Annotated in this window: 58 protein-coding genes and 1 pseudogene (1 of these 59 cut by a window edge); 24 read left to right on the forward strand and 35 right to left on the reverse strand. The window is 63.6% G+C overall.

Going from position 1 to position 55,231, the window contains the following annotated elements; genetic code table 11:
• The 5 genes from LB524_RS18980 to LB524_RS19000 form a co-directional block, all read right to left on the reverse strand.
• Positions 1–774 carry the 5' portion of a type I restriction enzyme HsdR N-terminal domain-containing protein gene (locus LB524_RS18980; RefSeq protein ID WP_224529253.1) on the reverse strand. Its footprint begins 15 nt before the window's first position, so 774 of the gene's 789 nt are visible here — the first part of the coding sequence; its start codon is at positions 772–774; the stop codon falls past the left edge of the window.
• 151 nt (positions 775–925) lie between these two features.
• Entirely contained in the window at positions 926–1,318 is a 393-nt protein-coding gene (locus LB524_RS18985) for a Rid family hydrolase (protein WP_224529256.1), read from the reverse strand.
• 281 nt (positions 1,319–1,599) lie between these two features.
• Positions 1,600–2,064, reverse strand: coding sequence for a cupin domain-containing protein (locus tag LB524_RS18990; protein ID WP_224529258.1), 465 nt, complete (start codon positions 2,062–2,064; stop codon positions 1,600–1,602).
• Between the two features lie 311 nt (positions 2,065–2,375).
• A complete protein-coding gene (locus LB524_RS18995; RefSeq protein WP_224529261.1) occupies positions 2,376–2,933 on the reverse strand; it encodes a DUF4142 domain-containing protein in 558 nt (185 codons plus the stop codon).
• 123 nt (positions 2,934–3,056) lie between these two features.
• Positions 3,057–4,010 carry a YihY/virulence factor BrkB family protein gene (locus LB524_RS19000; RefSeq protein ID WP_411909924.1) on the reverse strand — a complete coding sequence of 318 codons (954 nt, stop codon included), beginning with the start codon at positions 4,008–4,010 and terminating at the stop codon, positions 3,057–3,059.
• A 79-nt stretch (positions 4,011–4,089) separates the two neighbouring features.
• Between LB524_RS19000 and LB524_RS19005 the strand changes: the two are divergent.
• Positions 4,090–4,275 (forward strand): annotated as a pseudogene (locus LB524_RS19005) (HVA1 family protein); the annotation flags it as partial.
• Between the two features lie 6 nt (positions 4,276–4,281).
• Here the strand turns inward: LB524_RS19005 and LB524_RS19010 are convergent.
• Positions 4,282–5,025 (reverse strand): DUF899 family protein, encoded by a 744-nt coding sequence (locus tag LB524_RS19010; protein WP_224529267.1) that lies wholly within the window; start codon positions 5,023–5,025, stop codon positions 4,282–4,284.
• Positions 5,026–5,177: 152 nt separating this feature from the next.
• On the opposite strand from LB524_RS19010, the gene LB524_RS19015 reads away from it, so the two are divergent.
• Positions 5,178–5,516 carry a hypothetical protein gene (locus LB524_RS19015; protein ID WP_015316182.1) on the forward strand — a complete coding sequence of 113 codons (339 nt, stop codon included), beginning with the start codon at positions 5,178–5,180 and terminating at the stop codon, positions 5,514–5,516.
• A gap of 87 nt (positions 5,517–5,603) precedes the next feature.
• On the opposite strand, the gene LB524_RS19020 is transcribed toward LB524_RS19015, so the two are convergent.
• The 5 genes from LB524_RS19020 to LB524_RS19040 form a co-directional block, all read right to left on the reverse strand.
• Entirely contained in the window at positions 5,604–6,428 is an 825-nt protein-coding gene (locus LB524_RS19020; RefSeq protein ID WP_224529270.1) for a carbohydrate ABC transporter permease, read from the reverse strand.
• 1 nt (position 6,429) lies between these two features.
• The gene (locus LB524_RS19025; RefSeq protein WP_224529548.1) at positions 6,430–7,302 is read right to left on the reverse strand and encodes a carbohydrate ABC transporter permease; all 873 of its coding nucleotides are present in this window, start codon (positions 7,300–7,302) and stop codon (positions 6,430–6,432) included.
• A gap of 80 nt (positions 7,303–7,382) precedes the next feature.
• A complete protein-coding gene (locus LB524_RS19030; protein WP_224529273.1) occupies positions 7,383–8,651 on the reverse strand; it encodes an ABC transporter substrate-binding protein in 1,269 nt (422 codons plus the stop codon).
• Positions 8,652–8,766: 115 nt separating this feature from the next.
• A complete protein-coding gene (locus tag LB524_RS19035; protein ID WP_224529276.1) occupies positions 8,767–9,255 on the reverse strand; it encodes a GNAT family N-acetyltransferase in 489 nt (162 codons plus the stop codon).
• A gap of 5 nt (positions 9,256–9,260) precedes the next feature.
• Positions 9,261–10,184 carry a lytic transglycosylase domain-containing protein gene (locus LB524_RS19040; RefSeq protein ID WP_224529278.1) on the reverse strand — a complete coding sequence of 308 codons (924 nt, stop codon included), beginning with the start codon at positions 10,182–10,184 and terminating at the stop codon, positions 9,261–9,263.
• Between the two features lie 181 nt (positions 10,185–10,365).
• On the opposite strand from LB524_RS19040, the gene LB524_RS19045 reads away from it, so the two are divergent.
• Complete coding sequence (locus LB524_RS19045) at positions 10,366–10,935, forward strand: methylated-DNA--[protein]-cysteine S-methyltransferase (protein WP_140617758.1); 570 nt, start codon at positions 10,366–10,368, stop codon at positions 10,933–10,935.
• A 23-nt stretch (positions 10,936–10,958) separates the two neighbouring features.
• Here LB524_RS19045 and LB524_RS19050 read toward each other — a convergent pair whose 3' ends face one another.
• Positions 10,959–11,285, reverse strand: coding sequence for a hypothetical protein (locus LB524_RS19050; protein WP_224529281.1), 327 nt, complete (start codon positions 11,283–11,285; stop codon positions 10,959–10,961).
• Between the two features lie 274 nt (positions 11,286–11,559).
• Here LB524_RS19050 and LB524_RS19055 point away from each other — a divergent pair, with 274 nt between their 5' ends.
• Positions 11,560–11,772 (forward strand): cold-shock protein, encoded by a 213-nt coding sequence (locus tag LB524_RS19055; RefSeq protein ID WP_015316174.1) that lies wholly within the window; start codon positions 11,560–11,562, stop codon positions 11,770–11,772.
• Between the two features lie 285 nt (positions 11,773–12,057).
• Here the strand turns inward: LB524_RS19055 and LB524_RS19060 are convergent, their stop codons facing one another.
• From LB524_RS19060 to LB524_RS19070, 3 genes are all read right to left on the reverse strand, one after another.
• Positions 12,058–12,666, reverse strand: coding sequence for a glutathione S-transferase family protein (locus LB524_RS19060; protein WP_015316173.1), 609 nt, complete (start codon positions 12,664–12,666; stop codon positions 12,058–12,060).
• Positions 12,667–12,749: 83 nt separating this feature from the next.
• Positions 12,750–13,604 (reverse strand): EAL domain-containing protein, encoded by an 855-nt coding sequence (locus tag LB524_RS19065; protein WP_015316172.1) that lies wholly within the window; start codon positions 13,602–13,604, stop codon positions 12,750–12,752.
• Complete coding sequence (locus tag LB524_RS19070; protein WP_041163693.1) at positions 13,601–14,497, reverse strand: EAL domain-containing protein; 897 nt, start codon at positions 14,495–14,497, stop codon at positions 13,601–13,603. Before LB524_RS19070 ends, LB524_RS19065 begins: the two co-directional genes overlap by 4 nt.
• Before the next feature lie 216 nt (positions 14,498–14,713).
• Here LB524_RS19070 and LB524_RS19075 point away from each other — a divergent pair, with 216 nt between their 5' ends.
• A complete protein-coding gene (locus tag LB524_RS19075; RefSeq protein ID WP_224529284.1) occupies positions 14,714–15,916 on the forward strand; it encodes a pyridoxal phosphate-dependent aminotransferase in 1,203 nt (400 codons plus the stop codon).
• A 71-nt stretch (positions 15,917–15,987) separates the two neighbouring features.
• Here the strand turns inward: LB524_RS19075 and LB524_RS19080 are convergent, their stop codons facing one another.
• The gene (locus tag LB524_RS19080) at positions 15,988–16,383 is read right to left on the reverse strand and encodes a cupin domain-containing protein (protein WP_224529287.1); all 396 of its coding nucleotides are present in this window, start codon (positions 16,381–16,383) and stop codon (positions 15,988–15,990) included.
• Positions 16,384–16,617: 234 nt separating this feature from the next.
• On the opposite strand from LB524_RS19080, the gene LB524_RS19085 reads away from it, so the two are divergent.
• From LB524_RS19085 to LB524_RS19095, 3 genes are all read left to right on the forward strand, one after another.
• The gene (locus LB524_RS19085) at positions 16,618–18,147 is read left to right on the forward strand and encodes a putative bifunctional diguanylate cyclase/phosphodiesterase (protein WP_015316168.1); all 1,530 of its coding nucleotides are present in this window, start codon (positions 16,618–16,620) and stop codon (positions 18,145–18,147) included.
• A gap of 190 nt (positions 18,148–18,337) precedes the next feature.
• Positions 18,338–20,389, forward strand: a complete 2,052-nt coding sequence (locus LB524_RS19090) for an elongation factor G (protein ID WP_224529289.1) — start codon at positions 18,338–18,340, stop codon at positions 20,387–20,389.
• A 742-nt stretch (positions 20,390–21,131) separates the two neighbouring features.
• Positions 21,132–21,629: a methyltransferase family protein gene (locus tag LB524_RS19095; protein WP_224529294.1), complete on the forward strand. Its 498-nt coding sequence runs from the start codon at positions 21,132–21,134 to the stop codon at positions 21,627–21,629.
• A 1-nt stretch (position 21,630) separates the two neighbouring features.
• On the opposite strand, the gene LB524_RS19100 is transcribed toward LB524_RS19095, so the two are convergent.
• Both LB524_RS19100 and trxB read right to left on the reverse strand, forming a co-directional pair.
• Positions 21,631–22,527 carry a LysR family transcriptional regulator gene (locus tag LB524_RS19100; RefSeq protein WP_023770205.1) on the reverse strand — a complete coding sequence of 299 codons (897 nt, stop codon included), beginning with the start codon at positions 22,525–22,527 and terminating at the stop codon, positions 21,631–21,633.
• 89 nt (positions 22,528–22,616) lie between these two features.
• The gene (gene trxB / locus LB524_RS19105; protein ID WP_127873462.1) at positions 22,617–23,591 is read right to left on the reverse strand and encodes a thioredoxin-disulfide reductase; all 975 of its coding nucleotides are present in this window, start codon (positions 23,589–23,591) and stop codon (positions 22,617–22,619) included.
• Positions 23,592–23,854: 263 nt separating this feature from the next.
• On the opposite strand from trxB, the gene LB524_RS19110 reads away from it, so the two are divergent.
• A complete protein-coding gene (locus LB524_RS19110) occupies positions 23,855–24,334 on the forward strand; it encodes an Lrp/AsnC family transcriptional regulator (protein ID WP_023770207.1) in 480 nt (159 codons plus the stop codon).
• A 241-nt stretch (positions 24,335–24,575) separates the two neighbouring features.
• Positions 24,576–25,370: a glycosyltransferase family 2 protein gene (locus LB524_RS19115; protein WP_224529296.1), complete on the forward strand. Its 795-nt coding sequence runs from the start codon at positions 24,576–24,578 to the stop codon at positions 25,368–25,370.
• Positions 25,371–25,373: 3 nt separating this feature from the next.
• On the opposite strand, the gene gmhB is transcribed toward LB524_RS19115, so the two are convergent.
• From gmhB to LB524_RS19145, 6 genes are all read right to left on the reverse strand, one after another.
• Positions 25,374–26,012, reverse strand: coding sequence for a D-glycero-beta-D-manno-heptose 1,7-bisphosphate 7-phosphatase (gene gmhB, locus LB524_RS19120; RefSeq protein ID WP_224529298.1), 639 nt, complete (start codon positions 26,010–26,012; stop codon positions 25,374–25,376).
• The gene (locus LB524_RS19125) at positions 26,005–26,577 is read right to left on the reverse strand and encodes an SIS domain-containing protein (RefSeq protein ID WP_140617741.1); all 573 of its coding nucleotides are present in this window, start codon (positions 26,575–26,577) and stop codon (positions 26,005–26,007) included. The genes gmhB and LB524_RS19125 overlap by 8 nt, the downstream gene beginning before the upstream one ends.
• Before the next feature lie 8 nt (positions 26,578–26,585).
• Positions 26,586–28,079, reverse strand: coding sequence for a D-glycero-beta-D-manno-heptose-7-phosphate kinase (gene rfaE1 / locus LB524_RS19130; protein WP_224529300.1), 1,494 nt, complete (start codon positions 28,077–28,079; stop codon positions 26,586–26,588).
• A gap of 136 nt (positions 28,080–28,215) precedes the next feature.
• Complete coding sequence (locus LB524_RS19135) at positions 28,216–28,848, reverse strand: LysE family translocator (RefSeq protein ID WP_140617740.1); 633 nt, start codon at positions 28,846–28,848, stop codon at positions 28,216–28,218.
• A 42-nt stretch (positions 28,849–28,890) separates the two neighbouring features.
• On the reverse strand, positions 28,891–29,304 hold the full coding sequence (locus LB524_RS19140) for a hypothetical protein (protein WP_224529302.1): 414 nt from the start codon (positions 29,302–29,304) through the stop codon (positions 28,891–28,893).
• Positions 29,297–29,533 carry a type II toxin-antitoxin system Phd/YefM family antitoxin gene (locus LB524_RS19145; protein WP_224529304.1) on the reverse strand — a complete coding sequence of 79 codons (237 nt, stop codon included), beginning with the start codon at positions 29,531–29,533 and terminating at the stop codon, positions 29,297–29,299. Before LB524_RS19145 ends, LB524_RS19140 begins: the two co-directional genes overlap by 8 nt.
• A gap of 143 nt (positions 29,534–29,676) precedes the next feature.
• Here LB524_RS19145 and rfaD point away from each other — a divergent pair, with 143 nt between their 5' ends.
• Genes rfaD through waaC form a run of 3 tightly spaced genes read left to right on the forward strand, consistent with a single transcriptional unit; the run spans position 29,677 to position 32,584 of the window.
• Positions 29,677–30,627, forward strand: a complete 951-nt coding sequence (gene rfaD, locus LB524_RS19150) for an ADP-glyceromanno-heptose 6-epimerase (RefSeq protein WP_224529306.1) — start codon at positions 29,677–29,679, stop codon at positions 30,625–30,627.
• Positions 30,600–31,607 carry a lipopolysaccharide heptosyltransferase II gene (waaF, locus tag LB524_RS19155; protein ID WP_224529309.1) on the forward strand — a complete coding sequence of 336 codons (1,008 nt, stop codon included), beginning with the start codon at positions 30,600–30,602 and terminating at the stop codon, positions 31,605–31,607. The genes rfaD and waaF overlap by 28 nt, the downstream gene beginning before the upstream one ends.
• Positions 31,604–32,584, forward strand: a complete 981-nt coding sequence (gene waaC / locus LB524_RS19160) for a lipopolysaccharide heptosyltransferase I (protein ID WP_224529311.1) — start codon at positions 31,604–31,606, stop codon at positions 32,582–32,584. The genes waaF and waaC overlap by 4 nt, the downstream gene beginning before the upstream one ends.
• Before the next feature lie 118 nt (positions 32,585–32,702).
• Here waaC and greA read toward each other — a convergent pair whose 3' ends face one another.
• Entirely contained in the window at positions 32,703–33,176 is a 474-nt protein-coding gene (gene greA, locus LB524_RS19165; protein WP_015316152.1) for a transcription elongation factor GreA, read from the reverse strand.
• 269 nt (positions 33,177–33,445) lie between these two features.
• Positions 33,446–33,982: a tetratricopeptide repeat protein gene (locus LB524_RS19170; RefSeq protein WP_224529314.1), complete on the reverse strand. Its 537-nt coding sequence runs from the start codon at positions 33,980–33,982 to the stop codon at positions 33,446–33,448.
• A gap of 141 nt (positions 33,983–34,123) precedes the next feature.
• On the opposite strand from LB524_RS19170, the gene LB524_RS19175 reads away from it, so the two are divergent.
• From LB524_RS19175 to LB524_RS19190, 4 genes are all read left to right on the forward strand, one after another.
• Positions 34,124–34,549 carry a DUF3775 domain-containing protein gene (locus LB524_RS19175; RefSeq protein ID WP_140664934.1) on the forward strand — a complete coding sequence of 142 codons (426 nt, stop codon included), beginning with the start codon at positions 34,124–34,126 and terminating at the stop codon, positions 34,547–34,549.
• 545 nt (positions 34,550–35,094) lie between these two features.
• A complete protein-coding gene (locus tag LB524_RS19180; protein WP_411909925.1) occupies positions 35,095–35,793 on the forward strand; it encodes an extensin family protein in 699 nt (232 codons plus the stop codon).
• A 174-nt stretch (positions 35,794–35,967) separates the two neighbouring features.
• Positions 35,968–36,219 carry a hypothetical protein gene (locus LB524_RS19185; protein WP_140664928.1) on the forward strand — a complete coding sequence of 84 codons (252 nt, stop codon included), beginning with the start codon at positions 35,968–35,970 and terminating at the stop codon, positions 36,217–36,219.
• A gap of 146 nt (positions 36,220–36,365) precedes the next feature.
• The gene (locus LB524_RS19190; protein WP_140664925.1) at positions 36,366–37,184 is read left to right on the forward strand and encodes an extensin family protein; all 819 of its coding nucleotides are present in this window, start codon (positions 36,366–36,368) and stop codon (positions 37,182–37,184) included.
• A gap of 7 nt (positions 37,185–37,191) precedes the next feature.
• On the opposite strand, the gene LB524_RS19195 is transcribed toward LB524_RS19190, so the two are convergent.
• Positions 37,192–37,902: a gamma-glutamylcyclotransferase gene (locus tag LB524_RS19195; RefSeq protein ID WP_140664923.1), complete on the reverse strand. Its 711-nt coding sequence runs from the start codon at positions 37,900–37,902 to the stop codon at positions 37,192–37,194.
• Between the two features lie 111 nt (positions 37,903–38,013).
• On the opposite strand from LB524_RS19195, the gene LB524_RS19200 reads away from it, so the two are divergent.
• Positions 38,014–38,721, forward strand: a complete 708-nt coding sequence (locus tag LB524_RS19200) for an LssY C-terminal domain-containing protein (protein WP_140617730.1) — start codon at positions 38,014–38,016, stop codon at positions 38,719–38,721.
• On the opposite strand, the gene LB524_RS19205 is transcribed toward LB524_RS19200, so the two are convergent.
• Complete coding sequence (locus tag LB524_RS19205; protein WP_224529316.1) at positions 38,675–38,899, reverse strand: zinc-binding dehydrogenase; 225 nt, start codon at positions 38,897–38,899, stop codon at positions 38,675–38,677. The two genes, LB524_RS19200 and LB524_RS19205, sit on opposite strands and share 47 nt — an antisense overlap.
• A 75-nt stretch (positions 38,900–38,974) precedes the next feature.
• Here LB524_RS19205 and LB524_RS19210 point away from each other — a divergent pair, with 75 nt between their 5' ends.
• Positions 38,975–40,285 carry a hemolysin family protein gene (locus LB524_RS19210; protein ID WP_015316146.1) on the forward strand — a complete coding sequence of 437 codons (1,311 nt, stop codon included), beginning with the start codon at positions 38,975–38,977 and terminating at the stop codon, positions 40,283–40,285.
• 67 nt (positions 40,286–40,352) lie between these two features.
• On the opposite strand, the gene LB524_RS19215 is transcribed toward LB524_RS19210, so the two are convergent.
• The 4 genes from LB524_RS19215 to LB524_RS19230 form a co-directional block, all read right to left on the reverse strand.
• Entirely contained in the window at positions 40,353–41,672 is a 1,320-nt protein-coding gene (locus tag LB524_RS19215) for an HlyD family type I secretion periplasmic adaptor subunit (RefSeq protein WP_224529333.1), read from the reverse strand.
• Position 41,673: 1 nt separating this feature from the next.
• The gene (locus LB524_RS19220) at positions 41,674–43,410 is read right to left on the reverse strand and encodes a type I secretion system permease/ATPase (RefSeq protein WP_015316144.1); all 1,737 of its coding nucleotides are present in this window, start codon (positions 43,408–43,410) and stop codon (positions 41,674–41,676) included.
• 34 nt (positions 43,411–43,444) lie between these two features.
• A complete protein-coding gene (locus LB524_RS19225; protein WP_224529351.1) occupies positions 43,445–44,926 on the reverse strand; it encodes a family 16 glycosylhydrolase in 1,482 nt (493 codons plus the stop codon).
• 322 nt (positions 44,927–45,248) lie between these two features.
• Positions 45,249–46,175: a DMT family transporter gene (locus tag LB524_RS19230; RefSeq protein ID WP_140823238.1), complete on the reverse strand. Its 927-nt coding sequence runs from the start codon at positions 46,173–46,175 to the stop codon at positions 45,249–45,251.
• Positions 46,176–46,845: 670 nt separating this feature from the next.
• Between LB524_RS19230 and LB524_RS19235 the strand changes: the two genes are divergently transcribed.
• Complete coding sequence (locus LB524_RS19235; RefSeq protein WP_224529353.1) at positions 46,846–47,367, forward strand: hypothetical protein; 522 nt, start codon at positions 46,846–46,848, stop codon at positions 47,365–47,367.
• Between the two features lie 334 nt (positions 47,368–47,701).
• On the opposite strand, the gene LB524_RS19240 is transcribed toward LB524_RS19235, so the two are convergent.
• Complete coding sequence (locus LB524_RS19240) at positions 47,702–48,307, reverse strand: NADPH-dependent FMN reductase (protein WP_140617723.1); 606 nt, start codon at positions 48,305–48,307, stop codon at positions 47,702–47,704.
• Positions 48,308–48,397: 90 nt separating this feature from the next.
• Here LB524_RS19240 and LB524_RS19245 point away from each other — a divergent pair, with 90 nt between their 5' ends.
• Positions 48,398–48,766 carry a winged helix-turn-helix transcriptional regulator gene (locus LB524_RS19245; protein ID WP_023770230.1) on the forward strand — a complete coding sequence of 123 codons (369 nt, stop codon included), beginning with the start codon at positions 48,398–48,400 and terminating at the stop codon, positions 48,764–48,766.
• Positions 48,767–49,283: 517 nt separating this feature from the next.
• Here LB524_RS19245 and LB524_RS19250 read toward each other — a convergent pair.
• Entirely contained in the window at positions 49,284–49,679 is a 396-nt protein-coding gene (locus tag LB524_RS19250; protein WP_140664901.1) for an acyl-CoA thioesterase, read from the reverse strand.
• A 422-nt stretch (positions 49,680–50,101) separates the two neighbouring features.
• A complete protein-coding gene (locus tag LB524_RS19255) occupies positions 50,102–51,043 on the reverse strand; it encodes a phosphoribosylaminoimidazolesuccinocarboxamide synthase (RefSeq protein WP_140721768.1) in 942 nt (313 codons plus the stop codon).
• 247 nt (positions 51,044–51,290) lie between these two features.
• On the opposite strand from LB524_RS19255, the gene LB524_RS19260 reads away from it, so the two are divergent.
• The 3 genes from LB524_RS19260 to LB524_RS19270 are packed head-to-tail and all read left to right on the forward strand — an operon-like array spanning position 51,291 to position 55,032.
• Positions 51,291–52,907 carry a GMC family oxidoreductase gene (locus LB524_RS19260; protein WP_224529549.1) on the forward strand — a complete coding sequence of 539 codons (1,617 nt, stop codon included), beginning with the start codon at positions 51,291–51,293 and terminating at the stop codon, positions 52,905–52,907.
• Positions 52,904–54,118, forward strand: a complete 1,215-nt coding sequence (locus tag LB524_RS19265) for a mandelate racemase/muconate lactonizing enzyme family protein (protein ID WP_015316135.1) — start codon at positions 52,904–52,906, stop codon at positions 54,116–54,118. The genes LB524_RS19260 and LB524_RS19265 overlap by 4 nt, the downstream gene beginning before the upstream one ends.
• Entirely contained in the window at positions 54,115–55,032 is a 918-nt protein-coding gene (locus tag LB524_RS19270; RefSeq protein WP_224529356.1) for an NAD(P)-dependent oxidoreductase, read from the forward strand. Before LB524_RS19265 ends, LB524_RS19270 begins: the two co-directional genes overlap by 4 nt.
• Positions 55,033–55,231: the final 199 nt, after the last annotated feature.

Genomic DNA, 55,231 nt, shown 5'->3' on the forward strand with positions numbered 1-55,231 from the left:
GGCGACAACAACTTTCGTAGCCTTGGCCTTCGCTCTTTCCAGCTTATTCATAGCCTTTCGCATCCTAGCGACAGCTTCCTTAGCCTTGTCGCCTTCGATCGTGTCCCGCTTGATCACTTCATTTTCAACCATCAGCGATAGATTCTCGTTGCCGACCCTAATATCGGGAAAGAGCCTCCGGATTTCCCTACGCACTACCGAAATCACTGGGTCCGACCGGATGATCGCCGAAACTGTAAACTTGTTAAACAACTGGGCCTGCTGATGAAAAGCATCCATCGCATCGGTCGTCAGTCCTTCCTTGGCGAACAGGAAGAGGCACTGTAGGTGATCCTCATTTTTGGGATTCATATCCGCGACTACTATGCGGCAAACTTCTTCGTGGCTGATCTGGTTTGCCACATAGATACGGACCAGCCGCCATTCGACCGCATTGGTCAGGATCACCCAGTGAATGCCTTGGTGAGCCCCATAATCGATAACCTGCCTTAGGTGATTATCCGCCAAGCTGCTGCCTGCCGATTTCACTTCGACAAGCAATCGCAGCTTTCCTGCGATCTTGATCGCGAGATCACAGTACGTCGCCTTGATCTGATGTTCCGATGTCAGTTCGTCATATTTGTCATAGCCAAAAACATCGGCGAGGATGTCCTTGACCAAGGTAACCGTATCAGCCTCGGCTACATCGGATTTTTGCTGAGCCAACGCAATCCGCTGGTACTTCTTCAGGTTCGACGCAACGCGTTCGACAAATTTCTTCGGTAATTTATTCAATGACTCACCCTCCCTATCCCCGACAGGAATTGAGGACGAGTTTACTTGAAAGACAAGTGAAAATTTACGCTATGCGCTCCAACCCTGCTCAGGCTCAGGGCATTCGAGGCGCGAAAGGCCAAGCAATTAGCTTTTCGTCCGCTGCGCTCCCTCACCCCACCGCCACGCACTCAATCTCGATATCAAACTCCATCGGCCACGACGCCACCGGCACGAAACTCCTTGCCGGTGGGTTCACGTTGAAATACCGGGCATACACCCTGTTTATCGCATTGTAGAAGCCGGAATTGACGGCGTAGATGCGCACCATCACGACGTTTTCCAGCGAGGTGCCGGCCGCTTCCAGGCAGTGTTTCAGCGCCTTCAGCGAGGCCTCGGTCTGGACCTCGATGTCGCCGCGCACCATCTCGCCGGTCACCATGTCCACCGGCGGCGTCGCCGAGATGAACACGAAACCGTTGGCCCTCACCGCCGTCGAACAGGGCAGGCCGAGCGTCCGCACCTTGTCCGACATGACGGGCACTTCGATGACTTCTTTCTTCATGGGTGTCCTCCCTGGGTTGGCAGGGAGCTTAGCGGGCTGCCGGGCGAACGCCAGCGGCGGGATGTGGTCCAGGCGTCACCCCTGCCCAAGCTAATCGCATAAGGTGCTCCCCTCTCCGTCCGCTACGCGGCCACCTCTCCCCCGCTTTGCGGGGGCGAGGAACCCAGGCTTTTCAAGGATCGCGACATCAGCGGCTGGCGCTTCCTCGCCCCCATGAAATGGGGGAGAGGTGGCCGCGTAGCGGACGGAGAGGGGGCTAGCGCCGCCCTATGCGATTGCCCTCACCCCTGCCCCGGATACGGCGTGCCATCCTTGTGCAAAAACCGCCCGTCCGAACTCGGGCTCATCATGTCGATGTCGGAGCAAGTGATGACATCGTCCGGAGAGCGCGAGCCGACTTCCAGGTAGCGTGCCGTAACCGGCGAGCAATTGATCATGTGATGGCCGTTGCCGCTGTTCTTGGCGAAGGCAGCACTGTCGCCGGCCTTCAGCAGCGTCTCGCCGCCATCCTCGACCAGCACCAGTTCGCCTTCCAAGACATAGACGAGCTCGTCCTCGTGGCTGTGCCAGTGACGCTGGCTCGACCAGCCGCCGGGTGGCAATGTCATCAGGTTGACGCCGAAATCGGTAAGCCCGCCGGCATCGCCGAGGCGCCGGCGCGTGCGGTCGGCGCACGGGGCGTCGAAGGGTGCGGGGTAGCCCGAGCCCTTGCGCACGGGCACGAATGCGAGATCGATCTTGGGCATGGGGTGCTCCCGAGGGTGATGGCGGGCAGTGTAGCGCATGGCCGGTGGAGGCACAGGGCCAAGTTGCGCGTTTTGCCTGGGCGTATCCGACGTAGCGCCCTACGGCGCCCCCCTCTGTCCTGCCGGACATCTCCCCCTCTTTGGGGGGAGATTGGCTGTTGTCGCTGCTTTCGCCAATTTTCAACAGCGCCAGGAAGAGAGCCGGCGCCGAAGCCGCCAATCTCCCCACTTGAGGGGGAGATGTCCGGCAGGACAGAGGGGGGCGCCGTAGAGCGCGGATCTCGAACCGTTCTCGCCCTGGCCACCGCCCCCTAATGCGCCGCGCCGAGTTCCTTCACGTGCTTCTCGTGCATCTTCAGCGTTGGCAGCGTCTTCTTGGCGAATTCCTTCAGCGCGGGGTCGTCGCCCGATTTCGCATAGGTGCTGAACAGGGCGACCGCCTGCTTGTGCGCCTCGGTCTGCATCATGACGTATTTCTCATCGAGCGCCTTGCCGCTGGCGGCTTTCAGCTGGTCCAGCATCTGCTGGTCCTTGGGCTGCAGCGCGGGTCCGGCGGGCTTGATCGAGGCGGTGGTCTGCCCCTTGCTCAGCGCCTGCTTGAAGTCCTCGCCGGCCTTGGTGTGGTCCTTGATCATCTGGCCGGCGAAGGCCTTGACGTCGGCCGAGGCGGATTTCTGTTCGGCCAGCTTGCTCGACTGGATCTCGAATTCATTGGCACTGGGCACTGTGCCGACAAAGGTCGGGGTGTCGACCTTGCTGTCGGGCAACATGGGCGCGACCGCGTTCGAATTGGTGCCGTTCGTCTGGGCAAGGGCGGCGGGCGCGACGGCGGTCAGCGCGACGGCGACCATGGTCAGGAGCATTTTCATCTGGCGTCTCCGATCGGAATGGTTCCCTCGAGGAGTCCAACGCCGCAGATGCGGCGAGGTTGCCAGCCGTGTCCCTTCCCGTCGCGCCGTAGAAGGAAAGCAGCCTTGCGACCGCGGCAGGATCTACGGACGACGAGGCCCCAGCAGAAAGGCTGTCATCGTCGCGCTCACGCACGCCACCGCCAACAAGGGGACGAAGCCCGAAGAGCCGGGGCTTCGGTGCATTGGAACAAGGCTTTCCGGAGCCGGAGCATTTTGAACCAACCCGACCAGGTCGGACCTGCTCCCCCGTCGAACGGAATAGGCGCGCGTCAACTCCGCCCCGAGCAGAAAGATTTCCGATGAATAATAGACCCAGAGCAGTATGACGAGCAGCCCTCCGGCCGCACCATAGGACGATGCGATCGCACTCGTGCCGATATACCAGCCGATAAGCGACTTTCCCAACGTGAACAGAGCGGCGGTCACCACGGCACCGATCCCGACATCCCGCCATTGCAAGGCACGGTCCGGCAGCACCTTGTAGATCGCGGCAAACATCACGGAGATCAGGGAAAAGGAAATCAGGGTGTTGATGGCGCTCAGAACAAATTGGCCGAACGGCAGATAAGCGCTGATCACGCTGCCCAGAGCCGAGATCGCCGCGCTCGCCGCCAGGGATACCAGCAACATGAAGCCGAGGGCGGCGACCAGGCCCAGACTTGCCGCACGCGCGCGCAACAGACGCGACAGCGAACCCCCTTTCGCTTCAACCTTCCATATTGCATTCAGGGCCTGCTGCATCTCGCCAAACACCGCGGAGGCGGTGACGAGCAGCGTGGCCACGCCGATGAGGGCCGCCAGGGTCCCCGATGATTTGCTGGATGCCCCTTCGAGCGCCGTCTGAAGCAGCGCCGCGCTTTCCCGGCCCATCAGCCCCGATATCTGAGCAGACAAGGCCAACTGTGCCGCGTCATGACCAAAAGCGATGCCAGCTATCGCGACGACGATTATCAGAACCGGGGCCAGCGACGTGGCGGCATAAAACGCCATCGCCGCGCCATGGCTAAGGGCATTGTCGTTGACAAAGCCAACCACGCTTTCTCGCACCAAGTCCCATACGTCTTTAACTGCAGGGCGCACGTCTAATCCGTGAAGCGGGTCGCAAACCGTCTCCTATCAATGCAGCGGATCTTCCGATGTTCCGGGCGACTTGAGCGAGAGTTTCAGCAGCCACGTGAAGCGCGGATCAAGGACACTGGTCAAACGCAAGGCATCGCCCGACGAGCCCGCCTACCTCATCGAACAGGCCGACGGCGACCATGTGCTGAAGAGCCACTCCGAACTGAAGCGTGCGGACTGAGCGTCCTCAGTGGCAGCACGCCTCGCCATATTGCAGCTGCTCGCCGAAATTCGGCCGGCCCTCCGGCGTGAAATCCATCAGGTTCCACAGGATCTCGCAGGTGCCGATGGCGCGCGGGTCCTGGCCGGGCTCGGTCGGCGCGAAGCCGAGTTCCGACGACCAGAAATGCCTGATGCCGTCAGCATCGCGGTGGAACACCGACAGCAGCGGGATCTGCGCACCGTCCGCATCCTCGGCATTGTAGTCGCGCTTGAAGCTGTTGTTGGCCGACGAGACCAGCCGCATGTTGCGCCAACCGCGATCGCGGCCGAGCGTGACGAGGTTTTCCAGCGCCGTCTTGGCCACCACGACGAAATTGAAGCCGGCCGCTTCGAGATGGCCGACCGCGCCGTCGAACTGGTCGAGCAGGGCGGTGCAGGACGGGCATGGCTGGTCGGGCCGGGCGAGCTTCGCCGTGCCGCCGCTGGTCGCGACGTCGCGCGTCTCCCGCGGATGGCGCGGGAACATCATGTTGTAGAGGATCAGCGTGTTCTTGCCGGGCGCGAACAGCTCCGACAGTTTTATCCTGGCGGGCTTGCCGGCTTCATCGAGGCCGTCGAATACATAATCCTGCGGCACCAGCCCGCCCGGCGGCAACGCGCGGCGCGCCTCGGCCACGGCTTCCATGGCGCGGCGCAGCTCGATTTCCTTCTTCAGCAGCTTTTCGCGTGCGGTGCGGTATCTGGCGGATTCGTTGGGAAAGGTGATCATGATCGGCTCCTTGGTTCCGCGCGCCGGCGTCCCGGCGCGGTTGCTCTGCGACCAAGGACGTTTGGCCGGAACCAGTCCCGACATTTCGCATCGGGACAGGCCCGGCCTTGCCACATCCCCGTTATCGGCTACAGCTGCGAGTGGAGAGAAGAATGCACGAAGCCGACGAGATCGACCTGCGCTGCCCGCAAGTGGTGGCCGACAATGCCGCCAAGGGCCTGCGGCTGCGCAAGCAGTTCGGCCGTGGCGGCACCGAGATCGGCGTGGCGCGGGCGACGGAGCTGAAGAACCGCGAGAAGCTGGCGCCTTCCACCATCCGCCGCATGGTCAGCTACTTCGCCCGCCACGAGGTCGACAAGCGCGGCAAGAATTACGGCAATGAGGAAAACCCTTCGGCCGGCACCATCGCCTGGCTCTTATGGGGTGGCGACGAGGGCCGCGCCTGGGCGCTGGAGATCAAGCAGAAGATCGGCAACGCGCCCGATATCTGAGGATGCCCTGCCCTCCGCTATGGCTTCGGGCGTTCGTCGCTTCAATCGACAAATCGTTGTCGATTGATCGGCTCCGCCGACCGCTCCTCACCCCTTGACCCCGCCGGCGGTGAGGCCGGAGACGATCTTGCGCTGGAAGATCAGCACCAGCACCACCAGCGGCACCGTGACGATCACCGAGGCGGCCATGATATTGCCCCAGGGTATCTCGAACTGCGAATTGCCCGAAAGCAGCGCGATCGCCACCGGCACGGTCCGCCGCGCGTCGTTTGAGGTGAAGGTCAGCGCAAACAGGAACTCGTTCCAGGCGCCGATGAAGGCCAGCAGCCCGGTGGTCGCCAGCGCCGGCCACATCAGCGGCAGGAAGATGCGCGTGATGATGATCCACGGCGTCGCGCCATCGAGGATCGCCGCCTCCTCGACCTCCACCGGCAGGTCGCGCACGAAAGCGGTGAGCACCCAGACGGTGAACGGCAGCGTGAAGATCATGTAGGAGAAGATCAGCGCGAGGAGCGAATTGTAGAGGCCGAACAGCCGCACCAGCTCGAACAGCCCGGCCAGCACCGCCACCTGCGGGAACATCGAGACCGACAGGATGGCGAACAGCAATGCCGGGCGGCCGCGAAAACGGATACGCGCCAGCGCGTAGGCCGCGGTGACGCCGAGGAACAGCGATAGCGCCACCACCGCGCCTGAAACCACCAGCGAGTTCAGCAGGTTGCGCAGGAAGGCGCCTTCGGACAGCACGTTGCGATAATTGCCGAGGTTGGGCACCTTCGGCCACAGGTCGGCCTGGAACAGCTCGGTCCCCGATTTCAGGCTGGTGACGATGGCGTAATAGAACGGGAACAAGGCGATCAGCACGATTGCTCCGACCAGCAGATAAAAACCCATGCGCTTCAGCAGCCACATCTCAGCGGCCTCCGTCCAGGCTTAGCCTGCCGATGCGGATGGTGAGCATGGTAAGCAGAGCGAGAATGAGGAAGAGCAAGGTCGAGGCGGCCGAGCCATAGGCGAACTTGTCGAACTCGAACAGGTTCTCGCGGGCGAACACCGACATCGACTTGGTGTGCGCATTGTTGGGCGTCAGCACATAGATCAGGTCGAAGATGCGCAGCGCATCGAGCGCCCGGAAGATCACCGCCACCATCACCGCCGGGCGGATCAGCGGCAAGGTCACGCGCCAGAAGATCTGCCAGGGATTGGCGCCGTCCAGCCTGGCGACCTCGATGATCTCGCGCGGCAGCATCTGCAGCGCGGCAAGGATCAGCAGCGCCATGAAGGGCGTCGTCTTCCAGATGTCGACGATCAGCACCGCCGCCATCGCCGTGTCGGCGCTGGCGGTCCAGGCAATCTTGTGGTCGATCAGACCGAGATTGACGAGCACGACATTGATGATGCCGAACTGGTCGTTCAGCATCCACTGCCACATCTTCGCCGAGACGATGGTCGGGATCGCCCAGGGGATGAGGATCGCCGCCCTGACGATGCCGCGGCCGGGGAATTCGGCGTTGAGCACCAGGGCGACGACCATGCCGAGGATCGTCTCGCAGGTCACCGAAACCACCGCGAACCGCACGGTGTTCCAAACGGCGCCCCACCAGACCGGGTCGAGAAGCAGCCCGTCGTAGATGACCCGCCCGCTCGGCATGCGCAGCACCGAGACGTAATTGGCCAAGCCGACCCATTGCCGGGCGTCGAGGTCTGACAGCGAGGCGTCGGTGAAGCTGAAATAGACCGTGCGCGCCAGCGGCCAGCCGGCAGCGGCGGCGAGCACCACAAGCATCGGCGCCAGAAACAGCCATGCCGAGCGCACACGCTGGCGCGTCAGGCTCGAACCAGAGCGCGCATCGGCCGGGTGCGCGCTCACCAGCCCTTGCCTTTCAGCCGGGTCAGCGTCGCTTCGAGGTCGGCCAGATTGTCGGCGGCGCTGCCCTCGCCGGACAAGGTCTTGTGGACGGCGTTCCAGAACTGGCTCGACGCCTCGTTGTACTTGTTCCTGGTCACCGCCGAGGGCCGTGGCCCGGCATTGAGGAAGACCTCTTTCCAGTGTGGAATGATCGGCTGTTGCCGGGCGATGTCGGCATCGTCATAGAGCGCCTGGATGGTCGGCAGGTTGGCGGTCTTGAGCGTGCGGTATTTCTGCATTGCCGGCGAGGCGATGAACTTGACCAGCTCGATCGCCGCATCCCGGTGCTTGGAATATTTCGAGACCGCGAGGTTCCAGCCGCCGAGCGTCGCCGCCGGCCGGGCGCCCTCGCCCGTGCCCGCCGGCAGCGGTGCGACATCGAACTTGCCCTTGATCGGCGACCCCTGGCTGTTGCCCAGCGCATAGGCATAGGGCCAGTTGCGCATGAAGACCGCATTGCCGGTCTGCCACACGCCGCGCGCCTCCTCTTCTTGGTAGGCGAGCACGCCGGGCGGGGCGATGGTGCCGATCCAGGCCTTCGCCATATCGAGCGCGGCCGCCGCTTGGGGGTTGTTGATTGAAATCGCGCCATCCGGCTCGACGATATGGCCGCCGCCATTCGACACCACCCATTCGAACGCGTCGCAGGTCAGCCCCTCATAGGCGTTGCCCTGGAAGACGAAACCCCAGATATTCCTGTTGCCCGACGCCCGCTCCTTGTCCATCACCAGCCTGGCGGTGTCGCCCAGCTCCTTCCAGGTGGCCGGCACCTTGGCGCCGTATTTGTCGAGCAGGTCCTTGCGGTAGTAGAGCGCCGGCGCATCGGTGAAGATCGGCAGCGCCACCAGCCTGCCGTCGACGGTCTGCGACTGGATGATCGACGGGAAATGCTTGGCCACGACATCCCTGGTCGCCTGGGTCAGGTCGACGAACTGGCTGGCGAGCTGCGGCGCCCAGATGACATCGGTCTGGTAGACGTCGACGTCGCTGTTGCCGGCGGCGAGCCACAGCCTGTACTGGCCGAACTGGTCGGTCCCGGACGACGGCATGGCGACGATGGTGACCGTGTCGCCGCTCTCCTTCTCATAGCGGTCGAGGATCTCGCGCAGCACCTTGAGGCCGTTGCCGGTGTCGCCCGACACGATCGACAGCTCGACCGCGCGCGCCGGACCCGCCGCGAGCACGACGACGACGCTCAACGCCAGCCATGCGTGGAAAAGCTTCATCGCGGTGGATCTCCCTTGGCAGCCGGCGGCGCACGGCACCGGCAGCCGGTCAGGACCCCACCGTTCATTGAATGCGGAGCAGCGCCTTGGGTTCCCGAACAGCCATCGCCGCCAGTCAGCCTTCCCAGGCGACGGGCCTCATGCCCAGCCGCTCGTAAAGCCGCACGGCGGCGGGGTTCTCGAGCGTATTGGTCTTGAGGTCGACATGGGCGGCGCCCCGGTCGCGAAAAATGGCGAAGGCGTGCCACATCAGCGCTTCACCGACACCCTTGCCGCGCGCCTCGGGATGAACGGCCAGATCCTTGACGAACGCCGAGCTCCAGCACAGTGCAGCCGCCGCCAGCCTGCCCTTGGCGTCGATGACGAGGAAACACAGCGCCGGGTCGAATGCGGGGTCTTCGGATATGCGCGGCCACCATTCGTCGAAGGGGCCGTCCGTGCCGTCGTCGAACACTTCGCCCAGCAACGCATGCAGGGCCAGCGCGTCGCCGCGCTCGAACGAGCGCATGACGAAGCCGTCCGGCCAATGCGGTGGAACGAGTGTCTCGTCGAGGATCTTGCGCAGCCGGATGTCGTTCGGAGCCGGCGGGCGCGGTTCGGGCATCGCGCTCAGGCGTCGGGCTGAAGGCGCCCGCGCTTGCGGTCGACGCCGAGGCCGGTCGCCTCGAGCAGGCCCTTGCGCTTGGCGTCGAAATAATAGCCGGTCTGGTAGAGCCAGTCGGCCTTCTTGGCGTTGCCGTTGGACACCAGCCAGGCGCCGCGCAGATATTTGACCGCGTATTTGAGGTTGGTCTCGGCGTCGAACAGCCCCTTGGCGGGCCCATCATAGCCCATGCCGCGCGCCGTCGCATGCTTGATCTGCATCAGCCCCCAATGGCCGTTATTGTAGGCCTTGGGATTGTAGGTGCTTTCGCGGTTGACGACATGGCGCACCAGATCGACCGGCACCTGGTAGAAGGCGGCGTATTTGACGATCAGCCGGTCGACGTCGCCGCGCATGCCGGTCGCATGCTGCTCCGGCTCGACCGGCGCCGACGGGAACTGCACCAGGGCAGCCGGGTTCTGCGGCACGACATAGGCCACCTGCTGCACGCCAGGCAGTTTCTGGCCGCCCTTGGCAACCGCCGGCACGATGAGCCCAGCGGTCGTATAGGTCTCCGCCGACTGGATCGGCCGGCCGGCTTTCGCCGGGGCCGGCGCCTGCCAGGCATTGGCGGCCATCACGGCGGGCACGGCAGGCGCGGTTGGGGTCGCCCCGGCAAAGGCCGCGGCCGGCTGGGCGACGGCATCGAGGGCCGGTGCACCCGCGCTTGGAGTCGACTCGGTGGTCTGGACGGGGCTGATTCCGGAGGATTGCGGCAGCACCGAAACCGTTTCCGGCAAGGGGATGGTGAAGCCGGCATCGCTGCCGGCAACGGTCGCGGTTTCAGTCAGCGACGGCGCGGCCTTCATTTGCGAGGTCGAGGTGCAGCCGCTGATGCCGGCAGCCGCCACGATCATGCCGATGGCGATAAGGGTTTGTTTTGCTGGCAAGCCGCGTTCGGTGTCCGGTTTGTCGGGTGTTAAGATTTTCCTTACACCAGCGATTCCTGGGTAGCAATCGGGGCCATCTGGTGGTTTTCGGGTGGCGGGATGCAGGCAGCGATGCCATATTGTTCCTGATATGTACCGGCAGGAATCCCGGATTTCGCCGCTTTGCGGAAAGGAGCGCAGCATGGAAACGACATCTTCGATCACGGCCGGCCACGCAGTGTTAGAAACAGTGATCGGTTTCATGGGCATCGCCTGGAGCGAAAAGGGCCTGATCCGGCTTTGCCTGCCCGAACGCAGCCGCGAAGCGGTGGAGCGGCGGCTGATGCGCCATGCGGGCATTTCCGCCTCCACGGCCCAGCCGTCATGGGTGGTCGAACTGATCGCCTCGATCAAGGCTTACGCCGCGGGCGAGGACGTCGATTTCACCGGCTTTCCCGTCGACCTCGACGGCATCGACGATTTCCGCCTCGCCATCTACGACGCGGCACGAAAACTCGGCTACGGCGAAACCACCACCTATGGCGAACTCGCCAAGCGCGCCGGCCATGCCGGCCTGCCGCGCGAAACAGGGGCGGCCCTTGGCGCCAATCCGGTGCCGCTGGTCATCCCGTGCCACCGCATCCTTGCCGCCGGCGGCAAGATCGGCGGCTTCTCGGCGCCCGGCGGCTCGACCACCAAGGAAAAGATGCTGGCCATGGAAGGCGTGCATGTCGGCCCGCCGCCGCCGGCGCAGGTGTCCTTCGGCTTTTGAGAGCAGTGAGCCGCTCCCGGGTGCTAATGGCGCCGGATGAATCGATGCCTGAAATGCTCATTGTCCCGCCGCTTGCAGTTGTACACCGGACAGGACTTGGTATCGGCGCTCGGCACATAGGCGCGTGTCCGCACCTCGCCGATGGTGCAGAACCGCTGGCTCTGCACATAGCGGTCATAGAGCGGCAGCCCCGGCACCCGGTTCGACTGATAGCGAAGGATAACCGCACCTTGGCGCGCGATCGTCGACTGGACCTTGCCGCAGCTCAGACGTGTGGGGTCGTAGCGCGAGATGGCCTGCGCCTGGGCGGCCACCAGCGTGAGGCAGGCGGCAAGCAGGATGGTTTTCATGGTCCTCTCCCCTCGATCCGCCGCCCGGGACGGCACGATCTTGCGCCACGGTTTCACCAGATTGGGGCGGCCGTTGGGCGGCCCCGGATCACGACGTTTTCACGCAGTCTTGTTTTTTGTGCGAAAGCAGCCTATATCAGCCCCATTGATATTTCGGCCGATCGATCCGGGCCTCGCGATCTTCGCGTTTGCTGACGTCTATCTCCAAAATCTCGATGCACACCGGCTGGACTTCGGTCCGGTCATACCAAAGCAAATGTGAAGGACTATTTTTATGGCAACTGGAACGGTCAAGTGGTTCAACGCCACCAAGGGTTTCGGCTTCATCCAGCCTGACAGCGGCGGCGCGGACGTTTTCGTCCACATCTCGGCTGTCGAGCGCGCTGGACTGTCGACCCTGGTCGAAGGCCAGAAGATCAACTTCGAGATCGAGCAGGACCGCCGCACCGGCAAGTCGTCCGCTGGTTCTCTGAGCAAGGCAGCCTGATTTTGAAAATGGCGCGCGCCGGACGAGAGTTCGGGGCGCGCGGCAAGTCACGGATGTACTGACGGTCGCGCGAGAAGCGCGCCGGAGCGGAAAGAGCCGACAAGCTGGAACAGCAGATAGCTGCCAGCCCGGACCGGACGCTCCCAATCAGGCTACCGAAATGGGAAGGCGGGATTTATCCCGCCTTTTTATTTGTCTGGGGTTTGGCGAAGCTGCTGTCCTTTTCCCCGTCTCTATACGGGGAGAAGGACGCTGCGGCACCGCTTTCGCCAACTACCGGCCGCCCTACCCCACCCATTCGATCGGCACATGCCCCGGGTCCGCCTCCACGCGGCCGAGCCAGGCGACCACCGCCGGATAGGCGTCGAGTTGGAACCCGCCCTGCTCCGCCGTGTGGGTATAAGCATAGAGCGCGATGTCGGCGATGCTGAATGTGCGGCCGGCGAAGAAGGCGTTGTTTTCGAGATATGTGTTCATGACGCCAAGCGCCTTGTTGCCGCGCTCCAGCGTCACAGCCAGCCGCTCCGGCGTGGCATCCGCTGCGCGTTCCGGAAAGGTCAGCAGCGCCTTGCGCACGGCGATATAGGGCTCGTGGCTGTATTGTTCGAAGAACAGCCACTGATAAGCGAGCCCGCGCTCATATTTGTCCGCGGGCAGCAAGCGTGTGCCTTCGGCGAGATAGAGCAGGATGGCGTTGGATTCTGCCAGCCGCCGGCCGTCGTCCAGTTCCAGCAGTGGCACCATGGCGTTGGGGTTCTTGGCGACGAAATCGGCCTTGCGCGTATCGCCGGTATGCGAACTCACCTCGACGGTGGTGAAGGCCAGGCCGAGCTTGGCCATCAGTAAGCGCGGCTTGTAGCAATTGCCGCTATCGATCATGCTGTAAAGTATCATCATGGTTCCCCGGAGCGCTGCTTCTGCGAGCGGATTATCGCAGCGGCGCCATCCTCAACCAATGATTTGTTTTGGCGCGACCATCAGCGCCGCTTATGCAATGGCACGACCTTGTTGTCGAAGCCCAGCAGCGCATCGACGGCAAGCGGCTCTTCGTTGAAGATGGTGCCGGCCAGCGCCGGACGCCCAAGCAGAAAGCCCTGCAGCAAATCGACCCCGCCTTCGAGCGCGACACGCAGATGGGTGGGCTGCTCGATGCCCTCGACCAGCACCTTGGCACCGCGATCGTGGAGGCTGGACACCAGCGGGCGGAAGAAGCGTTCCGCGGCGGCGTGGCGGCAGAATTCCGCGAACCAGCCGCCATCGATCTTCACGATGTCGGGCTGAAGCAGGCTCACTCGCTCCACGGTCGAATGGCCGGTGCCGAAATCGTCAATGGCGATGCGGATGCCGTCGCGCCGCATTTCACGCACCAGCCTGGCCAGCAGCGCATCGTCCGCCGCCTGCTCGGTGATTTCACACACCAGCATGGCCGGCGCCAGGCCGAGTTCATCGAGGTGCCGGCTCATCAGCCGGATCTCGGCCAGCGCCCGTCCAGCATGGTCGTTGACCAGGGGATTGTAATTGAAGAACAGGTCGAGCCCGTCGACCCCGATATTGTGGAAATTCCTCAGATGCAGCACCCGGCACATTGTTTCGACGTACAGCCGCTCCGGAGCCGCGACGCTGTCGAAGAACACCCGCGGCGACACTGGCCGGCCGGCGCGGTGCGGTTCGATCAGGCCCTCGACGGCCACCGGATGCAAGCTGCCGCCGCGCGGGGCGTAGATCGGCTGGTAGGCGCTGCGCAGGCGGAAGTCGCCATGGATGCCACATTCGATGCCGATCTCGTCGACGAAGATCGCATCGCCGACGGTGCGCCGCCGCTCGACGCTCATGGCGCCACCTTGCGCCCGAAGGCTTTTGCGGGCCGCCCGGTGCGCGGCGCGACGGCGGGGGGAGCGGGCGCATGGCTTGGGGGAGGAACCGGCTCGGGACTGCCCTGGCCGAAAGCGCGGAAACTCGTCGGCGCCAGTTCTGGGCGGGCCAGCACATAGCCCTGGACCATCGAGGCGCCCGATCGTTCCGCCAGCTCCAGTTGCCAGCCTTCCTCGATACCTTCGAACACGGTGCGGATGCCCTGGTCCTCGAAGCTCCTCACCATGGATGTCAGCAGCGCGAAACCGGCGCCCGATTCCATCAGTTGCGTGATCCAGTGCGCATCGAACTTGACGATGTCGGGGCGCAATTCCTTGACGCGGGTGATGTCGGAATCGTCGGCGCCATAGTCGTCGACGGCAATCCGGAAGCCGTTGGCCCTGAGCGCGGCGACGAAGCCGTGCAGGGTTTCCTGCGATGCCGATCTCTGCTCCGTCACCTCGCAAACGACGCGGCCCGGATCGATGCCGGCTTCCTGCAGCACCAGCCGCATGTCACGCAAGGCATTGTCGGCGACAGCGCGCTCGGTGAACACCGACGGGTCGAAATTGATGAAGATCGACGCCTCTTGCGGCAGGCAGGCGCCGGCATTGAGCAGATGCAGCGTCCTGGTCAGCGCCTCGACATGCAGACGGTCGGCCGCCGGACAGGTCGAAAAAAAGCTCATCGGCGATTGCGGCTCGCCGTCGCGAAACGGGCGGATCAGCCCTTCGAAGGCGGCAACCGAAAGCTTGCCCTCGTTGAAGGCAAAGATCGGCTGAAAAGCGCTTTGCAGCGTATAAATGCCCCAGACACCACTCGAGGTGCCGTCATCATGACGGGTGATATGGGCAAGTCCGATGCTGCGCGACAAAGGTTCCTCGCTCCGCGACCTGGCGGAATTGAACCGCGATCCTGCCATGCAAGCCTCTACCGCCCGTTAATGAACTTTCTTTTGCCGATCACGCCTCATTGACCGCGCTGCCCCACCTGGCCCAGCCGACAAGGCTTGCGCTGACGGGAATGTTGCGACATGAGAAGCGCCGCGGCCGCTCCTGGCCGCGCCGATCCTTTGGAGAGACAAAAGGTCATGGCCTTTCTTGCCGACACCCTTTCCCGCGTTAAGCCTTCCGCCACCATCGCGGTGACGCAGAAAGCGCGCGAGCTGAAAAATGCCGGCCGGGACATCATTGGCCTTGGCGCCGGCGAGCCCGATTTCGACACGCCCGACAACATCAAGAATGCGGCGATCGAGGCCATTCGCCGTGGCGAGACCAAATACCCGCCGGTTTCGGGCATCGTGCCGCTGCGCGAGGCGATCGCGAAAAAATTCAAGCGCGAGAACAATCTCGACTACAAGCCCGAGCAGACCATCGTCGGCACCGGCGGCAAGCAGATCCTGTTCAACGCCTTCATGGCGACGCTGAACCCCGGCGACGAGGTCATCATCCCCCGCCCCTACTGGGTCAGCTATCCCGAAATGGTGGCGATCTGCGGCGGCACGTCGGTATTTGCCGACACCTCGATCGACAATGGCTTCAAGCTGACGCCGGCGGTGCTGGAAAAGGCAATCACGCCGAAGACCAAATGGCTGCTGATGAACTCGCCGTCGAACCCGTCGGGCGCGGCCTATAGCGAGGCCGAACTGCGGGCGCTCGCCGACGTGCTGCTGAAGCACCCGCAGGTCTGGACGCTGACCGACGACATGTACGAACACCTGACCTATGGCGACTTCGTCTTCAAGACCATCGCCGAGGTCGAGCCCAAGCTTTACGAGCGCACGCTGACCATGAACGGCGTCTCGAAAGCCTATGCCATGACCGGCTGGCGCATCGGCTACGCCGCCGGTCCCGTCCAGTTGATCAAGGCGATGGACATGATCCAGGGCCAGCAGACCTCCGGCGCCTGCACCATCGCGCAATGGGCTTCGGTCGAGGCGTTGAATGGCCCGCAGGATTTCATCGCCAAGAACAAGGCGATCTTTCAAGGCAGGCGGGACCTCGTCGTCTCGATGCTCAACCAGGCGCGCGGCATCACCTGCCCGTCGCCGGAAGGCGCCTTCTATGTCTATCCGTCCTGCGCCCAGCTGATCGGGAAGAAGACCAAGGCCGGCAAGATGATCGACAGCGACGAGGCCTTCTGCTCGGAACTGCTCGAGGCCGAGGGCGTCGCGGTGGTGTTCGGCTCGGCCTTCGGCCTTGGCCCCAACTTCCGCATCTCCTACGCCACCTCGGAGACGCTGCTGGAGGAAGCCTGCACGCGCATCCAGCGCTTCACGGCATCGCTGACCTGATCTGGTAGATCCGAAACAAACCCGGCGTCACCGCTGTCAGGCGTTACCGCCGGGTTTTGTGGATACAGCAATCAGCCGCCATATTGCGCCGCGGTCACCTCTTCCAGCCAGTCGGCATGGACGCCGTCGAGTGCCTCCTGCATGGCGATGTGCGTCATTGCCGATTTCGGCGCCGCGCCATGCCAATGCTTCTCGCCAGGCGCGAAGGAGATGACGTCACCGGCCCTGATTTCCTGGATCGGCCCGTCCCATGTCTGGACCAGGCCGGCGCCTGCGGTGACATAAAGCGTCTGGCCAAGCGGATGCGTGTGCCAGTGGGTGCGCGCGCCGGGCTCGAAACTGACCAGCGTGGCCCTGAGCCGCGCTGGCGGCTCCTTCTCGATGATTGGCGTCTGCAGAACCCGGCCGGTGAAAAATTTTTCCGGCGCTATAACGGTCGGCACGCTGCCGCAAGCAATGATCTTCATCGTCTGTTCCCTGGAACTGGTGGTTGCCGGTGAGATGCCGGCCCGCGAAGTGAGCCGCATTCTCGGTCTGGATCGGCTCTGATGCAACCGCCCTTGTCACCTCGCTTGGACGAAGGCCTGATTTCTTAACCATGACACTTGCCGGCACGGGACCGCCAAGCGAAATGCCCGGGAATTCAATGTCTTCTTAACGGCTGCGCACTAGCCGTTGGCCTGCATTGCGGGGGCTGGCGGATGAGCATACTGGCGACGATCAAGGACCATAGCGGCCGGATCTATCGCGGTATCCAGTCGCTGCTCGTGATCAGCACCGGCGCGGCGGTGCTTGGCGCTTTCGACGTCTCGCAAGACCTGTCAGCCGGCGGTGCCTTCGCCATCTCGATCCTGGCCACGAGCCTGGCCTTGCTGGCATTGATGTACATGCGCAGCAGCGTCGTCCATCGTCTCCAGTCGGCCGCCGCTGCGGAAGCCGAGAAACATCATTTCCTCACCAGGGATGCGATGACCGGCGCCACGACGAGACGCTATTTCCTCGAAGCGCTGCGCGAAGGCCTGGGCACCAGGCGCGACAGGCGCGAGGCAGCCTTGCTCTTGATCGACCTCGACCATTTCAAGCAGTTGAACGACACGTTCGGACACCAGTTCGGCGACCTCACCTTGGCGCATCTGGTCAAGACCGCGGAGCGCATCTTTGCCGGCGCCATGGTAGGACGCCTCGGCGGCGACGAATTCGGTGTTATCATTCCCCATGGCGACCTGGCGGCCATCAACAAGGATGTCAGACGATTGCTGGATGCCATGCGCGCCGGCAAATCGCATGAAGGCAAGACCATTCCGCTCTCCATTTCGATCGGCGTCGCCCTGGCGCCGGCCCATGCCTCGAACACGACGGAATTGATGCTGGTTGCCGATCTGGCGCTTTATGAAAGCAAGGCGGCGGGCCGTGGCCGCGTCACCGTCTTCGACGAGGAGATGCTGTCCGACAAGCGCTACCGGCGGCTGGTCGAACGGGAATTGCGCGCCGCGGTCTATCTGGGCGAACTCGAACTGCATTATCAGCCGATCGTCGGCCCGGACGGTTCCACCGAGGCGTTCGAGGGGCTGATCCGCTGGCGCCACCCGGTTCGCGGGCTGATCGCGCCGGCCGAGTTCATTGCGATCGCCGAGCGATCGACGTTGATCGACATGCTCGGCGAATGGGTGTTCAAGCGGGCTTGTGCCGACATCGGCCAGTTCGCCGGCCGCCGCATTTCCATCAACGTCTCCGGCGAGCAGCTCAAGCGTGACGAGATCGTGACCATGTGCGACCGCGTGCTGAAGGACACTGGCCGGTCGGCATCACAGTTCATCATCGAGATCACCGAGACGGTGGCGACCGCCGCCACGCCCGAGATCCTGCGGCGCCTCGAGGCATTGCGTGGCCTCGGCTTTCACATCGCCCTCGACGATTTCGGCACCGGCCATTGCGGCTTCAACTATCTGAAGACCTTGCCCGTCGACATCATCAAGATCGATCGCTCCTACATCCGCGCCCTCGCTCACGATCAGGTGGCACAGATATTCGTCTCGGCGCTGGCGCAGATCGCGCGCATCCAGGAGGTCACCATCGTGGCGGAAGGCGTGGAGACGGCAGAAGAATTCGCTCTCGCCAAGGCGGCCGGGTGCAATCGCTTCCAGGGTTATTTCTTCGGCAGGCCGGTGCCTCGCGGCAAGCTCGCGCTGCTTGACGGGCGCTCGGCCGAACCGCTCGCGCTCAGCGCCTGAGAGGGCCGGCCGTGCCTGCTCCCTATTTTTCTTGCCCTGCCGGCAAACAAGTGGGACGATAATCGCGGGCAGGTCGAAACAGACCGCCCGCGACGGTCGAACAGGCCGGCCGCCGCTCAGGACCGATTGACCCTGGCCTGAACCATGAATGCCAGTCGGTCCCCAGGAAACGCCTGAGTGGAGGTCAGTCATGGGTACTCGCGCCGGAGGACGACGCACGGGACCGAAATGCATTGCCATAGTCGGTCCCTTCGCAAGCGGTAAGACGACACTTCTCGAAGCCATATTGGCCCGTACCGGCGCCATTCCCCGCCAGAACCCGGTTTCCTCAGGCAATACTGTTTCAGATCATTCGCCCGAGGCCCGCGCCCACGCCATGAGCGTCGAGGCGTCGATCGCCACCACCGAGTTCATGGGCGAGCAGTTCACCTTCATCGACTGCCCCGGATCGATCGAATTCTCCTTCGAGGCCGAACCGGTGCTGGCCGCCTGCGACGTCGCGGTGGTCGTGGCCGAGGCCGACGAAAAGAAAATCCCCGCCTTGCAGCTCATCATGCGCAAGCTCGACGATCTCGGCGTGCCGCGCATCCTGTTCCTCAACAAGGTCGACAAGGCGATCGCGGGCGTGCGCGATACGCTGAAGATGCTGCAGCCGACAAGCGCGGCGCCGCTGCTTCTGCGCCAGATCCCGCTGCGCAAGGACGGCGTCGTGATCGGCTCGATCGATCTGGCGCTGGAGCGCGCCTACATCTACCGCGAATATGCCGAAAGCGAGGTGGCCGAGATACCGGGCGACGACAAGGCGCGCGAACTGGAGGCGCGCTTCTCCATGCTGGAGACGCTGGCCGATCACGACGATGAGTTGATGGAGCAGCTGCTGGAAGAGATAGAGCCGCCGAAGGACGCGATCTTCGACGATCTCGCCGCCGATCTGCGCGAAGGCGCGGTGACGCCGGTGCTGATCGGCACCGCCGAGAAAGGCAATGGCGTGCTGCGCCTCTTGAAGACGATCCGCCACGATGCGCCCGACATCGAGGCGACCCGCATGCGGCTCGGCGCCCCGGACGGCAATGCGACGGTGGTCCAGGTGATGAAGACCATCCACACGCCGCATGGCGGCAAGCTGTCGGTGTCGCGCATCCTGTCCGGCCAGGTCGCCGACGGCTCGGAACTGTGGCTGCCCGGCGGCGACACCGCCAAGGTTTCCGGAATCTACCGGATGCTGGGCAAGGAACAGGTCAAGCTGAGCGCCGCCAGGACCGGCGACACCGTGGCGCTCGGCAAACTAGACGCGGTCAAGACCGGCCAGACGCTCACCTCGGCCAAGGGCGGTGCCAAACAGCTCTTCGATGTCGAGCCGCCGCAGCCGGTCTTCGCCTTCGCGCTGCGCCCCAGGGAGCGCAAGGACGAGGTCAAGATGTCGGCCGCCATCCAGCGCCTGGCAGAGGAGGATCCCTCGCTCAGCCTGCGCCACAACCAGGATTCGGCCGAGACCGTGCTGTCAGGGCATGGCGAGATGCATCTGCGCGTCGTGCGCGAGCGGCTGGAGGGCAAGAACCAGATACCGGTGGAAGGCCATGCGCCGGCGGTGCCCTATCGCGAGACGATCCGAAAGCCGGTGCAGCAGCGCGGCCGCCACAAGAAACAGTCGGGCGGCCATGGCCAGTTCGGCGATGTCGTCATCGAGATCAAGCCGCTGCCGCGCGGCTCCGGCTTCCAGTTCACCGACACCATCACCGGCGGCGTCGTGCCCAAGACCTACATCCAGTCGGTCGAGACAGGCATACGTGACTACCTGAAATCCGGCCCGCTCGGCTTCCCCGTGGTCGATGTCGCGGTCAACCTGTCGGACGGCTCGTACCATGCGGTCGATTCCTCCGACATGGCCTTCCAGATGGCGGCCAAGCTCGCCATGAAGGAAGGCATGGCCGCCTGCTCGCCGGTGCTTCTGGAACCGGTGATGAAGGTAGAGATCGTCACGCCGTCGGACGCGACATCGAAGATCATCGCGCTGATCCCGCAGCGGCGCGGCCAGATCCTCGGCTATGACGCGCGGCCCGACTGGCCGGGATGGGACGTCGTCGAGGCGACCATGCCGCAGGCCGAGATCGGCGATCTGATTATCGAGCTGCGCTCGGCCACGTCAGGCGTTGCCAGCTACCGCGCCGTTTTCGATCACATGGCCGAGCTGACTGGTCGTCTCGCCGACGAAGCGATGAACGCCAACGGCAAGGCTGCCTGATTTCGCCCGGTGCCCGATTTCGAATCATGTGGAGCCCCCCTCGAACGATCGAGGGGGCGAAAACCAAAAACGACGCCCGGGGGGCCGGACGTCGTTTTGTTTGCGGACCGTTTTCTCGGGAGGAAAAACGGCAGGTCCGCCGCATGTCGAGGTCACCGCGCTTCGGCGCAAAAGGTTCGGACGCGGTAGCCGCCTGAGCCCGGGCCGTACGAGTGATGCCCCCATCTCCCGTCCGAACCACACCGCGTCCTATCATCCACTTAGCAGATGGAGGGTGTCCTTGTCATGTTACCAGAGGTTACATGACACTGTTACGCGGCAATTCTGGTGAATTTTTCAGCCATCCCAGTGGCATGCAGGCAACAAAAAAGCCGGATCAACGAAGATCCGGCTGAGTTTGATTGGAAGTGCCTGTTAAGGCTAACCTCCAGAGGGGAACACTCGAGGACGCTAATGGGAGGAGAACGCGTCCAGGAGATGATCTCTATATGTGCTCTTCATGCCCAAGAAACAAGCATCTATTTTGCAACACACACATGCAAAAAGGCACAGGCTGTGGTCCAACCCATTCCAGAAGCCAATAGGACCAGCAGAATCGTGAAAATGAGGCGCGATTTCGGGTCATTGTCGTCTCGAAAACGCCGATCCCGACCGATTTTGCTCCCGAATGCCGAAAAACACTGATGATGTGGAATGAGGCAGCGGCGGTTCATTTCCAAGGCAGTCAAGCGAGGATCGACCATTGCGCAGGTTTTCGGCGATCGCCGGCAGCGGCATTTTCCTGATTGCGGCTCCCGGCGTTGTCGCCGGGCTGGTTCCCTGGCTGCTTAGCGATCGCTGGGGCCTGCCATGGTCGCCCCTGCCCTCGTTTGCGCTCACCGGCGGCATGCTCGTCATTGCCGCGGCCGCGGTGCTGCTGCATGCCTTCGCCCGCTTCGCGCTGGAGGGGCTGGGCACGCCCGCCCCCGTCGCACCGACCGAAAGGCTGGTGATCGGCGGCATCTACCGCCATGTCCGCAATCCCATGTATGTCGCCGTGCTGTCGATCATTCTGGGTCAGGCGCTGCTGTTCTCGAGCTGGTCGATTGCTGCCTACGCGGCAATCGCGGCGGCTGCCATGGTCATCTTCGTCAAGCTCTACGAGGAGCCGACGCTCGCCGGCCGCTATGGCGCCGAATACGAGGCCTACCGCCGCAACGTACCGGGCTGGCTGCCGCGGATTACGCCTTGGAAAGGATAAGCTAGAACGACCAGCTTCTGGCCTTGGCGATGATGAAGTCGCGAAACACGTGCAGCTTGGCCTGGTTTTTCATCGCGTCGGGGTAGGCGAAATAGGTGTCGAAGGACGGCACCTCGGTCTCCGGCAGCAGCTGCACCAGGCCCGAATCCTTGCTGATCACATAGTCCGGCAGCATGGCGATGCCGGCGCCGCCCTGCACGGCGCGCTTGATCGACAGGATGTCGTTGATCTGCAGCGACGGCACGCGCTGGCCGCTCTCGAAATCGCCGACCGTCTCCAGCCAGTTCAACTCCGACAGATGCGACGGCACGGGCAGGCCGAAGGTGACGATGCGATGGGTTCTCAGCTCCGCGACCGAGCTCGGCTTGCCGTGCTTGGCGACATAGGAGGGGGCTGCGTAAAGGTGGAAATGCACGGTGAACAGGCGGCGCTGGATCAGGTCCGGCTGTTGCGGCTGGCGCAGCCGGATGGCGCAATCCGCCTGGCGCATGGTGAGGTCGAGTTCCTCGTTGGCGAGGATTAGCTGCAGGCTGATTTCGGGATAGAGTTCGATGAACTCCTGCACCCGCTCGGTCAGCCAGCCGGCGCCGAGGCCAACGGTCGTCGTTACCCTGAGCACGCCGGACGGCCGGTCCTTGGTCTCGGTCAGCCGCGACTTGATGGTCTCGAGCTTCATCAGCACGTCATGCGCCGTGCGGAACAGCATCTCGCCCTGTTCGGTCAGCACCAGGCCGCGCGCATGGCGGTTGAACAGCGGCACGCCGACATCATGTTCGAGCGCGCTGACCTGCCTCGAGATCGCCGATTGCGACAGATGCAGCGTCTCGGCCGCATGCGTGAACGATCCCGCTTCCGCCGCAGCGTGAAACACGCGTAGCTTGTCCCAGTCCAACGCCATGATTTCCCCTCGTTCCGGTTGGCGTCTGAATGAAAAATCAGGCTTTTACACGGCGTTTCTAAGCCGTTTTATACAGTCTGCGGCGGCCCCTATTCCGCTGCTTCGCGATGCACCTCGATGCCGGCCAGATACTTTTCCGCTTCGAGCGCGGCCATGCAGCCCAGCCCCGCCGCTGTCACGGCCTGCCGATAGATATCGTCGGTCACGTCGCCGGCGGCGAACACGCCGGGCACGTCGGTGCGCGTCGAATCAGGCGCTGTCCACAGATAGCCGTTCGGCTTCTGCTTCAGCTTGCCCGCGAACAGCTCGACCGCGGGCGCATGGCCGATGGCCACGAAGACACCGTCGATCTTGAGGTGGCTCTCGGCTCCGGTCACGGCATGCCTGAGCTTCAGCCCTTCGACCGAAGGCGGCAGCGGTGCCTTGCCGGGGCGGCCGGTGATCTCGTCGACGATCGTGTCCCAGATGACGCGGACATTGTCCTTTTTCAACAACCGTTCGCGCAGGATGCGTTCGGCACGGAAATCCGAGCGCCTGTGGATGACGGTAACGCTCTTGGCGAGGTTGGACAGATAGAGCGCCTCCTCCACCGCCGAATTGCCGCCGCCGACCACCGCGACATCCTTGCCGCGATAGAAGAAGCCGTCGCAGGTGGCGCAGGCGGAAACGCCGAAGCCCATGAAGTCCTGCTCGGTCGGAATGCCCAGCCACTTGGCTTGCGCGCCGGTGGCGATGATCAGCGCATCGGCCGTGTAGGTCGTGCCGGAATCGCCCTTGGCGCGGAACGGCCGCACGTTGAGGTCAACCTCGGTGATGATGTCGTTGATGATGTCGGTGCCGACATGCTCGGCCTGCTTGAGCATCTGCTCCATCAGCCACGGTCCCTGGATCGGATCGGCGAAGCCGGGGTAGTTCTCGACATCCGTGGTGATCATCAATTGGCCGCCCTGCTGCAGACCGGCGACCAGCATCGGCTTCAGCATGGCCCGCGCGGCATAGACCGCCGCCGTATAGCCGGCCGGACCGGAACCGATGATGAGAACGGGCGCGTGCTTGGTGGTCATTTGGAGCCTCTGCGGGGGCGGACAGCGAGTGTGCCTTGGAAAAAGACGTGGAATATCGCTCTTAATGTAAGGGCTGCAAACCACGCCAGCAAGACGAACGGACCGTCGTCCCCGGAAAGCTTCGGCCCCTATGGATATTCGCGCGATGGCCGCTTTCGTTACCTGTCCACAATCGCGTCGACGAGGGCTGGCTTCGACGCAAAAGTCGTTTAATTACAAAATAGCGAAAGATTCTTGCGCCACACTGATCATCGAGAACCCTGATGCCCCTCAAGGCCGATCTTGACGCCATCGACTGGAAGATCCTGCGCGAGCTTCAGTCGGACGGGCGCATGACCAATGTCGAGCTCTCGAACCGCGTCGGCATTTCGGCACCGCCCTGCCTGCGCCGGGTCAAGCGGCTGGAAGAAGCCGGCATCATTCGCGGCTACCGCGCGCTGCTCAACGCGCCGGCGCTGGGCCTCGATGTCGTTGCCTTCTGCCTGGTCGGGCTGCATCACCAGGCCGATGCCGAACTGCGCATCTTCGCCGAGCGTACGCGCGGCTGGCCGATCGTGCGCGATGCCTGGATGGTATCGGGCGAATCCGACTTTCTGCTGCATTGCGTGGCGAGCGACCTCGGCGCCTTCCAGACCTTCGTCATCGAGGAACTGACCTCGACGCCGAACGTCGACACGGTGCGCACCGCGCTCACCATCCGCCGCGTCAAGGATGAGGGCCTGGTGTCGTTCGAGCGCTCCTGAGCCAGGCGAACGCCTGCGCGATGGGCAAATTCCCGACATTCGCCATACCGGTGCCGCGTTGGTATTCGAAAGACGCTGATGTACAAGGCTGGACGGCTCTGCCGGATTCGCCGCTCGACTGACGCTTCATTGGTTTCCCGAGCATTCCAGCATGTGTAACGGTTTTCCGCCCGGAATTGCTTGAGAACAGATGGCACCAGCAGCGTATATTCCGGGAAGAATCCGCCATGGGAAGGGGACCATGACCCGTTTTGCAAGCCCGGTCTCGGCGCTGATCATCTGCGTGAACGAGGCCGATATGATCGGCCCGTGCCTGGAAAGCATCGATTTCTGTGCCGAGATCATCATCGTCGATTCCGGCTCGACGGACGGCACCGTCGAATGCGTTGAAAGTTATATCGCCAGGGGCTATCCGATAACGCTGCTGCACAATGACTGGCCGGGCTTCCCCCGCCAGCGGCAATTCGCGCTCGATCACGCCAACCAGCCTTGGTGTCTTTCGATCGACCCGGACGAGCGCGTCGACGACCGGTTGAGGCGGTCGATCGTGGCCATCACCGAGGCGGCCGGCGGCAAGGCCAGCGGATGGTACATGCGCCGCCGCGACTGGCTGAAGGGCTACGGTTATGCCCATCGCTGGGTGCTGCACAACAGGCTGCTCAGGCTTTTCCGCAGGGAAGGCGCCAGCATGGATCTAACGGCACGGGTGCATGAATCCGTTCACGTGCCGGGCGAGACCGACACGATCGAAGAGGGTCTCTTGCTGCATCGCCGTGAAATATCGGTCGAGGAGGATCTTGCCCGGGCCAACACCTATTCCAGCCTCAAGGCGGTGACGCTGGTCGAGAGAGGCAAGAAGCCCGGCCTGGTGCGGCTGGTGCTGTCGCCGTTCGGCAACTTCCTCAAATTCTACCTGGCCAAGCGCTACTTCCTGTGCGGCCGGCACGGCTTCGTCTACTCGATGTCGGTGATGATCTATTCCTTCGCCACCGAAGCCAAGCTCTACGAAGCCTCGCAGCAAAACGACCAGGCTTAGGCCCTACGATCCGAGCGCGTCGATAGCGGCGAGCAGGCCGCCGAGATCGTGGTCGTCATGCAAGCGCCTGATGGCGAAGCCAGGCTGAAGCGCCGCCTCACCGTCGACCAGCCAGCCCTGTGCCAGCCCTGCGCGTTGGGCCGCCTGCATGTCGGCCAGCTTGTCGCCGACCATCAGGGAGCGCTGGAGGTCAAGATCAAGGCGCCTGCCCGCCTCGATCAGCATGCCCGGATTGGGCTTGCGCATCGGATGGTCCGTTATGGCGAGCGGCCCGACGCCCGCCTCGTGATAGGCGCAGGCCAGCACCATGTCGACGAACGCGCCCTGCCTGTCCAGCAAATGGAGCACGCGGTCGTTTACCGCGGCAAAGACGCCCCAGTCGAAATAGCCGCGCGCGATGCCGGACTGATTGGTGACCACGACCACCGGAATGCCGATCCGGTTGGCGGCGGCGATCGCCGGCAGCATCTGCGGCCTGAGTTCTATCTCGGCCGGATCGCTGGGATAGTCGGTGTCGAGATTGATGGTGCCGTCACGGTCCAGGAACAGCGCCGGCGAGCGCGCGGGGAAAACCCGCCCGCCGATCCGCTGGACCCACAGGCCCGGCTCGGCCAGCGGAAACGGCGCTGTATCGTCAGCCATTCGACAGGCGCGCTTCGACCACCTCGCACAGATAGTGATAGAGGCACAGATGGCCCTGCTGGATGATCGGCGTCGAGGTCGAGGGGACGTTGAGCAGGATGTCGGTGAGCGGCTTGAGCTTGCCGCCGGTATCGCCGGTCAGGCTGACCACCGTCATGTCCATCATGCGCGCCTGTTCGGCCGCGGCGAGAATGCTCGGCGAATTGCCGCTGGTCGAGATCGCCAAAAGCACGCCGCCCGCGGCGCCATGCGCTTCGACCTGGCGCGAAAACACCGTGTCGAAGCCGTAATCATTGCCCCAGGCGGTCAGCATCCCGGCGTTGGCCGGCAGTGCGATCACATTGTAGGCCTTGCGCTCCTTCAGGAAGCGGCCGACCAGTTCGGTGGCGATATGGATGGCGTCGCTGGCCGAGCCGCCATTGCCGCAGACCAGCAGGGCCTTTCCCTGGGAAAGCGCCGCCACGACAGCATTCACCGCACGGTCCATCTCGCCGGTCAGATCTCGCTCGACCGTGGCAGTGATGGCGGCCGCCGAGCGGACCAGATAGTCGTTCAATTCGGACATGAATTCCCTCAGTTGGTGGCGCCGCCGGCGCGCAGTTTGCCGATGGTGCCAGTGGTGCTCTTGCCGGCGACGAGATCGACCAGCACGACGCGCCCGCCCGCCTTTTGCACCACATCGGCGCCGACCACGGTGTCGATCGTGTAGTCCGCGCCCTTGACCAGTATGTCGGGCAGAAGCGCCTCGATCAGAGCCAGCGGCGTATCCTCATCGAAGACAATGACGGCATCGACCGAAGCGAGCGCGGCAAGCACGCAGGCGCGGTCATGCTGGTCGTTGACCGGGCGGCCCGGCCCTTTCAGCCGCCGCACCGAGGCATCGCTGTTGAGCCCGAGCACCAGCCGGTCGCACTGGCTGCGCGCTGCGTGCAGCAGGCTGACATGGCCGGCATGCAGGATATCGAAGCAGCCATTGGTGAAGCCGACGCTCAGGCCCTCCGCCTTCCATCCCGCCACCATGCGCGCGGCAGAAGTCGCGTCCAGGATAGCGTCCTTGTGCGCGGTCGGTCCGTGCGAGCGGAACAGCGCGCCGGTGAGTTCCTCGACGCTCAGCCGGGCGGTGCCGCGTTTTCCGACCACGACGCCGCCGGCGGCGTTGGCGATGGAGGCAGCGGCGACAGGATCGGCACCGGCGGCAAGCGCCAGCGCGAAGGTCGCGATCACCGTATCGCCGGCGCCCGAGACATCGAACACCTCGCGCGCCTGAGTGGCGATGTGGCTCGCCTCGTCGGGACCGACCACGCTCATGCCCTTCTCGCTGCGCGTGGCGACGACGAAGTCAAAGCCGTGCGCCGCAATCAGTTCCCGTGCCGCCGCAACGATCTCGTCATCGGCGAACACCGCATGGCCGACGGCCTCGCCAAGCTCCTTGCGGTTGGGGGTGACGGCGGTCGCCCCGGCGTAGCGCGCGTAGTCGCGGCCCTTCGGGTCGACCAGCACCGGCTTGCCCGCCTCGCGGCAGATGGCGATCAATTCGGCGGCGACGCCGTCCAGCAATATGCCCTTGCCGTAGTCGGACAGGATAACGATGTCGGCCTGCTGCAATGCGTTCCGGAAACGGCGGATCAGCTCCGCCCGTTCCGCTTCGCCGAGCGGCTTGATCTCTTCCTCGTCGAAACGCAGCACCTGCTGGTTGAGCGCGCTGAAGCGGCTCTTTGACGAGGTCATGCGGCCGCGCTGCTGTGAAAGGCCCACTGTCTCGGCGCCAAGCTCGCCCAGCATCCGCACCAGACTGTCACCGGCGGGATCAGTGCCGATCACCGAGACCGGAATGGCGCGCGCGCCAAGCGAGACGATGTTGGCCACGACGTTGCCGGCGCCGCCCATGGCCGAGCTTTCGCCACGCCCATGCAGCACCGGGATCGGCGCTTCCGGCGAGATCCGCTCGATGACGCCATTGACGAAGCGGTCGAGGATGATATCGCCGACCACCAGCACGGCGACGTCGCCGAAGCGCGCAATGGCGCGGTGCAGGGGCTCGGGTGAAGGTGGATTGTGCTTGATCATGTCATCTGCCACGCGCGGGAAACGCCGATCTCGGATAAGTCGAAACACCAGATTTGCGAGGCCGGCCGGTCATGCCTGCCGATATACCGCAATTGGGCACCAGCGCAACGCCGGGGCGGAGGCAAACCCGGACAGGTCAGGCCTTCTGCAAAGCGACGTGGACGCCCAGCCCGACCAGCACCGCGCCGCCGGCCCTCTGCATCAGCCGCTGCGCACGGCTCGAACGCCGCAGCCGGCCGATCACGAGGCCGGCCAGGAACACGCACACGACATCTGCCGAGGAGAACATCAGGTTGACGATGGTGCCCAGCACCACGAATTGCATCCAGACCGGCAACCCCGCCGAGGCATCGATGAACTGCGGCAGGAACGCCATGAAGAAGATCGCGGTCTTGGGATTGAGCACCTCGACCGTGATGCTCTCGAAAAACGCCCGGCGGGCCGATTTGCGGGTGATTGCCGGCAGCGCCACGTCGCCCTCCACGCGCTTGCGAAACAGCGAGATACCCAACCAGATCAGGTACAGCGCGCCGACCAGCTTGACGGCCATGTAGAGCGGCGGCACGGCGTGGAACAGCACTGACAAGCCGGCCGCGGCGGCAAAGACATGGACATAGCCGCCGAGATGAATGCCGAGTGCCGCCGTCAGCCCCGACCAGCGCCCCCGCGCCATCGTCTGCGCGGCGGCATAAAGCATGGCGGGGCCCGGAATGTAGGCGAAGATCGCCGTGGTGGCGAAAAACGCGATCAGCAGTTCGGTCGGCGGCATTTCTTGTCCCTCATGATCCTGCCCTGCCCGATTGCAGGCCTTTCAGTCAGCCCGTGGGATGGCTTTGGATTGGCCTGCGCGAACAGTTGCCATGAAAGCCGACATGACTTTTTTGTGGAATGACGGACTGAATGCGCCGATACGCGCACCCGGTTCGAAATAAGCCGACGATTCCAGAATATCGTGGTTGTACTCGTCGACTATGATCCAAAGCGGGATAGGGTCAAGGCCGGCGCGGCGGCGTTCAATTTCAGGAACGCCAACCGCGACGCGATCACGGCCCGGCTGGGTGGAGGTGATTGCAAGGATGAAAAGGTTCGTCCCTCCGGCTTTTCCGGGAAGAACGGCGACGAAGGCGACAGGCCTCGCCTTGCGGCCTTCGGTCTCGCCGTCTCCATGTTGGCGATGCCACAGATATGGATATCGCCAGACGTCCGCGGCCACTGGTTTAATCACGGTCCAATTCCGCGGCGTACTCCTCCAGCATCTCGACATGTTGCAGCGGTGCATCCTCGGCCGCGTAGACGCGACGGCTATCGTTGCCGAAGCGCGCTTCGTAGGCCTCGATGCTCATCAGGACGTATCTCGGTTTGTTGTGGCGAGTGATGGAGACCGGCTGCTGGTTGGCAGCCGCGAGCACATCGCCGAGATTCTGTTTCAGATCAGTGGATGGATAGTGTTTCATTGGAAACTCCGTTTGCCCATAATAGACAAAATGGACAAAACAGACAAGCCTGAGCGGGCGAGCCCCGAGCGACCGCCTGCTTTGTCGACAGCCCGGCCAGCCTCCCTTATAAGGACCGGAATCGCACGCAACCAGAGGCCTTCATGATCATCGTCACGGGCGGCGCCGGCATGATCGGCTCCAACATCGTCGCCGCGCTCAATGCGGAAGGCCATGACGACATCCTGGTCGTCGACGACCTCACCGACGGCCACAAGATCGCCAACCTGGCCGATTTGACGATAGCCGACTATCTCGACAAGGATGATTTCCTGGCCGGCATGGAGGCCGGCTTGCTTGGCCGTGTCGAGGCCGTCTTCCATCAGGGGGCCTGCTCGACCACCACCGAGTGGAACGGCAAGTTCATGATGGAGGTGAATTACGCCTATTCGAAACGGCTGCTGCATGCCTGCCAGGCGCTGCGCGTGCCCTTCCTCTACGCCTCCTCCGCTTCGGTCTATGGCGGCGGCGCCGAATTTCGCGAGGAGCCGGCGCTGGAGCGGCCGCTCAACGTCTATGCGTATTCCAAGAAACTCTTCGACGATCATGTCAGGCGCACGGTCTTCGACAGCGATCATTCGCAGGTTACCGGCTTGCGCTACTTCAATGTCTATGGCCCGCGCGAGGCGCATAAGGGGGCCATGGCCTCGGTCGCCTTCCATCTGTTCAATCAGGTCGAGCGCGGCGAAAACCCGAAGCTGTTCGGCGCCTATGACGGTTTTGGTCCCGGCGAACAGAGCCGCGACTTCATCCATGTCGGCGATGTCGCCGACGTCAATTTGTGGCTGTGGAAGCGCGGCGCCAGCGGCATCTTCAACTGCGGCACCGGCCGCGCGCAGCCGTTCCGTGCGATCGCCGAAACGGTCATCGACACGTTGGGCAAGGGCGAGATCGAGTTCATCCCCTTCCCCGACCACCTCAAGGGCAGCTACCAGAGTTTTACCCAGGCTGATGTGTCCCGCTTGCGCGCGGCCGGCTATAACGGGCAATTCCGCACTGTAGAAACCGGCGTCAGAGACTATGTCGAATGGCTGAAAGCCCAACGATCCTCGTGATCGGCCCACGCTGGGTGGGCGATATGGTGATGGCGCAGTGCCTGTTCTCGGCGCTGAAGGAACTCCATCCCGATGCCGCGATCGATGTGCTGGCGCCCGCCTGGGCGGCACCTCTGGTCAAGCGCATGCCCGAAATCCGACAGCAGATCGACTTTCCGCTGAAGCCCGGCGCGCTGGAATTCAGCCATCGCCGCCGTTTCGGCCGTCTGCTGCGCGGCCGCTACGACATGGCCTATGTCCTGCCGGGCAGCTGGAAGTCGGCGCTGATCCCGTTCTTTGCCCGCATTCCGCGCCGTTTCGGCCATCTGCGCGAAATGCGCTACGGCCTCTTGACCGACATCGTGCCGCTGCCCGATGCCGTGAAACGACGCACCGCGCAGGCCTATTTCGGCCTCGCCCAGGGCGGCAACTTCCGCGCGCCCCGGCTGACCGTGGACGTAAAAAACCAGGCCGCCCTGCTCGATCGTTTCGGCCTGGCGCCGCGGACATTCGTGGCCCTCATGCCCGGGGCCGAGTTCGGCCCGGCCAAGCGCTGGCCAAGCGAGAGCTATGCCGGCCTTGCCCGCGAATTCATGGCCAAGGGCCTGGAGGTCGCCCTGTTTGGCTCGAAGAACGACCGCGACGTGACCGCGGAGATCGCAGCCCTTGCCCCCGGCGTCGTCGACCTCGCCGGCCAGACGCGGCTGGAGGACGCCATCGACCTGATCGCGGCGGCAAGGCTCGCGGTCTCCAACGACAGCGGGCTGATGCATGTCGCGGCCGCTGTCGGTACATCCATCGTGGCCGTCTATGGCTCGACCTCGCCTGAAAACACGCCGCCGCTGGCGGAGCATCGCGAACTGGTCTGGCTCGGCCTGTCCTGCTCGCCCTGCCACCGGAAAATCTGTCCGCTCGGTCATCTCAACTGTCTGAAGACATTGGAGATCGCGCAGGTCGCCGCGGCAGCGGACCGCCTGCTGGAAGTGTCGGCCGCGGCATGAAGGTACTGATCGTCAAGACTTCGTCGATGGGCGATGTCATCCACACTTTTCCGGCACTCCAGGATGCCTGCCGCGCACGGCCCGATATCGCTTTCGACTGGTGCGTGGAGGAGGCGTTTGCCGGCATCCTCGCGCTGCATCCGGCTATCGGCACCATCCACACTGTGGCGATAAGGCGCTGGCGAAAGAACCTCTTCGACGCGAACACCTGGCGCGAGGCGGCGACCTTGCGCCGAACCTTGCGCGAATGCCGCTACGACCTCGTCATCGATGCGCAAGGCCTGCTGAAGTCGGCCCTGGTGGCACGCCAGGCGCGCGCGCCGATCGCCGGCTTCGACCGGTCGAGCGTGCGCGAGCCCTCGGCGACGCTGTTCTATGATATCACCTATGCGGTGGCGCGCGACCTGCACGCCATCGAGCGGACACGGCGGCTGTTCGGGCTGGCGCTCGGCTATCGGCCGGACCTTTTGACGCTCGACTCCGGCATCGTGGCGCCGACGGGCATGATCGCCGGCATCGACGGCAGGACCGCGTTCCTGCTGCACGGCACCAGCCGCGAGGACAAGAAATGGCCGGTCGAGGACTGGATCGGAACCGCCCGCCTGCTGGTCGAGCGTGGCATGATTCCAGTCACAACCTGGTCGAATGAACGGGAGAAGGCGGTGGCCGAAGCGATCGCCAAGGCCGTGCCAGCCACGGTCGTGGTGCCAAAATCGCCGCTGGCCGACATTGCCGCCATCCTCGGCCGCTCGACCCTGGTCATCGGCGCCGATACCGGGCTGACCCATCTCGCCAGCGCCTTCGGCCTGCCGACGGTCGCCGTGTTCCTGGCGACGGAGCCGGGTTTGACCGGACCGCGCGGGCCGTATGCGTCGACGTTGCTGGCGCCTGGTGACAGGCGCGTGACGCCCTCGGAAGTGATGGCGGAAGCTGAACGACTTTTAGAGCTTAGGCGGACAACTACCGGGAAAGACTGAATTTTCGATCGAACGATTGGCAGGGTTGGCGCTGCCCCTCATCTGCCTGCGGGCAGGGGCGGCGCCAACCTCGCGCGAATAGCACCTGTCAGCGCGGAGCTGCGCCCAGCCGACGCCCTCAGATGAACTGCACCTGGACGATCTCGTAACCCCTGGCGCCGCCCGGCGCATTCACCTCGATGGCGTCGCCGACTTCCTTGCCGATGAGCGCGCGCGCGATGGGCGAGGAGATCGAGATGCGGCCGGATTTCACGTCGGCTTCCTGGTCGCCGACGATCTGGTAGGTCTTCTTCTCCTCGGTGTCCTCGTCGACCAGCACCACGGTGGCGCCGAACTTGACCTTTTCGCCGCTAAGCTTGGTCACGTCGATCACTTCGGCGCGCGCGATATAATCCTCGAGCTCGTTGATGCGGCCTTCATTGAGGCTCTGCGCCTCTTTGGCGGCATGGTATTCGGCATTTTCGGACAGGTCGCCATGCGAGCGCGCCTCGGAGATCGCCTCGATGATGCGAGGCCGCTCTTCCTGCTGGCGCCAACGCAGTTCTTCCTTCAATGACGCGAACCCCTCGCCTGTCATCGGGACCTTGTTCATAGTGCCTGACCTTTCCTGCTGCCGCCCCCGCATTTCGGGGGAAGCCTTGTCGTTGGGGTACAAAAAGAAAACGGTCCGGCAGCCTCGGGCTAACGGAACCGTTTCACCGCAATTTCCTTGAATATAGCAATCTTTGCGGGCTTTTCACGCCCAAAAATCGGTTTTGTAAAAATCATCCCTTCTTTTGTAGCAGGGGCGGCCGTGGGACGGAGCCGAACAAAAACGGCCGCGATCGCTCGCAGCCGCTTTGAGACATCAGGAGGGCCCGATCAGCTCCTCATGAAATGGTCGATCTGCTCGGACAGCATGCCGTATTCGCGCGAACCCTTGCCGGTGCGCTTTTCGATTTCCATCAGCTGCTGCTGGGCGCCGGCCAGATCGCCGATCTGCAGATGCGCCTCGCCGAGATATTCGCGCACCAGCGTGTAATCGGGATCGATGCGCAGCGCTTCCTCGTAATAGCCGAGGCCGACGGTGACGCGGCCGGAATGGCGGTGCGAATAGCCGAGATAGTTGAGGATGCGCGGATCCTGCTTGTTGGCGGCAAGAACGAGAACCGAGATCGCCTCGTCATAGCGGCCGGCCATCGCCAGCGCATGGCCTGCATCGTAGATGCTGTCGTCGTCCAGCATGCCTTCCTTCGGCGGTACGCATTTCTGCTTCTTCTTGTCCCAGACCTCGCCTTTCTTGCACTGGGTGACAGTCTGGTCGGTACCACCACTGCTGCCGGCGGCGAACGCCGGAACGGCAAGGAACTGCAGAGCGATAAGCGCGCTCGCCGCCTGGATCAGCACTCTTTTATGCATGGAAACCTCCTGAGGGTGTGACAATGCAACACTAACGCCGAGCGGTCCGCGTTTCATCCCGGAAAAGATCGCCTGGAGAACATTAGGTGACGGATGCCGCAAATCCGGTATCATCCGGCAAACGACTGACGGAGAGGGCCCGTGCAGCGACGGCTCGAAAAGGACTGGGATCTCACGATCGGCCCCGATACCGTACGGCTGTTCATTCTCAAGGCCAAGGCGCTGAGCGCGGGCGTTAACGAGGACTATGCCGACGGCGCCGAACACGAGGTCGAGTTCGACGGCGACACGCATGACAACCACCACCATGACGGCCTTGCCGAGGAAAGCTCGGAGAATCTCACCGAGGAAGAGCTGCGCGAGCTGATCAACGACCTCAATATCGATGAGGCCGCCGAGCTGATCGCGCTGGCCTGGGTCGGCCGCGGCGACTACGACGCCTCGGAATGGGCCGACGCCGTAACCGCGGCACGCGAGCGCGCCAACAAGCGCACGGCAAAATACCTGCTCGGCATGCCGTTGCTCGCCGACTGGCTGGAAGAGGGACTGGAAGCGATCGGCGCGTAACGCGGAGGTAACCGATTGTGATCGGGTCTAAGCGCCTGTCCAGGCAACTTCAGCCGACCGGTGCCGTTTTGTGGATGATGGCAAAGCTGAGCTTTTCCCGAGGGTACAGGATTGCATTGGCCTTGGCCGTCACGGCTCTGCTGGTCATGCCGGCCGACGCCAAACATCGTCACAAACACCATGGGCCGCTGAGCCCCCGCGTGGAGCAGCCGCTGACACAGCGGGCCGATCAGCCGCTGAAACCGCGAGGCAAGCGGCAGTCGAGAGCGCGAGCCAGGCAGCATCTCGCGCCCAATCCGGCACCGCCGGCAACGCAGGATGCTCGGCCGTCCGCCGATGTTCCGGTGCCCGAGCCACGCCCGGTGGACACTCAGAAAGTGGACACCCCAAAGTCGCAAGACCAGAACGCTGAAAATCCAAAGAGCGGCGCGGCGCCCGATCTGCCCAAGGACCCCGATCTACCCAGCGACGAAGGGTCCCATCAGAAAAGCCGGAAACCACCGGAACCACGAGCCGAAACCGAAAGCGAGCCGGAGCCGCCTGCCGTGGCGCCGACGCCGACGCCAAAGCCCGCCACCACGACGCCCGAACCTCAACCGCCGGCCGTCGCCCCGCAGCCAACGCCAAAGCCGGCGGAAGCAGGTGACGAGGAGAAGATGCTGCCCGATCCACGCTCGGCCGATCTTCCCGCCGACAAGATGCCGGCTGAGGAAGTCGCCTGCCGCGAGCGCCTGAAGACACTCGGGGTCGAATTCGAGGAGCACAAGGCCGAAAGCAACCCCGAAATCGGCTGCTCGATCCCCTACCCCGTCGTGCTGAAGTCGCTTGGCAAATCGATCGCGATTGCTCCGGGCACCGAGCTCAACTGCCCGATGGCCGAGGCGGCGGCGCGTTTTGCCGCCGACGTCATCCAGCCGGCGGCTAAAGCCGAATTCGGCGCCGACCTGAAATCGATCGGCCAGGCGTCGGCCTTCGTCTGCCGGCCGCGCAATGGCACACGCAAACTGTCGGAACATGCTTTCGGCAACGCGCTCGACATTGCCAGCTTTACGCTGTCCGATGGCAGGACGATCGAGGTCGGGCCGGCGCCGCCGGAAAAAGACGGCAAATTCCTCGACGCCGTACGCAAGGCCGCCTGCGGACCTTTCAAGACCGTGCTCGGCCCAGGCGCCGACCCGGACCATTCCTTGCATTTCCATCTCGATCTCGAGCCGCGCCGGCATGGCGGAACGTTCTGCCAATAAAATCGCCGATCGCAAGCCGCAATGTGGCTCGAGTTCGATGCCTTGAATTATCGAACTCTTGGCCGTTCCATGCCTGTTCAAGAGCTGCAAGTTGATCTAACTATATTCGCTATGCAGGCTCCTCGGAGCCGGTCATTCCATTTGCCACGTGAACAGGCCTCGAAGGGAAATAGCATGAAATATGCGGCGTTCATTTTCCTGTCTATGGCTGTGCTATTTGCACCAGGCATAACTTCAGCCTCGGCGCATTTCAAAAAACGCGTAGATCAGCACAGGCATGAGAAAATTCAACCCAGGCATGAGAAATCTGCAAAGCCGGCGAAGCCCATGCCCCTGTACCAGCAGATCCAGCATCGCCACTTCAAGGGAAAGGATTTGTGCTGGCGCATGTACAATGGCAACCTGATAGACATCTGCGTCGGATAATCTTGGGTCAAACCTCAGCAACTCGGCGCTTGCGTTGTGCTACACAGAGTTAGCCGCAATTCGGCCGCAGGCGTGAGCGCCGACGCTGAGCTTTCCTTTACCCTTGATCGTTAAAATCCCACCGATCAGGGATAGGAATTCCGCCCATGGCCGAGCTATTTCGCGCCGCCGAGACGGTCGCGCGCCAATCAAAATGCGCAGTGATGGCAAAATGTACAGCGATGGTGGCCGCTGGCCTTGCCCTCGTCGCCGTTTCCGCCTGCAACACTGGCAGCGTGCTGTCACTGCAGCCGGCTGTCGACGTCGGCTCCCAGACTGCAGCCTTGCCGCAATATGCTGGCATGCAGAAGCTCGTACCCTCAAATCCCTATCTGACCGCCGCCTATCCGCGCATGGACGAGCCGATGTCGCCGGTGGAGCAGATTCCAGCCAGCGAAACCGATTGCCGCCAGCAGCTGAAGCGCCTCGATGTCGCCTACACCGATCTGGCGCCGATCCATGAAGGCCAGTGCGGCATCGACTATCCGGTCAAGGTCACGGCTATCGGCAGCATCCAGATGAAACCCGCAGCGACCCTGACCTGCGACATGGCCGCCACCTTCGCCGCCTGGACCAAGAACGAACTCGTTCCCTCCGCCCGCTGGCGCTATTTCTCCGGCGTCAGGACCATCCACCAGGGCTCAAGCTATTCCTGCCGCAACATTGCCGGCGAAGGCGTGCTGTCGGAGCACGGCAAGGGCAACGCGCTCGATGTCATGAGCATCGAACTCAACAATGGCGACGACATCGACGTGCGCAAACCCGGCCTGTTCGCCTTCCGCACCCGCGGCTTCCTCAACAATGTGCGCGCCGACGGTTGCCAGTATTTCACCACCGTGCTCGGCCCCGGCTACAATTACGACCACCGCAACCATTTCCATTTCGACATCAAGAACCGCAGGAACGGTTACCGCGCCTGCCGGTAGGAAAAGATCATGCGTCACCGGTGGACGCGATAATTTGCCGAGCCACGAGATCCTGGATGCGCCAGAGATTCTTGTCCCGAATACCGCTTTCTTCCAGCTTGCTGACGGTCCGGAACAGATACTGCGCCGACGACCCCCAGTGTCCGGCGGCTCGCGCCAGCGTGTCCGCAACCTGCTCCAACGGCAACCGTCCGGCATAGGCCTTGCCACCCGGCGCGGCGACGAAAGCCAGAGCGCGCAGCGGACCCTCCTTGGTCTTGACCTTGACCCAGCAGGGCACGTTGGTTGGTGGGTTGGCATCGATTTCCCGGCGCATCAGCTGGCCGAGCTGCCCGAAATGATCTTCATCGGGCAGCCGGTAGACGATCCCGTTGCAGCTGCCGCCGCGGTCCAGCGCCAGCATCAAGGCAGGCAATTCGCGCGTCCCCCGCCAACGCGTCAGCTTCAGGCAGAACGAACGGTGCCATCCAGGCGCCGTCGCCGGGCGTTGCTCGACAGGAACGAATTCGGGATTCCAGATCAACGAACCATAGGCGAAGACCCATAGCATTTCGGGCCGATATTCGGCGAGCAGTCGAGCGACCAACTCATCGAACTCCGCGTTGGTGTGCTCGGCCGTTCCAGGCTCAGGCCCGGGATCCAGTTCGACGCGCTCGACCCGGGCGACAAGATCCGCGGTCAACGCCATCGTTCTCGGGCCCGTCGGCTTCCGTTTCATTCCCGCCCCCACGAAAAAATGATGGCTCACGATAAACCGTCTGCTCATCTCTGGCCATTGATTTCCAGGGAACCGTCAGGCAACAGATAGCGCTCGGATCGAGCCGCCTTTATGAGCCAACGAAGCCTCCAGCGACGCATTGCGATCTGGGTAGTGGCCGTGCTGGGCGGCTATCTGGCGCTCGCCTATGTCGCGGCGCCGGAATTCTGGACATTCCGTGATCGCGGCTTTCGCGATCGGCATTTCGAGATGGTCACCCACACGTCGCAAGGCATTCCCGGCGACCCCATCAATGTCGGCCTGATCGGCACGGAGAAGGAGCTGGTGCACGCTTTCGCCGTCGCCGGCTGGGACACCGCCGACGCCGTCACCTTGAGAACCGCCATCGACATCGGCGAAAGTGTACTGTTTTCCCGCCCCTATCCCGACGCACCGATAAGCCGTCTGCTGTTCGAAGGCCGCGCCCAGGAACTCGCTTTCGAAAAGCCGGTCGGCGACAGTGCCGACCGGCGCCATCACGTCCGTTTTTGGCGAACGGATATGGTTGGCGACGATGGCAGGCCGCTCTGGCTGGGTGCCGCCAGCTTCGATCGCGGCGTCGGTCTGAGCCATGACACGGGCGCCATCACCCATCACATCGGTCCCGACCTCGATGCCGAGCGCGACTTTATGATCGGCGATCTCAATGCCGCCGGCCTGTTGGCCTCGACCAGCGGCCTGGCGGGCATCGGCCCCACCCGGAGCGGCCGCAATGGCGGCGGCGACCCTTATTTCACCGACGGCAAGGCGATCGTCGGCGTGCTGAAGCAGTTGCCGTGACGGCAGGCCAGGTCGTCGCGATGACGATCTTGCCGAACGGCCCCTTCTCCAGATGCTCGAAGGCCCGCGGCACCTCGTCGAAACCGAAGAGCCTGTCGACGACCGGCTTGATTGCCAGCGCCTCGATCGCCAGGTTCATCCGCTCGAACGCGCCGCCCTGGGATGCTGTCTGATCCACCCGCATCCGCTGTCATCTTTCTAAAATGGCCGCCGACTATTTTCGAAAGCCGTGCGGCAATGCTATTGAGCCCTCATGCTATACGTTGAAATCGCCACCGTGGTCGTCCTCATCTGCGTGAACGGCCTTCTGTCGATGTCCGAACTCGCCATCGTCTCATCGCGGCCGGCTCGCCTGAAGGCGATGATCGACCGCAACGTCAAGGGTGCCGGCCGCGCTTTGGCGCTTGGCTCCAATCCCGGCAAATTCCTGTCCTCCGTGCAGATCGGCATCACGCTGGTCGGCGTGCTCTCGGGTGCCTTTTCCGGCGCCACGCTCGGCCAGAGGCTGGCGCAATATCTGGCTACGGCAGGCATCCGCGAGAACATAGCCGATCCGCTCGGCGTCGGCATCGTCGTGGCCATCATCACCTATGCCTCGCTGATCATCGGCGAACTCGTGCCCAAGCAGATCGCGTTGCGCGATCCCGAGCGGGTCGCGGCACGGGCGGCGCCGGCAATGACCATCCTGGCCACCATCTCGGCCCCTCTGGTCTTCCTGCTCGATATTTCGGGCCGTGCCGTGCTCTGGCTGCTCGGCCAGCGCGGCGAAAGCGAGGAGAAGGTCACCGACGAGGAGATCAAGATGCTGGTCGCCGAGGCCGAGCATCACGGCACCATCGAATCCGACGAGCGGCGCATGATCGCCGGCGTCATGCGGCTTGGCGACCGCGCCGTGCGCGCCGTCATGTCACCGCGCACCGATGTCGACTGGATCAACCTGCAGTCCGACGATGCCACGATCCGCAAGCTTCTGATGGACACCCAGCATTCGCGCCTGCCCGCCGGCGACGGCGGGGTGGACGCCATGATCGGCGTCATCCAGACACGCGACGTGCTGGCGGCACTGCTCGGCGGCCGCGCGCTCGACCCGCGCAAATATGTGCGCGCGGCACCGATCGTGCACGACCAGGCCGATGCGCTTGATGTGTTGCAGAAGCTGAAGGAGAGCGACGTGCCGATGGCGCTGGTGCATGACGAATACGGCCACTTCGAAGGCATCGTCACCCCCGCCGACATCCTAGAAGCCATCACCGGCGTCTTCCGCTCGGATCTCGAGGCCGGCGAGGAAGAAAACGCCGTCCAGCGCGACGACGGCTCATGGCTTCTCGCCGGCTACATGCAGGCCGACGAGATGGCCGAGGTGCTCGGCATCGACCTGCCGGAGAACCGCGACTACGAGACCGTCGCCGGCTATGTGCTGTCGCACATGCACCATCTGCCGGCGACCGGCGAATGTGTCGACGCGCAGGGCTGGCGTTTCGAGGTCGTCGACCTCGATGGCCGCCGCATCGATAAGCTGATCGCCACCCGCCTGCCCAGCGGTCACCGCGAGATGGTGCGCTGACGGCATATGCCTGGTTTCGGTTCGGCGGCCCTCGACGGCGGCCAATATACTGCGCGGACCGCGAACTCTACCGCTCGGTGAAGGCGCGGGCGAAGGAATCGAGCATCGGCCGTGCCAGATACTGCAGGAAAGTCCGATCACCGGTGTTGATGAACGCCTCGACTGGCGTTCCGGGATAAAGCTGCTCGGGCTTTACGCCGGGCGGCAGGTCGGCCGCGATCCTCAGCTTGGCTCGGAAATAGGGCTCATGCGTTGCCTCGTCGACGAGCCGGTCCGCTGAGATTTGCGCCACCGTGGCTGAGACCTCGGGAGTGAGCCGCGCATTCAAGGCCGACAGCCGCAGCTTCGCCGGCTGGCCGACACGGACCTGATCGAGGTCTTTCGGCCGCAGCCTTGCATCGACGACGAGGCCCGATGCCGTGGGCAGGATCTCCATGATCTTTTCGCCTGGGGCGATCACGCTTCCCTTGGAATTATAGGCCGACGACACCACGATGCCTGCCTCCGGCGCCTTGATCGTCGTGCGCCGCAGCACCGCCTCCGCCGCCCTGGTCTGCTCCTCGACGTCGGCCAGATTGGAGCGAACGTCGTCCAGCTTCGTCAGCGCCTCCTCGACGCGTTGCGTGGTCTGGCGCTCGATCTGCTCCTGGGCCTCGACGATCTGGGTGTTGGCCGTCGCCAGATTGGCCTCCAGCGCCCCGGCCTGCCCGACGAGATCGGCCTCGCTGCGCAATAGCTGGGAGTACTCGGTGCGGTTGGTGAGGCCCTTGTCCAGCAGGCCGGTCTTGATGCCGAGTTCGTTCTTCACGACGTCGGCTTGCTGCTGAATGGCCTGTTGCTGGGCCTGCAACCCCACCACCGACTGCCGATGCATGGCGACGCGTTGTGCCAGGATCGATTTTTCCGACCGGAACCGGGCCAGCCTGGCGTCGAATTCCTTTTGCTGTTCGCGAACCAGGATCTCGAAATCGTGCTGGAAAGGTGCCGGCGCCGCTTCGGTGATGGGCGCCATCCTGTCCAATCCGTCGCGTTCCGCCTCCAGCCGCGCCGCACTTGCCCTGAGCGCGATCGACTGCCTCACCAGCCGGTTGAGCTCGGCCTGCGCGGCCGTTGGGTCCAGCACGACCAGGTCCTGGCCCTGTTGCACGCGATCGCCTTCATGGACCGGTAATTCCCTGATGATCCCGCCCTCGCGATGCTGGATGCGGATGTTTCCGCCGGTCGCCGAGATCGTGCCTTGCGTGATCACCGCTCCCGACAAGGGAGCGCTGACGGCCCAATAGCCGAAGCCGCCCGCCAGCACCGCTATGGCGACGTAGCCGGTGAGGGCCATGCGTCTTATGTCGGTGCGCGGCTGGCTATCCCAGGCGAGGCTCTGTGTCGTCATCTCACGATCCGAAACTGCCACCCGCGCGGATTGTCGGGACGAATGACCCGGTCACCACCGTGCTCTGCTGGGGGGCCTTGCCGATGACCGAGCGCCGCAGCACCTCGTCGGCAGGGCCGAAGGCTTCGACCATGCCGCCGCGCAAAAGCATCACGCGGTCGCAAGCGGCGGCGATCGAAGGGCGATGGGTGATCACGATCACCGTGACGCCCGCCGCCCGCGCGGCCGAAAGCACCGCCTCGAGCGCGGCCTCGCCGCTGCCGTCGAGATGGGAGCTGGGCTCGTCGAGCACCAGGAGCCGCGGATTGCCGTAGAAGGCGCGCGCCAGGCCGATTCGCTGGCGCTCGCCCCCCGACAGCGCCCTGTCCGACGGGCCGATCATGGTCTGGTAGCCGTCGCGCTGCGCCAGGATCAGCTCGTGCACCTGGGCGCGCCTTGCCGCCTCGACGATTGCGGCGTCGTCCGCTTGCGGGTCGAAGCGGGCGACGTTTTGCGCGATCGATCCAGGAAAGAGCTCAACCTCCTGCGCAAGGTAGCCGACATGCTTTCCAAGCTGGCTCTCGTCCCAGGTCCTGAGGTCGGCGCCGTCGATCCTGATTGAGCCGCCGGTCGGTTGGGCGGCCCCCACGAGCAACCGCGCCAGTGTCGATTTGCCGGCCCCGCTCGGGCCGACGACGGCCAGCGCTTCGCCCGCGCCGATCGCAAAGTTGAGCCGCTTGAGGATGGGTTCCGTGCCGGGTTGGGCGTTCGGCGCCATGAAGAAGACGTCCTGCACGGAAATCGCGCCGGCCGGATCGGGCAGGATCAGTTTTCGCGGCTCCGTCGGACGCATTGCGAGCGCTTTTTCCAGCCGCGTCCACGCCCGCCGCGCGTCGGCGATCTGCCGCCAGGCGCCGATCAGCTGGTCGAGCGGCTGCAGCGCGCGCGACGACACCAGCGAGGAGGCGAAGATCATGCCAGCCGTCATCTGCCCCTGCAGCACCAGCCATGCGCCGGCGCCGAGGATCGCCAGTTGCAGCATCATGCGCAGCGCCCGCGAGGCGCCGCTGAAGATCGCGTTGGCGCTCGAGGAACGGTCATGGAAAGTGAGCGCCGCCGCCACGTGCCGTCCCCAGACCAGCGAGGCATTCCGCACCATGCCCATGGCGCGCAGCGTCTCGGCATTGCGGGCAAAGGCCTGTTCCGCCTGGCTGGCCAACGCCGAACGCTCCGCGGACAAGGCATCGTTCCTGCCGATCGCAAGCTGGTTGGCCACGACGAGGAATAGCAGAAGCACCGCGCCGGCGACCGTCACCCAGAACAGCACCGGATGGATGAGATAGAGCAAGGCGAGGAAGACAGGGGCGAAAGGCAGGTCGAACAGCACCGCCACGCCGCGTGACCTGATGAAGGCGCAGACCGAAGCGAGATCGCGCAGCGGCGACAGGCCGCCGGCATATCTCGCGCCGAGCGAAACGGCGAAGGTGCTGGCACCCAGCTTGCGGTCGACGGTCGCCGCGACGCGCTGCGTGTAGACGGCGCGGATCGCGTCCAGCAGCCCGAGGAAGGCGAGCGCGAGCACCGCGATAGCTGACAGATAGACAAGCGTCTCGACGCTGGAGGACGGCAGCACGCGGTCATACACCTGCAGCAGGTAGAGCGGAATCACCAACAGCAGGATGTTGATCAGCAGCGAGAAGACGCCGACATCGGCGATAGCGCGCAGGAAGACCGGACGCAGGCCGGACGGTCCAGTCATTTCCGCATTTCCCGCCGCTGCATGATCCCGGCCCTTACGCGTGGCCCCCGAATTCGGAACCGCCGTGCAGCGTGCTGCTGGCGATGCTATGCGTGGCGGTGCTGGTGGTGGTGTGCAAAGCGCTCGCCGGCGCGTTGTCCAGCGTATAGGCGCGGATATAGTCGATCTTCATCTCGGCAGGCGTCGCCAGATGATCGGGAGGCGCGCCGGCAAGACCGCCGACCGCGAGATCGGCCAGCATGTACATGGGCTTGTGCATATCGGATGGCGTCGCCGCTCCCGCGACCTGGACACCGTCATAAGTCCAGACGAGCTTGTCCGGCGTCCACAGCAGCCCATAGGTGTGGAAGCCGGCGGTATCCATGGTGTTTACCGTCGACGTCACCTTGGTGTGGGTTCCCGTTTCATTCGAATGCGCCGTCATGATCAACGAGTTCGGGTCCTGCCCGCGCGTCTCGACCACATCCAGTTCCGGCGGCCACGAGCCGTCTGCCGGCAGCAGCCAGAAGGCGGGCCAGGCGCCGGCGTTCTCGGGCAGGTCGGCGCGCATTTCGAAATAGCCGTAGGTTTGTGAGAAGGTGCTGTGCGTATTGAGGATACCTGACGTGTATTCGTAGTTGTTGATCAGGGGCTTGATATCGGCCGGCGCCTGCGCGGCGGTGATGGTGAGCACGCCGTTATTCACGCTGAACGGGTGGACGGAACTCGTCGGCCCGTAATTGGCGTCGATGTACCATTGCAGCTCGCCATTGCTGGTCAATGTGCTGCCGTTCGGCGCTCCCCATGAGAAGTTGGTATCCCACGTGCCGCCCTGAGCGTTGTGAAGATTGAGCGCGTTGAAATCGTCGCTGAAGGACAGCTTCATGCCGGACATGTCGATCGGCAATTCGAACTGGTTGGGCTGCAGCTTGTCGATGGTCGTGTCCTTGAACTCGAGGATCTCGCCGGATCCGAGGTTCAGCAGCACGTTCGATCCCGCCTGGATCAGGTTCGAGTGAACGGCATCGAACGACGTGAAACCATAGCCATTGAGGCGGACGGTGTCGGTGGCGGCGAAATTGGCGATCAGGTCGCTGCCGTTGCCTTTCGAGATGACGAACGTGTCGTAGCCACCGCCGCCATCGATCAGAACATCATTTCCCGCGCCGCCGTCCAGCGTCTGGTGCCCAGCCTTGGCGGTGATGATGTTGTCCAAGCCGTTTCCGAAAGCGTAGTTGTTGGGGTTTGTGACGATGAGGTTCTCGACATTGGCGGGGAGCTTGTAGCTCATCCACGTGCTGATCGTGTCGATGCCTGCCCCGGCGCCCTCGGCCACCTTGTTGCCCGCCCCATAGAGGTAATAGATGTCATCGCCCGTGCCGCCATGCATGGTGACGTTGAGATTGCCCGCTCCGTAAAACGAGTCATTTCCCGCGCTGCCATACAAGTCGGGCCCGGCCCCAGGCGCCGAGAACCAGTGGTTGGACGTGCCGCTATAGGGAAGAGGAACACCCACGGCGTTGACGAAGAAGCTCATCGGATACACCCTCCTCGTGAGGCCTGGCCGCCTCGAACCGTTCGCTTACGACTTCCGGATGGCCACGTCGGATCAATGCTGAAAGGAACGATTTCGTTCCGGGGAATCATTACACAATCCACCATAACATCGATCTTTCGGAAGACATATACTTATTATTCGGGAAAAGAGCGGCGCTTAAGCAAAGATATTTAGTAAAATGGTGTATAAACTAGAAATTGCAAAGGATCTACTTAGATGAATGATCTACTTAGATGACGGCTACCCCTCCGAGCCCATCAGCCCCCCTCCTCGGCGCATGGTGGGCGGGAAGCTTAGGCCATCAGAGAGCGGCTTCGATCGGCTCGGCAAGCCTGGGATTTGAGCGTGCCGCGATCAGGCAACTGGTGACGATGAGACCCGCTCCCGCCAGCGTGGTCCAGGTCACCGCCTCGTCGAAGAAGAGGAAGCCAAGTGCGATCGCCCAGATGAAGGCGGAGTATTCCGTCGGGATCAGATACTGCGCTTCCGCCCGCGCATAGGCCCAGCTCATCAGGAATTGGCCGGCGAGCGACAGCGCCGTCACGCCGGCGAGCGGAAGCCAGAGCTCGCGCGGCAGGGCAATGGCCAGCCAGGGCGCCGCGAGACCAAGGAAGACCGCCACGCAAAGGTTCTGAAACAGCATGATCTCGATCGGCTTGGCCACCAGCGCCTGCTGCCGCGCAAGGATCAGATTGTAGGCATAGAACACCGTCGACACCAGCACCGCCGCCGTGCCGAGCAAGGCATCCCTGGCATGGCTTGTCTGCCCGAACTGTCCGCCGACGATGATTGCGACGCCCGCAATGCCGGCCAGCGAGGCCCAGATCGCCTGACGCTGTATGCGTTCGCCGAGCAGCAACGCCGCCAGCAGCAGGGCGAACAGCGGCGCCACGAAACTGAGCCCGATCGCCTCCGCCAGCGGCAGCCTGGCAAGCCCCCAGAAGAAGGACAGCAGGACAAAGCCGACGACCGCGGCACGCAGCGCATGCAGCCTGAGCACGGAAGGCTTGGGCAGCGTGCGCGGTCCCGCCGACCAGCCGGCGCCGGCAACCACGGTCGCGAGCATGCTGCGCCACAGCACCGTGTTGTAGACGCCGACGGCAAGGACCAGGACCTTCATCGCCGCGTCCATCCCCGACAGCAGGAAGATGCCAAGCGCGCAGACAAGCACCGGGATCATGGGAGAAACGGCGCCTGCCAGGCTGGATGACTTCACGAGGCCCCTCATGTGACGGATCGCAGCCGGATATATCAGGGCGGACCGGCGGGGCCAGATGGCAGCCCCGCCGATATGGCGGTCCAACCATGGCGACTTGTGGAATGGCTGGGAAAGCTCGCAGCGAGCCCGCCAACCATTGCCGGCTTGTCTAGCGGCGCGTGACCGCGAAAGCGGATATCTGAGCATCGAGTTTCGGCCATGGCATGACGGACCGGCTTTTGCGCTATTCTGGCAAGTCCGCCCTCCGAAGGCCCGTTGTCGCGGTCTTCCACCCGTTGAAACGGGGCAGCACCTCCGCGAGGTCCGAAAGCCGCAATGTGGGATCGAGTTCGCGCAGGCGCGCATCTTCTCCGCTTCAGAAAGCTGTCCCGCCAAGGCATGACTTGCCATCGCGACACGCATCGCGCTCGCGTAGTTCGGCTGCGAGCGCAAAGATCTCGGTTTGCGCTTGGCACCTTCGATTTCAGCCTCCTCGACCTTCGGCGTGATTGCGCCGACTATGTTTGAGGCGATCTGATCCTGGAGATCAAAGATCTCCGCCAGAGTGCCGTCAAAAACAGTCGGCCCATAAATGGAGGCCGGTGGAAGAGTCGAGGAGCTGTCCTGTAGGGCCAACGTTTTGGCGGCAAGAGATTTGAGTTAGGGATGACGCAGCACTGGCGCGCTATAGAGCACCCTTATGAACGAATCTGCCAGTAGAGCAGACAGCAACACAGCAGTCGCGAGCGACCTTGCCGACGGCGATCCCCGCCTTGCCTTCATTTATCAGGAGGCAGTGAGAGGCCTCAATCACCAGCAGAACCTCGTCGAGAACATGAACGCCCGCGCCGGCAGCCTCATCTTCGCCACTGCGTTCGCCAACTCGCTGCTTGGCGGAAGGGCGCTTTCCGACGGGCTTGGGCTTTGGGACTGGATCGCGGTGGTTCTGCTGTTCGTCATCGGCGGGCTGATCGTCTTCTTGCTTTGGCCCTACCACAAATACACGTTCCGCTTCGACCCAGAAGAGCTGCTCCATCAATATGTCGACGGCGACAGGCCGGCAAACATGTCGGCCATGCAGCGCGCGCTCGCCCTTCGCATCAAGGCGGACATGGTCAGCAACTGGCGCATTATCCAGCGGCTTCGGGTGGCATTGCAGATTGCGCTGGTCCTTCTGTTGTTCGACATCCTGGCCTGGCTTTTCGCGATCGCGGGTATTTGAGCCGTTCGATATTCGGAGCCGACCCGACCTGGACCGACGACCGCCCTTTGAGGTGGCAGTCTGCCGACGAGCAGCTTCGGGAACTGAGGCATCAGCACGACCTTGCCGGTCGAGCCGCCCTCTTCGGGCAAAGGACGAGCACGTGGCTCCCGGGACGGGGGCCCTCGCAAGAGCGCTGTGTCTGCGGCACCCTCACCTGCTTGCGAGGCGCTGAGGGGCGGCGCGGCGTTGCATGCAGATCTTTCGCGCAGCCGCAACTCCTTGCAGGAACGCGAAAAAAGGGCGACGCAAGCGCCGCCCCGTATCCCTTGGGAGGACAATCCGATCCGGCGGATCAGGCCGCCTGGGCTTCTCCGGCGATGGCGTCGGCGGCGCGGGCGGCCTTCAGCACCTTGGCCCACCAGGCGACGTCGTTGACCAGCGCGGTGGCGGCCTGGTTCAGGTGCTCGAGATCTTCGAGCTTCTTCTCGCCCTGGCGCACGGCGAGGAAATCGCCCCAGGCGATATGGACTGCGGACTTGACCGGCGCCATCTGCAATTCGACGGCGTGGAGACGAAGCTGTTCGACGGCGCGGGCGCCACCGACGCTGCCATAGCCGACAAAGCCGGCCGGCTTCTTGTTCCACTCGTTGGCGGCGTAGTCGATCGCATTCTTCAGCACGGCCGTCGGGCCGTGATTGTATTCGGCGGCGGTGAAGATGAAGCCATCGAATCCGGCGACCTTCTTCTGCCAGCGCTGTGCGACTTCGTTCTGCGACGGCGCCCAGGCGGAGGACGCGACCTCATCGAAAAAGGGCAGCGGAAAGTCGCGCAGATCGACAATTTCGACATCAATGTCGGCATGTGCCTTGGCGATCTTGGCGATCCACTGCGTCGGCACGTCGGCGAAGCGGGCGGCGCGCGTCGAACCGATGACAATGGCGATTTTGGGCTTGGACATAAGGGGCTCTCCTTGCGGGAATTTTTGGTATCGTTTGGATACCGGCGCTATATGTGATACTGACAATTTGATGCGCAAGGAGGCACGTTTTTGTTACTGAGGCACCCGCATAACACCGAGGACTGCCGCGCCGTGTCGGAAATCCTGCAGCGCGTCGGCGACAAATGGACCGTGCTCGTGGTCGGCAAGCTGGGCGGCGGACCGCTGCGTTTCAACGAATTGCGCGCCGCCGTCGGCGGCATCTCCCAGAAGATGCTGACCACCACCTTGCGCGGCCTGGAGCGTGACGGCTTCGTCACCCGCAAGGTGTTTCCGACCATTCCGCCGCGCGTCGATTACGAGCTGACGGAGCTCGGTCACGAGTTGCTGGTGCCGGTCGGCGCGCTCGGCGAATGGGCCCGCAAGAACACCCAGCGTGTCCAGTCGGCACGCGCCAGATTCGACGACATGCACGCCTGAAGCCCATGCGCGGCAAGGGATTCGGGACCTGCACTGAGCGCCTCTAGCTGCCCAGGCGAAGTCACGGTTCCCTGAAAGCGACTGGACCTGAAGGCGACTTGGAAACAGTCTATGGCGCTCGATGCCGGCCCGACGCGCCCGGCCCCTTTCGACGGTAACCTATATTCCAACGGCAGCCAGTCAGGCCCTTCGCGCCAAGCAAGGCGTCTGGCTGCAGATCGTGCACGTCGCTGTTCGCTGCTTCGCATCCGTCGTGTCATGCAGGCAGGCGGTGCGCCCAAGGTCCTGTTTGACTTCGGCGTAAGCGGTTATGCCGAGCAGGCAGACCAAGGCCACGAGAGCCGCCGCAAGCCAGCCGTTCAACAGGTGTTGACGCATTGTCTTCCTCCGGTGCCCCGCAGAATTGTCTTCCTCCGGTGCCCCGCAGAATTGCGCTTGGAAGGCAACGGCAGCATGTCGCTGAACGCATCGCTTCGCTCGGGCGATGTTACAAATGCCCGGGCTTGGCGGTGTCGAATCAGCTCTCGGCGGGAACCACCTTCGGCTTGCCCTCGCCGTCGAGCGCCACCATGACGAAATCGGCGTGCGTCACCTTTTCCATCAGGTCGGAAAGGTAGCGCTGCGCCCAGGCCTCGACCTTGAGCGTCATCGAGGTGCGGCCGACGCGTTCGACATGGGTGTAGATGCACAGCGTGTCGCCGATCTTCATCGGCTTGGCGAAGGACATCTCCTTGACCGCCGCCGTCACCACGCGGCCCCTGGCGCGCTCGGCGGCGCGGATGCCGCAGGCAAGATCCATCTGCGCCATCACCCAGCCACCGAAAATGTCGCCTGCGGCATTGGCGTCCGAAGGCATGGCCAGGGTGCGCAGCGTCAGGTCTCCGATCGGCCGTCCGTCCGCGTACTGCACCATGGGCAGAATCCTTAAGCAGTGATGGTCATCGATCCCGTATCGCCGCTACGGGAATAGGTCAACGCGCCGCCGCTGCTGTTTCCTCGCCCCAAGGCCATAGGCTAACCCGGCATTCGCCCGGTTGTGGCCGATTTTCAGCGGCTTCGGGTTCTGGAACGGGCTTCCCCCACTCCGTCGCTGCTTCGCAGCGCCACCTCTCCCCCCTCCGGAGGGAGAGGAAGGAGCCAGGCCGGACAAGGCTAGCGCCCCTTCCTCTACCCCGTCGATCGGGGGAGAGGTGGCGCCGCAAGCGGCGACGGAGTGGGGGTCGACGGCTCGGCGTGGAATTGGCATACGCCCGATTGTGCCTGATTTTCAGCGGCTTCGGTGTCAGAAGGTTTCTCCCAATCGCCGAGGAACGCAGTTCCTGGAGATCGCGCCTCTCAGAAATAACGTGCAAGGTTGGCGCGGATGCGGTCGAGAACCGTATCCCCGGAAATGTCGGGAACGAATGCCTTGCCGGTGATCGCCTCGTAAGCCTGGGCATACACCCCAGAGGCCTGTTCGACGATCTCGTCCGGAATCCTCGGGATCGGGTCCTTGTAGGGATCGCAGCGCGCCGTCACCCATGAGCGGATGAAATCCTTGTCGAAGCTCTCCGGCCGCGTGCCATCAGCCAGCGCCTGTTGGTAGCTCGCCGCGATCCAGTACCGGCTGCTGTCGGGCGTGTGGATTTCGTCGGCGAGAATGATCGTCCCGTCCTTGTCTGTCCCGAATTCGTATTTCGTGTCGGCCAGGATCAGGCCGCGTTCGGCTGCGCGCGCCTGGCCGCGGGCGAACAGCTTCAAGGCATAATCCGAAACCGTGTCCCACTGCTCCTGCGTGAGCAGGCCCTGCTCCAGGATCTCGGCCCTGGACAGCGGCTCGTCATGGCCGCCGTCGGCCGCCTTGCTGGTCGGCGTGATGACCGGCTCGGCCAGCCTCTCATTGTCGCGCAGGCCGTCTGGCAGGCGCATTCCATACATGTCCCGTTCGCCGCGTCGGTAGCGGGTCAGGATCGAGGTGCTGGTGGTCCCCGCCAGATAGCCGCGCACGACGATCTCGACCGGCAGTATGTCGAGCCTTGTGCCGACGACGACGTTGGGGTCGGGATATTCCAGCACATGGTTCGGGCAGATGTCGGCGGTTTCCTCGAACCAGTACCGCGCCGTCCGGGTGAGGATCTCTCCCTTGAACGGGATCGAGGTCAGGATGATGTCGAAGGCGCTGAGACGGTCGGTGGCGATGATGATACGCCTGCCGTCGGCCAGGTCGTAATTCTCGCGGACCTTGCCTTTGTAATAGCCCGGCAGTTCGGGAATGAAAGCATCCGACAGGACACGCATGGGTTCTCCTGCCTTTGCGCGGAGTGGCCAGGGGCATGATTCCGAAAAGTTTCGGAAAAAATCATGCCGAAATGATGCTATCCGCATAGTCCGTCGACCCCATGCATATCAAGCGCGATTGTCGGCATTCCCCGAAAGCCGGCCGGTATACAGTCGCTTTTTTCACAACCGATGCCGGAAGGCGCGGCGACGCGGCGAACCCATGGCGTCTAGGCTGCGCCAGATTTCCGGAGCCGCCATTTTCATCATGCAGACCTATGACTTCATCATCGTCGGCTCCGGCTCGGCCGGCTCGGTTCTGGCCGACAAACTGTCGGCTTCGGGCCGCTTCTCGGTGCTGGTGCTGGAAGCCGGCGGCAGCGACCGGCGCTTCTACGTGCAGATGCCGCTCGGCTACGGCAAGACCTTCTTCGATCCCACGGTGAACTGGAACTACAAGACCGAGCCGGATCCCGGCCTCGGCGGCAATGTCGACCACTGGCCGCGCGGCAAGCTGCTTGGCGGGTCGAGCTCGATCAACGCCATGGTCTGGATCAGAGGCGCGCGCGAAGACTTCGATGACTGGCGCGCCGCCGGCAATCCCGGCTGGGGCTATGACGATCTGTTGCCGGCCTTCAAGGCACTCGAGGACAATGAAGCCGGCGCCGACGCATGGCGCGGCAGCGGCGGTCCCCTGCACATCAGCGACACCACCGATGCCGTCCACCCGCTGACGAAGCGCTATCTCACCGCAGGCCAGCAGGCCGGTCTGCAGCTCAACCCCGATTTCAATGGTGCTGCCCAGGAAGGCGTCGGCATCTACCAGATCTCGACCAAGAACGGCCGCCGCATGTCGGCCGCCCGTGCCTTCCTGCGCCCGGCGATGAAGCGCGCCAATGTGCGCGTGGAGACCAAGGCGCTGGCAAGTCGCGTCCTGTTCGAAGGCAAGCGCGCCGTCGGCGTCGAGTATTTGCAGAACGGTCAGACCAGGACGGCCCGCGCCGGCCGCGAAATCATCCTGTCCGCGGGTTCGATCAACTCGCCGCAGCTCATGCAGCTCTCCGGGGTGGGTCCGGCGGCGCTGCTTGAAGGCTTGGGCATCCCGGTCGTGCATGCCAACGAGAATGTCGGCGCCAATCTGCAGGACCATGTCGGCATCAACTACACCTTCAAGGGCAAGCTGCCGACGCTCAACCAGATCCTGCGTCCCTGGTGGGGCAAGCTTTTGGTCGGCATGCAGTACATCCTGACCCGCTCCGGGCCGCTGTCACTGTCGATGAATCATGGCGGCGGCTTCTTCCGCACCGATCCGGCCTTCTCCCGCCCCAACATGCAGCTCTATTTCCAGGCCTTCTCGACCCTCATCCCGAAGAACGGCGAGCGGCCGATCCTGACGCCGGATCCGTGGCCGGGCTTCTCCATCGGCCTGTCCAACTGCCGGCCATCGAGCCGCGGCGAGATCATGATCCGCTCCAGCAATCCGCTCGACTATCCCAAGATCGTCGCCAACGCCTATTCGACCAATGCGGATGTCGAGGAAATGCTGTCGGCGGTGAAATTCGTGCGCAAGATCGCCTCGATGCCCGCCATGGCCGAGATCATCGCCGAAGAGGTGCTGCCCGGTCCGTCGATCCGGTCCGACGCCGACTTGATCACCGATTTCAGGAAACGCTCCGGCACCGTCTATCACCCGGTCTCGACCTGCCGCATGGGACCCGATCCCTCGCGCTCCGTCGTCGATCCGCGCCTCACGGTGCACGGGCTCGAAGGCTTGCGCATCATCGACGCCTCGATCTTTCCCGACAACATCACCGGCAACACCAACGCCGCCTCTGTCATGACCGGGTGGAAGGGCGCCGAACTGGTTCTGGAGGACCACACATGAAGATCACCGACGTAAAGACCTGGGTTGTCGGCAACCCGCCACCCGGCATCGGCGGCAAGTATTTCATCTTCGTCAAGCTCACCACCGATGGCGGCGTGGTCGGCTATGGCGAGGCCTACAACGCCACCTTCTCCGCCCATGTCACGGCCAAGCTCGTCGAGGACATGGCCGAGCGCTATCTGATCGGCCACGATCCGCACGACATCGAGAACTTCTTCCGCCGCGCCTATTCCTCCGGCTTTACCCAGCGCCCCGACGTGACCGGCATGGGCTGTTTTTCCGCACTCGAAATGGCTTGTTGGGACATCGTCGGCAAGGAAGCCAACAAGCCGGTCTACAAGCTCCTTGGCGGCCAAGTTCACGAGACGCTGCGCTCCTACACCTATCTCTATCCGCACACCGGCAGCGTCCATTCCGAGGACGCGCCGGATGGCAGGAATGTCTACAACGACCCGGAGATGGCGGCGGCTTGCGCGCTCGAATATGTCGAGCAGGGGTTCAATGCCGTCAAGCTCGACCCGGCCGGCCCCTACACCGCCTTCGACGGCCATCAGCCGCGCCTCGTCGACATCGATGTCTCGACCCGCATGATCAAGGCGATCCGCGAGGCGGTCGGCACCCGCGCCGATATCCTGTTCGGCACGCACGGCCAGTTCACGGCATCGGGCGCGCTGCGCATGGCGCGCGCCATCGAGCCTTATGATCCGCTGTGGTTCGAGGAGCCGGTGCCGCCCGACATGCCCGAAGTGATGGCGCAGGTCGCCCGCGCGACTTCGATCCCGATCGCCACCGGCGAGCGGCTGACGACCAAATCCGAATTCGCCCGTGTCATCGAGAACCGCGCCGCCACCATCCTGCAGCCGGACCTCGGCCGCTCCGGCGGCATTCTGGAAACCAAGAAGATCGCGGCCATGGCCGAGGCCTATCACATCCAGGTCGCGCCGCACTGCTATTGCGGGCCGATCGTCGGTGCCGCCAACATCCAGCTCGCGGTGACGCTGCCCAACTTCCTGATCCTGGAATCGCTGAAGCAGTGGGACGGTTTCCACGCCACGCTGTTGAAGAAGAAGATCGAATGGCAGGACGGCAATGTCATCCCGTCGAAGGAGCCGGGCCTCGGCGTCGAGCTGAACGAGGCGGTCTGCGACGCCCATCCCTACACCGGCAAGGACCTGCATCTGCAGATGATGCAGACGCCGCTGATGCCGTGAGCGAAAGCTACACCTTCATCGGCCTTGGCCATCTCGGCGGCAATCTTGCCGCCAGCCTGATCCGCAACGGCTTTGACGTCACCGTCGTCGACCGCGACCCCGCCGCCGTCGAGCGCCTTGTCGCGCTCGGCGCGACGGCCGCCAATAGCCCGGCCGAAGCCGCGGCGCGGGCCGGCAATGCCATCACGTGCCTGCCTTCGCCAAAAGTCAGCGAGGCGGTGCTGGGCGGCCCGGGCGGATTGCTGGAAGGGCTGCCCAGGGGCGGCACCTGGATCGAGATGTCGACCAACGGCCGCGACGAGATTTTGCGGCTGGCCGCCCTCGCCTCGGCCAAGGGGATCGAGACGCTGGAATGCCCGGTCACCGGCGGTGTGCATCTGGCGGCGGTCGGCAAGATCACCGCGCTGGTCGGCGGCGACGCCCCCCTCTACGAGCGTCACCGCCCGGCCATCGAAGCGATGTGCGCCAAGTCGTTCCTGATGGGCCCGATCGGCTCGGCGGCGGTGATCAAGGTTATCACCAACATGCTGGCCTTCATCCATCTGGTCGCCGCCGGCGAGGCGCTGATGCTGGCCAAGCAAGGCGGGCTCGACCTCGCGCAATCCTACCACGCCATCGTCGCGTCTTCAGGCAACAGCTTCGTCCACGAGACCGAAAGCCAGTTGGTGCTGAACGGCTCCTACGATATCGGCTTCACCATGGACCTTGCGCTGAAGGACCTTGGCTTTGCGCTGACCATGGCCGAACAATCCGGCGTGCCGCTCGATCTGGCGTTGCGCGTCAACGCGATCTTCGAGCAAGGCAAGGCGGCTTATGGCGGCGACGCCTGGTCGACCCAGATCGTCAAACTGCTTGAGGACACCGTCGGCACCGACCTGCGCGCGCCGGGCTTTCCGGCCAGGCTGGAAATATGAACTAGCAAATAAAATCAAGATGTTGGGCGAGCATTTAGAATCATAGCGGCAACAATTTGAATCAGAGCTGCAACATCTCGACCGGTTTCTCGGGCGAGAGTTTCGATCGGACTGCATGGCTCGGCAATTGGCGGGAGACACCCCTTCCTTTCGTCATCCTCGGGCTTGACCCGAGGATCCATCCCGTAACATCAAGGCG

The organism is Mesorhizobium sp. ESP6-5 (assembly GCF_020164695.1).
Lineage (GTDB): Bacteria > Pseudomonadota > Alphaproteobacteria > Rhizobiales > Rhizobiaceae > Mesorhizobium > Mesorhizobium australicum.

Excerpts from the sequence above, each read along its gene's own strand:
- LB524_RS18995 (WP_224529261.1), bottom strand. The coding sequence starts at position 2,933 with ATGAAAATGCTCCTGACCATGGTCGCCGTCGCGCTGACCGCCGTCGCG.
- gmhB (WP_224529298.1), bottom strand. The coding sequence starts at position 26,012 with ATGGCTGACGATACAGCGCCGTTTCCGCTGGCCGAGCCGGGCCTGTGG.
- LB524_RS19035 (WP_224529276.1), bottom strand. The coding sequence starts at position 9,255 with ATGCCCGAACCGCGCCCGCCGGCTCCGAACGACATCCGGCTGCGCAAG.
- LB524_RS19170 (WP_224529314.1), bottom strand. The coding sequence starts at position 33,982 with ATGCATAAAAGAGTGCTGATCCAGGCGGCGAGCGCGCTTATCGCTCTG.
- LB524_RS19100 (WP_023770205.1), bottom strand. The coding sequence starts at position 22,527 with ATGGCGTTGGACTGGGACAAGCTACGCGTGTTTCACGCTGCGGCGGAA.
- LB524_RS19045 (WP_140617758.1), top strand. The coding sequence starts at position 10,366 with ATGGAAACGACATCTTCGATCACGGCCGGCCACGCAGTGTTAGAAACA.
- LB524_RS18985 (WP_224529256.1), bottom strand. The coding sequence starts at position 1,318 with ATGAAGAAAGAAGTCATCGAAGTGCCCGTCATGTCGGACAAGGTGCGG.
- LB524_RS19015 (WP_015316182.1), top strand. The coding sequence starts at position 5,178 with ATGCACGAAGCCGACGAGATCGACCTGCGCTGCCCGCAAGTGGTGGCC.
- LB524_RS19215 (WP_224529333.1), bottom strand. The coding sequence starts at position 41,672 with ATGACGACACAGAGCCTCGCCTGGGATAGCCAGCCGCGCACCGACATA.
- LB524_RS19135 (WP_140617740.1), bottom strand. The coding sequence starts at position 28,848 with ATGCCGCCGACCGAACTGCTGATCGCGTTTTTCGCCACCACGGCGATC.
- LB524_RS19125 (WP_140617741.1), bottom strand. The coding sequence starts at position 26,577 with ATGTCCGAATTGAACGACTATCTGGTCCGCTCGGCGGCCGCCATCACT.
- LB524_RS19210 (WP_015316146.1), top strand. The coding sequence starts at position 38,975 with ATGCTATACGTTGAAATCGCCACCGTGGTCGTCCTCATCTGCGTGAAC.
- LB524_RS19110 (WP_023770207.1), top strand. The coding sequence starts at position 23,855 with ATGCCCCTCAAGGCCGATCTTGACGCCATCGACTGGAAGATCCTGCGC.
- LB524_RS19115 (WP_224529296.1), top strand. The coding sequence starts at position 24,576 with ATGACCCGTTTTGCAAGCCCGGTCTCGGCGCTGATCATCTGCGTGAAC.
- LB524_RS19250 (WP_140664901.1), bottom strand. The coding sequence starts at position 49,679 with ATGGTGCAGTACGCGGACGGACGGCCGATCGGAGACCTGACGCTGCGC.
- LB524_RS19240 (WP_140617723.1), bottom strand. The coding sequence starts at position 48,307 with ATGTCCAAGCCCAAAATCGCCATTGTCATCGGTTCGACGCGCGCCGCC.
- LB524_RS19145 (WP_224529304.1), bottom strand. The coding sequence starts at position 29,533 with ATGAAACACTATCCATCCACTGATCTGAAACAGAATCTCGGCGATGTG.
- LB524_RS19230 (WP_140823238.1), bottom strand. The coding sequence starts at position 46,175 with ATGAGGGGCCTCGTGAAGTCATCCAGCCTGGCAGGCGCCGTTTCTCCC.
- rfaE1 (WP_224529300.1), bottom strand. The coding sequence starts at position 28,079 with ATGATCAAGCACAATCCACCTTCACCCGAGCCCCTGCACCGCGCCATT.
- LB524_RS19065 (WP_015316172.1), bottom strand. The coding sequence starts at position 13,604 with ATGAGCGTCGAGCGGCGGCGCACCGTCGGCGATGCGATCTTCGTCGAC.
- LB524_RS19025 (WP_224529548.1), bottom strand. The coding sequence starts at position 7,302 with ATGCTTGTGGTGCTCGCCGCCGCTGCCGGCTGGCCGCTGGCGCGCACG.
- LB524_RS19185 (WP_140664928.1), top strand. The coding sequence starts at position 35,968 with ATGAAATATGCGGCGTTCATTTTCCTGTCTATGGCTGTGCTATTTGCA.
- rfaD (WP_224529306.1), top strand. The coding sequence starts at position 29,677 with ATGATCATCGTCACGGGCGGCGCCGGCATGATCGGCTCCAACATCGTC.
- LB524_RS19190 (WP_140664925.1), top strand. The coding sequence starts at position 36,366 with ATGGCCGAGCTATTTCGCGCCGCCGAGACGGTCGCGCGCCAATCAAAA.
- LB524_RS19265 (WP_015316135.1), top strand. The coding sequence starts at position 52,904 with ATGAAGATCACCGACGTAAAGACCTGGGTTGTCGGCAACCCGCCACCC.
- LB524_RS19075 (WP_224529284.1), top strand. The coding sequence starts at position 14,714 with ATGGCCTTTCTTGCCGACACCCTTTCCCGCGTTAAGCCTTCCGCCACC.
- LB524_RS18990 (WP_224529258.1), bottom strand. The coding sequence starts at position 2,064 with ATGCCCAAGATCGATCTCGCATTCGTGCCCGTGCGCAAGGGCTCGGGC.
- greA (WP_015316152.1), bottom strand. The coding sequence starts at position 33,176 with ATGAACAAGGTCCCGATGACAGGCGAGGGGTTCGCGTCATTGAAGGAA.
- LB524_RS19010 (WP_224529267.1), bottom strand. The coding sequence starts at position 5,025 with ATGATCACCTTTCCCAACGAATCCGCCAGATACCGCACCGCACGCGAA.
- LB524_RS19085 (WP_015316168.1), top strand. The coding sequence starts at position 16,618 with ATGAGCATACTGGCGACGATCAAGGACCATAGCGGCCGGATCTATCGC.
- LB524_RS19030 (WP_224529273.1), bottom strand. The coding sequence starts at position 8,651 with ATGAAGCTTTTCCACGCATGGCTGGCGTTGAGCGTCGTCGTCGTGCTC.
- LB524_RS19220 (WP_015316144.1), bottom strand. The coding sequence starts at position 43,410 with ATGACTGGACCGTCCGGCCTGCGTCCGGTCTTCCTGCGCGCTATCGCC.
- LB524_RS19020 (WP_224529270.1), bottom strand. The coding sequence starts at position 6,428 with ATGTGGCTGCTGAAGCGCATGGGTTTTTATCTGCTGGTCGGAGCAATC.
- LB524_RS19060 (WP_015316173.1), bottom strand. The coding sequence starts at position 12,666 with ATGATACTTTACAGCATGATCGATAGCGGCAATTGCTACAAGCCGCGC.
- trxB (WP_127873462.1), bottom strand. The coding sequence starts at position 23,591 with ATGACCACCAAGCACGCGCCCGTTCTCATCATCGGTTCCGGTCCGGCC.
- LB524_RS19195 (WP_140664923.1), bottom strand. The coding sequence starts at position 37,902 with ATGAAACGGAAGCCGACGGGCCCGAGAACGATGGCGTTGACCGCGGAT.
- LB524_RS19235 (WP_224529353.1), top strand. The coding sequence starts at position 46,846 with ATGAACGAATCTGCCAGTAGAGCAGACAGCAACACAGCAGTCGCGAGC.
- LB524_RS19055 (WP_015316174.1), top strand. The coding sequence starts at position 11,560 with ATGGCAACTGGAACGGTCAAGTGGTTCAACGCCACCAAGGGTTTCGGC.
- waaC (WP_224529311.1), top strand. The coding sequence starts at position 31,604 with ATGAAGGTACTGATCGTCAAGACTTCGTCGATGGGCGATGTCATCCAC.
- waaF (WP_224529309.1), top strand. The coding sequence starts at position 30,600 with ATGGCTGAAAGCCCAACGATCCTCGTGATCGGCCCACGCTGGGTGGGC.
- LB524_RS19260 (WP_224529549.1), top strand. The coding sequence starts at position 51,291 with ATGCAGACCTATGACTTCATCATCGTCGGCTCCGGCTCGGCCGGCTCG.
- LB524_RS19255 (WP_140721768.1), bottom strand. The coding sequence starts at position 51,043 with ATGCGTGTCCTGTCGGATGCTTTCATTCCCGAACTGCCGGGCTATTAC.
- LB524_RS19200 (WP_140617730.1), top strand. The coding sequence starts at position 38,014 with ATGAGCCAACGAAGCCTCCAGCGACGCATTGCGATCTGGGTAGTGGCC.
- LB524_RS19090 (WP_224529289.1), top strand. The coding sequence starts at position 18,338 with ATGGGTACTCGCGCCGGAGGACGACGCACGGGACCGAAATGCATTGCC.
- LB524_RS19050 (WP_224529281.1), bottom strand. The coding sequence starts at position 11,285 with ATGAAAACCATCCTGCTTGCCGCCTGCCTCACGCTGGTGGCCGCCCAG.
- LB524_RS19225 (WP_224529351.1), bottom strand. The coding sequence starts at position 44,926 with ATGAGCTTCTTCGTCAACGCCGTGGGTGTTCCTCTTCCCTATAGCGGC.
- LB524_RS19080 (WP_224529287.1), bottom strand. The coding sequence starts at position 16,383 with ATGAAGATCATTGCTTGCGGCAGCGTGCCGACCGTTATAGCGCCGGAA.